This is a genomic window from Catellatospora tritici (assembly GCF_019083965.1).
Classification (GTDB): domain Bacteria; phylum Actinomycetota; class Actinomycetes; order Mycobacteriales; family Micromonosporaceae; genus Catellatospora; species Catellatospora tritici.
On the sequence record NZ_JAHRCY010000010.1, the window covers coordinates 1 to 56,219 of the forward strand.

Sequence of the window (56,219 nt, forward strand, 5' to 3'; positions counted from 1 at the left end):
AGCACCGCGTCGGCGGTCGGCGTGGTCAGCTCGTCGACGATCGCGCCGTCGGCGAGGAAGATCACGCGGTCGGCGTACGAGGCCGCGTTGGCGTCGTGGGTCACCATGATGATCGTCTGGCCGTACTCGGTGACGCTGCGGCGCAGGAAGGTGAGGACCTCGGCGCCGGAGCGGCTGTCGAGGTTGCCGGTCGGTTCGTCGGCGAAGATGACCTCGGGGCGGGCGACGAGGGCGCGGGCGCAGGCGACGCGCTGCTGTTGGCCGCCGGAGAGTTGGCTGGGGCGGTGCTTGAGGCGGTCGCGCAGGCCGACGGTGTCGATGACGGTGTCGTACCAGGTCGGGTCGGGTTTGCGTCCGGCGATGGCCAGCGGCAGCAGGATGTTCTCCTCGGCGGACAGGGTCGGCAGCAGGTTGAACTGCTGGAAGATGAAGCCGACCTTGTCGCGGCGCAGTTTCGTCAGCCCGGCGTCGGACAGGCCGGTGAGCTGGGTGTCGCCGACGTGGATCTGGCCGCGGGTGACCGAATCGAGCCCGGCCAGGCAGTGCATCAGGGTGGACTTGCCGGAGCCGGACGGGCCCATGATCGCGGTGAAGCGGCCGCGTTCGAGCTCGACGTCGACGTCACGCAGGGCCACGACCTGGGCCTCGCCGGAGCCGTACACCTTCCAGACTCCGGCCGCTCGGGCGGCGGCGGTCTCGGCGCGCTGGCGCGACAGGGGCGGGGCTGCTGTGGTCATGAGTGATCATTCCCTTGGCCGGATGAATTGGACCGACCGGCGGGGCGCTTAAGGCGGGAGCACCCGGCCGGCCGGTGTACTCATCGTCGGGCCACGCGGGTGCCCGAACCTCGGCCCGCAGGGTGACCGTGCCCGGGTCATCCGCCCGGGGTGGACCCCCACCCGCCCCTCAGGGCCAACCCCGACGCCCCGGCACCCGGCGCGTGCCGGGCGTTGGGAAGGGCCCCCTGCCACCTCGCATTGCGAGCCGAGGAACTGCTCGTCTCGCTGACGCGAGCCGACGGAGGGGCCCTTCCTACTTGCGAGCCGCGCAGGCGGCGAGCAACTCCTACTCGTAGGCGATGGCCTCCAGCACGTTCAACCGCGCCGCCCGCCGCGCGGGCAGAATCGCCGCCACCACGCCCGCGAGCACCGCGACGACCAGGTACGCCACCAGCTGGGTCCACGGGATCGTGATCGCCGTGGCGAACTTGATCCGGATCAGCGCCTGGGTCAGCGCGGCCCCGATGCCGACCCCGAGAGCCAACCCCAGGGCGACCCCGAAGACGGCCATCAGGATCGACTCCACGGTGACCGTCGCGACCACCCCGCCGCGGCTGAGTCCGATCGCGCGGACCAGGCCGAGTTCGCGGGTGCGCTCGGTGACGCTGAGCATCAGCGTGTTGAGGATGCCCAGCGCGGCGATGACCAGGGACACGACCAGCAGGAGTTGGATGCCGATGAGCAGGCCGTCGAGTTGCGAGGTGGACTCCTCGATGTAGGACTGGCGGTCGCCGACGCGTACGCCGGGGTAGTCCTTCATGATCTGCTCGACCTGGGTGACGACCGGTCCCGCATCGACGCCCTCGCTCAGCGAGACCAGGCCCTGGAACGCCAGGGGGCCGTTGAAGTCGGCCACCGCGGGCGGGCCGACCAGGATGCCCGAGACCAGCGGGCTGGTCTCGTACACGGCCACGACCGTGTACTGCCGCTCCACCGGCCCGAGCCGCACCCTCGTCTGTTCGCCCGCTGCCAGGCCCAGCGCCTTGGCGGTGTTCTCGTCGAGCACCAGCTCCTGGGCGCCGAGGGCGCGCAGGTCGCCGGAGACGGCCTTCATCGAGAACATCCGCGCCGCCTGGGCCACGTCGGTGGCGAAGACGAACTGCGGCTGCCCGGCGACGGCGACATCCACGGCGTCGAAGTGCCAGGCCGAGGCGTCCTTGACGCCCGGGATGGCCCGGACCCGGTCGAGGGCCTTGGGGTCGAAGCCCTGGGTGCCGTCGGGCGCGGCGTTGAGCTGCGACTGGATCAGCACCTCGACGCCGACGCTCTCGCCCAGGGTGTCGCGCAGGCTGCTCTTGAACGACTCGACGACCGTCGCGGCGGTGCCGACCATCATCACGCCGACGGTCAGCGCGACGGCGGTGACGGCGGTACGGCGCGGGTTGCGCAGCGCGTTGCGTACGCCGAGTTTGCCCGCCTCGCCCCGGCCCAGCACGAACCCGAGCGCCCGGATCACCGGCCGGGCCAGCAGCGGCGCCAGCAGCAGCGAGCCGAGCAGGAGCAGTACTGCCCCGCCCAGCAGCACCAGGAACCCGGCCCCGCCAAGGTCGGCCAGCGCGCCCAGCAGCACCAGCCCGGCCCCGGGCAGCGCGAACGCCGCGCCGGTGAGGGACAGGCCCAGCAGTGACTTGTCCGGACGGGACAGGTCGCGCATGGCCGCCACCGGCGGCACCGACGAGGCGCGAATCGCCGGGATGAACGCGGCGACCATCGTCACCACGATGCCCAACGCGTACGCCAGCAGCACCGTCAGCGGCGACACCACCACCGGCACCGGGTCCATCTGGATCCGCGCGGCCAGCGCCGACTCGCCCCAGTAGCCCAGCCCGATGCCGACGCCCAGGCCCAGGGTGGCCCCGACCGCGCTGACGACCAGCGCCTCCAGCAGCACCGACGCGGCGACCTGGCCCCAGCCCGCGCCCAGCGCGCGCAGCAGCGCCAGCTCGCGGGTGCGCTGCGCCACGATGATGTTGAAGGTGTTGTAGATCAGGAAGATGCCGACCAGGCCCGCGAGCACCGCGAACCCGACCAGGATGTAGGTGAAGAAGTCGAACCGGCTGCCGACCGCCTTCGCCTGCTCGTCGTTGACCTCGTCGGCGGTCTTGGCGGTGAAGCCGCTCGGCAGCTTGGCCCGGATCCGGTCGCGCAGCTGCTGCTGGCTCACCCCGTCGGCGGCCGCGAACGACACGCCCGCGTACACCCCGGTCTGGCCGTAGAAGGTCTGCTGGGCGAACGCCTCCTGGAACAGGACCATCGTCTCGCCCGCGAGCGAGTCGCGACCCCCGGCGATCCCGACGACGCCGACCACCCGGAACGTGCGCGGCTCATTGAGCACCGGCAGGTAGACCTTGAGCTGGTCGCCGCGCTTGACCTTGGCCTGCTCGGCGGTGTGCGCGCTGATCGCGACCTCGTCGGCGGCGACGGGCCAGGCGCCCTCGCGCAGCGCCACCAGGCCGAGCGGATCGTCCTTGCCGTCGACGCCGAAGCCCAGCGCCAGATCAGTGCTGACCGGGGTGTCGTCGGTGGCCCGGTACGGCACCACGCCCTCGGCGCTGACCTTGGGCGACGAGGCGCTGACCCCGTCGGTGGCGGCCAGTTCCCGCACCTGCTCGGCGGTCAGTCTGGGCGCCCGGGGACCGGGCTCGTCGGCCTGGACCTGCACCGCCACGTTCTGGTTGATCGTGCTGAACAGGGTGCTGAACTGGGCGTTCAGGGTGCCTGACAGCACCAGGATCGCCGACAGGAAGCCGACCGACAGCACGATCGCGAAGACGGCGAGCGACAGGCGCAGCTTGCGCTGCAGCAGCCCGCGCAGGCTTGCCCTGATCATTCGGTGGCTCCGGCGGTCGTGACGGCCGTGTCCAGGCGCTTGATCCGGTCCAGCACCGCGTCGGCGGTCGGCGTGGTCAGCTCGTCGACGATCGCGCCGTCGGCGAGGAAGATCACGCGGTCGGCGTACGAGGCCGCGTTGGCGTCGTGGGTCACCATGATGATCGTCTGGCCGTACTCGGTGACGCTGCGGCGCAGGAAGGTGAGGACCTCGGCGCCGGAGCGGCTGTCGAGGTTGCCGGTCGGTTCGTCGGCGAAGATGACCTCGGGGCGGGCGACGAGGGCGCGGGCGCAGGCGACGCGCTGCTGTTGGCCGCCGGAGAGTTGGCTGGGGCGGTGCTTGAGGCGGTCGCGCAGGCCGACGGTGTCGATGACGGTGTCGTACCAGGTCGGGTCGGGTTTGCGTCCGGCGATGGCCAGCGGCAGCAGGATGTTCTCCTCGGCGGACAGGGTCGGCAGCAGGTTGAACTGCTGGAAGATGAAGCCGACCTTGTCGCGGCGCAGCCTGGTCAGGCCCGCGTCGGACAGGCCGGTCACCACCGTCTCGCCGATGGACACCTGCCCGCGGGTCACGCTGTCCAGCCCGGCCAGGCAGTGCATCAGGGTGGACTTGCCGGAGCCGGACGGGCCCATGATCGCCGTGAAGCGGCCGCGCTCCAGTGCGCAGTTGACGCCGCGTAGCGCCACGACCTGGGCCTCGCCGGAGCCGTACACCTTCCACAGGTCGACCGCGGCGGCAGCGGCCCCGGCGGTCCGTTCGGTCAGGGGTGAAGTCATGCCCCACAGGCTGTCAGTGGCGCTGCCGTCCACCCTCCGACTCCAGCACGGTCTTGGCCGGGGCCGTCTCCTCCTGAAGGACGAGTCGGCCTCCTCCCGCTACGGCGTGCGCGACCCCGGGCGCACCAGACCCGTCTCGTACGCCAGCACCACCGCCTGCACCCGGTCGCGCAGCCCCAGCTTGGTCAGCAGGTGCCCGACATGTGTCTTCACCGTGGTCTCGCTGACCGTCAGCACCTTGGCGATCTCGGCGTTGGACAGCCCCCGGGCCACCTGCACCAGCACCTCCCGCTCGCGCTCGGTCAGCGACGCCAGCGCGTCCGGCACGGTCACCTCCGGGTCGGGCAGCAGGTCGGCGAACCGGTCCAGCAGCCGCCGCAGGATGCGCGGCGCCACCACCGCCTCGCCCGCCGCCACCGTCCGGATCGCCGCGACCAACTCCTCGGCGGGCACGTCCTTGGCCAGGAACCCGCTGGCCCCGGCCCGCAGCGCGCCGACCACGTAGTCGTCGAGGTCGAACGTGGTCAGGATCAGCACCCGCACCGGCAGCTTCGCCGCCACGATGTCGCGGGTGGCGGCCACCCCGTCGCGGCGCGGCATCCGCACGTCCATCAGCACCACGTCCGGCAGCAGCCGCCGGGCCAGGTCGACGGCCTCCGCGCCGTCGGCGGCCTCACCGACGATGTCGAGGTCGCTCTCGGCGCCCAGCACCATCCGGAACCCGCTGCGCAACAGCGGCTGGTCGTCGGCGAGCAGCACCCGGATGGGCTTCACCGCGGCACCTCCACGCCCGTGTCGAGGGCCGCCGCCAGGGCGGGGCCGATCTGCTCCAGTGGGATCACCGCGTACACCCGGAACCCGCCGCCGGGGCGGGGGCCGGTGCGCAGGTGGCCGCCGTACACGGCGACCCGCTCGCGCATGCCGAGCAGGCCGTGCCCCGGCGCCGCGATCCCGTCTGCGGTGAGGGTACGCGTGCGCGGCCCGCGACCCGTGTCGAACACTTCGATCGTGAGACGGCAACCGTCCGCGGTCAGCCTGACCTCGGCCCGGCACGGCCCGGCGTGCTTGAGCGCGTTGGTCAGCGCCTCCTGCACGATCCGGTACGCCGTCAGTCCCACCCCCGGATCCAGGTCCTCGGGCAGCCCGTCGGTCCGCAGCGCGGTCGGCAGCCCCGCCTCACACACCTGCTCGACCAGCAGCGGCAGCCCGGCCAGCCCCGGCTGCGGGGTCAGCCCGGGGTCGGGTTCGAGGGCACCCTCGGCCCGCAGCACGAACAGCAGCCGGCGCAGCTCCCGCAGGGTGCTCCGGCTGGTCTGCTCGATGGTGGCCAGCGCCTCGTCGGCGGCGGCCGGGTCGCGGTGCAGCATCCGCCGCGCCGCCGTCGACATCACCCCGATCACGCTGACGTGATGGGCCACCACGTCGTGCAGCTCCCGCGCGATCCGGCGACGCTCCTCGGCGACGGCCTGCTCGGCGTGGGCCTGCCGGCCCGCCTCGGCGGCCAGGGCCCGCTCGGCCAGCGCCGCCGACGCCTCCCGCCGGGCCCGCACGGTGCGTCCGATCAGGAACGTGATCACCATCGCGACCCCGTTCACGACCAGCCCGGCCGACAGCGAGATCAGCTCGCCGCCGGCTTTGTCGTCCAGGTAACCCGCCCCGTGGGCGTACACGAAGACCAGGTCGTTGGCGGCCCACAGCAGCGCGCTGCCCGCGATCGCGCGCCACCAGCGCTCGTACGCCGCCAGCGTGTACGCCAGCACCCACAGGGTGACGCCCTGCCCGGTCCACACCAGCGGCTCGACCCAGCCCGCCACCAGGGTCAGCAGCAGGAACCCGACCGCGCCCCACAGCCAGCGGCGGCGCAGCACCACCGGCAGCAGCGTCACCGCGGTCCACAGGGTCAACCAGCCGCCGGTGTGCCCGCTCCAGGCCGGCTCGGCCCGCATGAGCAGCACCTGGGCGGCGAACAGCCCGGCCGCCAGCGCCGTGTCGACGCGCAGCGGTGTCCACCAGGCGGACTTGAACCAGCGTCGCGCGCTGTCGGCGGAAATCAGCAGGTGGGAGGGGAGGGGCACCCGGCGAGGCTACCTGGTGCCCTCAAGGCGACGTTGGCGCGCGTCGATGGTCGCCGCCGTGACCTGCTGCGGGAACGGCGGCAGCGTCCCGCCGAACTCGGGGCACCGGGACTTGTGGGCGCACCAGCCGCACAGCTTGCTCGGCTTGGGCCGGAACTCCTGCGCCCTGGTCGCCGCCTCGATCGCCTGATACAGCGCGAACAGGGTGCGCTCGAAGCGGGTCAGTTCGTCGGCGTCGGGGGTGTAGTCGCAGATCTCGGCGTCCTTGAGGTACATCAGCCGCAGCACCTTCGGCACCGTGCCGCGGGTGCGCCACAGCACCAGCGCGTAGAACTTGAGCTGGAACAGCGCCCGCGACTCGAACGCCTCCCGGGGCGAGCCGCCGGTCTTGTAGTCGACCACCCGCAGCTGCCCGCCCGGCGCCACGTCCAGCCGGTCGATGTAGCCCCGGATGAGCAGCTGCTCCTCGCCCTCGGCGCCCAGCACGGCCTCGATCAGGGTCTCCCGCTCGGCGGGCTCCAGCCGACGCGGGTCCTCCACCGCGAAGTAGCCGCCCAGCAGCTCCTGCGCCGAGGCCAGGAACTCCTCGCGGGTCCGCTCGCCGTCGTCGAACAGCTCGGCCAGCTCCGGCTGCTCGCCGACCAGCCGCTCCCACTGCGGGGTGACCAGCTCGTCGGCGACGGCCCGGGTCCGGTCCGCGGCCGGGGAGTCGAACAGCTTCTCCAGCACGGCGTGCACCAGGGTGCCCCGCGCCTGCTCGGCGGTGGGCTGCTCGGGGATGCGGTCGATGCTGCGGAAGCGGTAGAGCAGGGGGCAGGTCTTGAAGTCGGCGGCTCGGGAGGGGGACAGCGACGGAAGGGGGCGGGGCGTGGTCGTCTCCGACACCGGCTGCTCGGTCATAGCCCACAGGTTAGGACAGTGGTACGACCTGTCCCGCACGGCACAACCGGCGCGATGCGGACGGCACGGCATAGCATGGTCACGATGGAGACGACGCCGTGACCGAGCCGACACCCCAGTCCGGGCCGCCCGAGCAGCGGCGCTCCGGTTTCCAGATCGGGCGGGTGTTCGGGTTCCCGCTCCGCCTGAGCGGATCGTGGCTGCTCATGGCAGTCGTGATCACCTTCTGGTACGGCGAGGTGATCGGCGAGCGCCTCGACCTGCACGGCCCTGCCCGCTTCCTGGCCGGACTCGGTTTCGTCGCCTGCCTGCTGCTGTCGGTGCTGCTGCACGAGCTCGGCCACGCGGTGACCGCCCGCCGCCACGGCATCGGCGTCAAGGGCATCACGCTGGACCTGCTCGGCGGCTACACCGAGTTCGAGCACGACTCGCCCCGCGCCGGCGTCGAGTTCACGACAGCGATCGCCGGTCCGGTGGTCTCGGCACTGGTCGGTGTCGCCTCCGTCGCTGCGGCGATCGTGCTGCCCGACGGCACCGTGGCCGACCAGATCGCGTTCCAGCTCGCCGTCTGCAACCTGATCGTGGCGGTCTACAACGCGCTGCCCGGCTGGCCGCTGGACGGCGGCCGGGCGCTGCGGGCGCTGGTCTGGGCGGTGCGCGGCGACCGTGACGCCGGGCTGCTGGTGGCGGGCTGGTCCGGCCGGGTGGTGGCGGTGGCCACCGCCCTGATCGCCGCGCTGCTCTACGGCACCGGCTGGTACACCTGGTGGGGCCTGCTGTTCGGCCTGTTCGTGGCGTACAGCATCTGGCAGGGCGCGGCCGGGGCCGTGCTCACCGCCCGGGTCCGTCGCCGCTATCCCCTGGTCGATCCGACCGCGCTGGCCAAGCCGCTCTACGCCGTCCCGGCGGGCACCTCGCTGGCCGAGGCCGACCGCCGCGCCGACGCCGACGGCCGGGCCGCGGCGCTGCTCGGCGTCACCGATCCGGACGGCCGCCTGATCGCGCTGGTGGTGCCGGACGCGGCCGCGGCGGTGCCGCCCGCCCGCCGCCCCTGGGTGACGGTGGAGACCGTCGCCCGCGACATCGCCGCCGTGGCCCGCATCCCGGCCTCCGCCCGCGGCGCCGACGTGATCAAGCTCCTGCGCGGGGACCCGGCTGCGCCCTACCTCGTGGTCAACGGGGAAGATGTGGTGGGCGTGCTCACCGCCATGGACGTGGTGCAGGTGCTCGATCCGGCCACGCTGAAGGCCGCGCCCGCGAAGCAGACAGGGATATGAGGCGATGACCGATCCGATGCCGACCGTACGGCGCGGCAACTTCACCGCGGGCGACCGCGTGCAGCTCACCGACCCGAAGAACCGGATGCACACCATCGTGCTGGAGCCCGGCAAGGCGTTCCACACCCACCGCGGCATCCTGGCTCACGACGACCTGATCGGACGCCCCGACGGCAGCGTGGTGCACTCTACCGGCAACACCGCCTACCTGGCGCTGCGGCCGCTGCTGGCCGACTACGTGCTGTCCATGCCGCGTGGCGCGCAGGTGATCTACCCGAAGGACGCGGCGCAGATCGTGGCCATGGGCGACGTCTTCCCGGGTGCGAAGGTGCTGGAGGCGGGCGTCGGGTCCGGCGCGCTGTCGTGCTCGCTGCTGCGGGCGGTCGGGCCCGAGGGCGAGCTGTGGTCCTACGAGCTGCGCGACGACTTCGCCGCGGTGGCCCGCAAGAACGTCCAGGCGTGGTTCGGCACCACCTGGGCCGCCGACGGCAAGCCCGCGAGCCCGTCGATGCCGTCGTGGCACCTGCACGTCGGCGACGTCGCCGACAACGCCGAAACCGGCTTCGACCGGATCATCCTGGACATGCTCACCCCGTGGGAGGCCCTCGACATGGTCGAGCGCGCCCTGCTGCCCGGCGGGGTGTTCATCGGGTACGTGGCCACCACCCCGCAGCTGTCGGAGCTGGTCGAGGCGCTGCGCGAGCGCGGCTTCACCGAGCCGCTGGCCTGGGAGTCACTGGTGCGCGACTGGCACGCCGACGGCCTGGCCGTCCGCCCCGACCACCGCATGATCGCGCACACCGCGTTCCTGGTGCGCGCCCGCAAACTCGCCCCCGGGGTGACCGCCCCGCCGCGCCGCCGCAAGCCCAGCAAGGGGCGCGAGGCCTACGAGCTGCGCCGCTCTGCCGCCACCACCGCCGCCAGCGCCGGCGAGGACACGCCGGTGCGCGAAAACGAGGAGTGATCGTGCCCGGGTCGGTCTTCCCCGACTGGTCGCCCTACCCCGACCTGGACTCGGCGGCGCGCGCCTACCTGCGCGACCCCGAGGTGGCGCTGGAGGCCCTGGAGGGCGTCCTGCGAGGCACCCAGGTGCTCGGCTTCACCCTGGAGCGCTTCGTCAACGAGTACAACGGGGTGTGGCAGGAGGTGGTGGTCTGCGACGGATCGCGGCTGCTGCTGTGGCACGGCGAGGACGTGGCGCCCGGTGACGGCCCGCCCGGCTCGATGGTCTCCTCGCTGCGGGTGGTGCCGCTGTCGGTGATCACGGAGGTGGGCTGCCGGCGGCGGCTCAGCCGGACCACCGCCGGGCACCTGCGCGTCGACAGCGTCGACGTGTACCTGTTGCTCAGCTCGCTGGATGAGTCGTCCAACGGGCACCCGCTGGACGACCCGCACCACGTGGTGCGGCAGGACGCGCTGCGCTTCGGCAAGACGCTGGAGGACGGCGGCTCCGGCCAGATCACCCGGCTGGAGGAGTTCGCTCAGTTGATCGCCTCGCTGGCCGGTCGACCGATGCTCTGACGGCACCACCAAAAGACGGTACGAAAAAGGCCCCGCTGCCCGGTTCCTGCCGGGTCGGGGCCTTTGCCGTATTAAGCTGATAGCGGACAGCGACAGGCTCAGCGCAGCGCGTTGCGCTCGTCCTCGCTCAGCGGTTCCGAGTCGGAGGTGTGCTGGATGTGGATGCACTCGCCGGGGCACTCGTTGGCCGCGTCGATGACCTCCAGGCGCAGGTGGGCCGGGATCGCCACCGTCTCACCGGGCGACATCCGCAGCTCACCGTCCTCGCCCTTCACGTAGGCCAGGCCGTCGACGTCGAACTCGAAAACCTCGGGGGCGTACTGCACGCACAGGCCGTCGCCCGTGCACAGATCCTGATCCACCCGCACCCGCAGCTCTGTCACGTCCCCGACCCTAGCGCGCCGCCGCTCCGCACCGCCCGGCAGGGCCCGGCCGAGAGGAATTCTCGATCAGCTTCTTCGGGTACGCGGGTGTCGGGAGGGTTCAACTGGGGCGATCAGCCGCTAGTGTTAGGAGCACCCTTGATGTCGGCCCGATCGAGGTGGGACCGACAGGAGGACACCCCCGGGGAGGTGGGACGTGGCAAAGAGCGACGACGCGGATGCGCGCGCCGCGCGGTGGGAGAAGGAAGCCAACGATCTCTCCACTCAGGTCGCGTTCCTGCAAGAGGAGCTCGCCCTGTTGCGGCGAAAGCTGAGCGAGAGTCCGCGGCATGTACGTCAGCTGGAGGAGCGGCTCGCCGCGACTCAGGCACAGCTGGCCCGGCTGACCGAGAACAACGAACGACTGGTGGCCACGCTCAAGGAAGCGCGCGCCCAGATCGTGACGCTCAAGGAGGAGATCGACCGCCTGGCGCAGCCGCCGAGCGGTTACGGTGTCTTCCTGTCCCGGCATGAAGACGGCACGGTGGACGTCTTCACCGGCGGGCGCAAGCTGCGGGTGGCCGTGTCGCCGTCGCTGGACGTCGACGCCCTGCAGCGTGGGCAGGAGGTCCTGCTCAACGACGCCCTCAACATCGTCGACGCGCTCGGCTTCGAGCGGGTCGGCGAGGTCGTCATGCTCAAGGAGATCCTCGACGGGGGTGACCGTGCTCTGGTCATCTCGCACGCCGACGAGGAGCGGATCGTGTTCCTGGCCGAGGGCCTGATCGCCAGCACGCTGCGGTCCGGCGACTCGCTCATGATCGAGCCCCGGTCGGCGTACGCGTACGAGCGCATCCCCAAGAGCGAGGTCGAGGACCTCGTGCTGGAGGAGGTGCCCGACGTCGACTACACCGACATCGGCGGCCTGGTGCACCAGATCGAGCAGATCCGCGACGCCGTGGAGCTGCCCTTCCTGCACGCGGACCTGTTCCGCGAGCACCACCTGCGCCCCCCGAAGGGTGTGCTGCTCTACGGCCCGCCCGGCTGCGGCAAGACCCTCATCGCCAAGGCGGTGGCCAACTCGCTGGCCAAGAAGATCGCCGAGCGCCGCGGCGAGGAGAAGAAGACCAGCTACTTCCTCAACATCAAGGGCCCGGAGCTGCTCAACAAGTACGTCGGCGAGACCGAGCGGCACATCCGGCTGATCTTCCAGCGAGCTCGGGAGAAGGCTTCCGAGGGTACGCCGGTGATCGTGTTCTTCGACGAGATGGACTCGATCTTCCGTACTCGCGGCTCCGGCGTCTCCTCGGACGTGGAGAACACCATCGTCCCGCAGCTGCTGAGCGAGATCGACGGCGTGGAGGGCCTGGAGAACGTCATCATCATCGGCGCCTCCAACCGCGAGGACATGATCGACCCGGCCATCCTGCGGCCGGGCCGCCTCGATGTGAAGATCAAGATCGAGCGGCCCGACGCCGAGGCGGCCAAGGACATCTTCAGCAAGTACATCCTGACCGGCCTGCCGTTGTCCCCGGACGACCTGGCCGAGCACGGTGGCAACGCCGAGGCGTGCGTGCACGCGATGATCAACTCGGTGGTGCTGCGGATGTACTCCGAGACCGAGGAGAACCGCTTCCTGGAGGTCACCTACGCAAACGGTGACAAGGAGGTCCTGTACTTCAAGGACTTCAACTCCGGCGCGATGATCCAGAACATCGTCGACCGCGGCAAGAAGATGGCGATCAAGGAGTTCCTGTCCTCGGGCAAGAAGGGGCTGCGCCTGCAGCACCTGCTCGACGCCTGCCTGGACGAGTTCCGCGAGAACGAGGACCTCCCCAACACCACCAACCCCGACGACTGGGCCCGCATCTCCGGCAAGAAGGGCGAGCGGATCGTGTACATCCGCACGCTGGTCTCCGGCGGCAAGGGCACCGAGTCCGGGCGCTCGATCGACACCGTCAGCAACACCGGCCAGTACCTGTAACGGCCACCGACGAAAGCGGCGGGTGTGCTCCTCGGAGCACACCCGCCGCGTCGCGTCAGGGCCGGATCAGTGGGCCGCGATCCCGGTCAGCCGATCGCCGTCGGACTCGTCGGCGGGCTCCGTGGCGTGCGCCGCAGTGTGCTCCTGGGGCGGCACGTGCATCGCCGAGTCGTAGCCGACGATGTACATCGGGCGGCCCTTGACCTCGGCGTACAGTCGCCCGAGGTACTCGCCGAGCAGGCCCAGGCACAGCAGTTGCAGGCCGCCGATGAACAGGACCGCGGTGAACAGCGACGTCCAGCCGCTGACCGTGTCGCCCCGGGAGTGCTGCACGATGCTGTAGATGCCCAGCCCGAGGCAGGCCAGGAAGCTGAGCAGACCCGACCAGGTCGCCAGGCGCAGTGGCGCGGCCGAGAAGTTGGTGACGCTGTCGATCGCCAGCTTGATCATCTTGCTGAGCGGGTATTTGGTGCTGCCCGCCGCGCGCACGTCACGCCGGTAGGTCACCTCGCCGCTGGGGAAGCCCAGCCACGGCACCAGCAGCCGGTACACCGGCTGGTGCTCCGGCATCGACTTCAGCGCGTCCACCGCCGCCCGGCTCAGCAGCCGGAAGTCACCGGCGTTGTGCGGGATCTTCTTGCCGACCAGCCGCCGCATCACCCGGTAGTAGAGCTGGGCGGTGTGCCGCTTGAAGAAGCTGTCGGTCGTGCGGTCGTCGCGTACGCCGTACACGATGTCCAGGCCGTTGGCCCGCGCCAGGTCCAGCATCTCCAGGATCTTCTCCGGCGGGTCCTGCAGGTCGGCGTCGATGCTGGCGACGTACCGCCCACGCGAGCGGTGCAGCCCGGCGGTCAGCGCCGCCTGGTGCCCGCTGTTGCGCCGCAGCCGGACGACGCGCAGGCCCGGCCACAGCCGCGCCGCCTGGATGAGCATGGCTCCGGTCGCGTCGGCGCTGCCGTCGTCGACCGCGACGACCTCGTACGAGATCTCGGCACCGTCCAGCACCGGGCGCAGCCGCTCGATCAGGAGTGGGAGAACCTCCTGCTCGTTGTACATCGGAATCACGACGGAGAGGGTTGGGGGGGTTGCCATGGCGTCCTTCAGTGGGGGTAGCGCGAAGAAGTCGTCAGGGGTGCCTTGTCAGGCGGCCCAGTCCGGTCGGACCTTGACCTGGCACAGCACGTAGCCCTCGACTACTACATCATGGATGACCCGGTAGTCCGGCCAGGTATCGGCCCGAAAATCCCTCATCATCCAGAAAGTGAAGTCAGGTGCCCGGCCGGCCGGGGCCCACTTGAGCTCCGGCGGCAGGTAGTTGTCGGTCAACTGGACCGGCACGAAGCCGTTGCGGAAGGTCGCGGTCGGGGTCGGGGCGTACTGACGCCAGTTGTCGGCCAGCCACACCGCCGCCTCCCGGGAGCAGACGGCCCAGTAGTCGGTCTCGAACCGGCCCTGCGCGCCGCGATACTCGCCCACCACCGGGCTGAAGTACATGTACTCGTACGGGTACAGGCGCGCGCTCGCCGCCACGACCTGCACCTGGCTCGCGACCAGCGCCAGCACCACCAGCGCTAGCACCGGCGTCCGCGCGCCGCCGCCCAGCCGCGCCGCGACCGCCCGCCCCAGCCGCACCAGCGCGTACGCGGCGATCAGGATCAGCGGCGGGATGACGAACAGGAAATGCCGCGGACCGTTGTACATAGTCGCGTGCATCCCGATGATCATCAGCAGCGGAACCAGCGCGGCCCCCACCACCAGGAGCGGACGGAGGTCGCTCGCGCGCCCGCGGATCAGGTCGATCGAGATCAGGCCGATACCCGCCAGCGCGAACAGCACCGTCGGCAGTGGCGAGCCGATCAGCAGCCACACCGGCGCGTACCACGAGGGCAGGTTCATCGCCGGCACCATCTGGCCGTCGAACAGGATCGAGTTCAGCCACGGATACTTCGACATCGATCGGAACGAGTCGAGCAGCCCGAACACCGGATTGAGGATCAGATACGGCCACAGCGCCACCATCGTCGCGTAGGTGGCCACGCCCAGCACCAGACCGCCGCGCAGCTGCTTGAACAGGCTCGCCCGCCAGGTGCCGCCGCGCACCGCCGCGCGCCCGTACCGGACCCACCACGTCGCGGCCATCATCACCAGCAGCCCGCCCCAGACCAGCGCGTTGATCCGGATCGCGGCCGCGGCGCCGATGGACACCCCGACCAGGGCCGTGTCCAGCAGGTACCGGCGCCCCTGCGGCCAGCGTCGCACCAGGCGCAACACCAGCCACAGCGTGAACAGCATCGCCACCGCGAGCGGCATGTCCTTCGAGTTGTTGAAGATCGCGCCCAGGTAGCGGGGATACAGCGTCAACCCGAGCGCCGCGACCAACGCCAGCCACCAGCCGCCGAGCTCCAGGCCGCACAGCGCGATCGCCAGCACGCCGAGCACGCCCGCCAGTGCGGTCACCACCGAGCGCACCTGCCAGGGGTCGGCGTCCACCGTCTTCTTGGCGACCTTCTGCGCCACCGCCACGACCGTCTCGAAGAACGGCCCGTGCTGCGGCATCTGCAGATCGTCGCGGTACTCCAGGAACCTCTTGTCCTGCCCGCCCGAGGTGTACCAGGACAGCGTCCGCTGGCCGTAGTTGTCCTGCAGCGGCTCGTCGTAACTGCGCCCGTGCACACCGGCCTGGGTGAACACGTACCCGAGCAGGACCAGGAAGAGGAGTGCGAGCAGCAGACGGGGCAACCGGTTGCCCGACCACCAGCGTGGCGTACCGGTGACCGGACTCACTCGGCCCTGCTCCTGCTGAGCAGGGCCAGGCAGGATGGTGGTCATACCGACTCCCCCGTGAAGTTAGCAGTACTGCGGCGGCGCCGGGGGCGCCGTGTCGTCTAGGCTCGACCCATGACTGTGCGTCGGATCATGGGTACGGAGGTAGAGTACGGGATCTCCGTGCCAGGGCAACCCGGTGCGAACCCGATGGTCACCTCCTCGCAGGTGGTCAATGCCTACGGCGCCCGCCCCGAACTGGCCCGCGGTGGCCGGGCCAGGTGGGACTACGAGGAGGAGTCGCCGCTGCGCGACGCTCGGGGCTTCAGCTACACCGGCGCCGCCTACGACCCGGCGGAGGCACTGGCCGACGAGGACCTGGGTCTGGCCAACGTGATCCTCACCAACGGCGCCCGGCTATACGTCGACCACGCCCACCCGGAGTACTCCACCCCCGAGGTGACCAACCCGCTGGACATCGTCCGCTGGGACAAGGCCGGGGAGCAGGTCATGGCCGAGGGCGCGCGCCGCGCCGCCACGATCCCCGGCAGCCACCAGATCCACCTCTACAAGAACAACACCGACAACAAGGGCGCCTCGTACGGCGCGCACGAGAACTACCTGATGAAGCGGCAGACCGCGTTCGCCGACATCGTCACGTACCTCACCCCGTTCTTCGTGACCCGGCAGATCTTCTGCGGGGCCGGGCGGGTCGGTATGGGCCAGGACGGCAGCCAGGCCGGGTTCCAGATCAGCCAGCGCGCCGACTTCTTCGAGGTCGAGGTCGGGCTGGAGACCACGCTCAAGCGGCCGATCATCAACACCCGCGACGAGCCGCACGCCGACGCCGACAAGTACCGCCGCCTGCACGTGATCATCGGTGACGCGAACCTGTCCGAGATCTCCACGTACCTCAAGGTCGGCACCACCGCCCTCATCCTGGCGATGATCGAGGACAAGGCGCTCACCACCGACCTGGGCATCGCCGACCCCGTCGCCGAACTGCGCGCGGTCAGCCACGACCCCACCCTGCGCCACACCATGCGCCTGCGCGACGGCCGCCGCCTGACCGCCCTGGAGGTCCAGTGGGCGTTCCTGGAGCGCGCGCGGGCCTACACCGAGGCGCGCACCGGCGCCGACACCGACGCGATGACCCTCGACGTGCTCGACCGGTGGGAGAGCGTGCTGACGCGCCTGGAGCGCGACCCGATGCTGCTCGCCGACGAGCTGGACTGGGTGGCCAAGCTCCGGCTGCTGGAGGGCTACCGGGAGCGCGAGAACCTGGGCTGGGCCTCGTCCAAGCTCCAGCTGGTGGATCTGCAGTACTCCGACGTGCGCCCGGAGAAGGGCCTCTACCACCGGCTGGTGGCTCGTGGGGCGATGAAGACGCTGCTGGACCCGGAGTCGACCCGGCTCGCGATGACCGAGCCGCCGGAGGACACCCGGGCCTACTTCCGCGGCCGCTGCCTGGGCAAATACGCGTCCGAAGTGGTCGCGGCGAGCTGGGACTCGGTGATCTTCGATGTGGGCCGGGAGGCGCTGGTGCGCGTGCCCATGATGGAGCCCGAGCGCGGGACCAAGAAGCACGTCGGCGCGCTGTTCGACCGTTGCCCCAGCGCCAAGGACCTCCTGGAAGTGATCACCGCGGGGTGATCGCTTTCGTCGGCGGCGCGCGCTAGGTTTAAGGCCCACGAAAGGCTTCAGGAGGCGAAGATGGCCACGCAGGACGGTGGACAGTCACAGTCGGGTCGCTCGCGTGACGAGCAGCAGGCCGAGTCGGTCGCGCCCGAGGTCAACCCCGAGGTCGCCGAGCGCGTTGAGAAGATCGGCGAGGACGTCGACGACCTCCTCGACGAGATCGACGCCGTCCTCGAGGAAAACGCCGAGGAATTTGTGAGGGGCTACGTGCAAAAAGGGGGGGAATAGTCCTAGTATGTCCGATTTTGTCCCCGCTGGATGGAAGACATGTTCGGACTGTGACCGCCTACTCCCGCTTACTGACTTCCACAGCAACAAAAGCCGTGAAGACGGGCGGGCCTTCTACCGCAAGCAGTGCGCCCGCACGCGGATGGAGGTCAGCCGTAGGAAGCGCGGAATAGCACCTGCCAAGAAGCCGGATGTACCTGTGCCGGACGGCATGAAATGGTGTCCGGACTGCAAGCAGATCAAGTCGGCTGAGGCTTTTCCCCATCGAAATCGAAGCGCACGGGACTTCACAGCTACTGCCTGCCATGCCACAACATCCGATCGGCGGATTCGAAGGTCAAGCACCACGGCAGCACCCGCGAGTACCACCTGCGGCGCCGCTACAACATGGGACAGGCGGAGTTCGACGCGATGTTGGCGGCGCAGGGTGGGGTGTGTGCGATCTGCGGCGCACCGGCACCCGAGCATGTGGACCATGACCATCTGTTCGGTAACGTACGTGGCATCCTTTGCTTCAACTGCAACGGCGGCCTTGGACAGTTCAAGGACGACCGAGCGAACCTACGCAAGGCGATCGACTACCTGGAGGAGACCTCGTGGCAGCGGGTATTGGTTCACCCGGGCGTCTACCGGCTAGTTTCACCACGCCGGGAACGTCGTCTTTCACCGAGTTCCTGACGCAGGTGGCGCCGGAGCTGCTGCCCGGCCGCCGCCCGCTGCCCGCCGGGATCAGCGCGGACGTGGCCCCCCACGCCACCACCATCATCGCGATCGCCGGCACCGACGGTGTGGTGATGGCCGGCGACCGCCGCGCGACCATGGGCAACCTCATCGCGAGCCGCGACATCGAGAAGGTGCACCCCGCCGACCCGTACTCGCTGATCGGCATCGCGGGCACCGCGGGCGTCGGCATCGAGCTGATGCGGCTGTTCCAGGTGGAGCTGCAGCACTACGAGAAGATCGAGGGCGCGATGCTCTCGCTCGACGGCAAGGCCAACCGGCTGGCCACGATGATCCGGCAGAACCTGGGCGCGGCCATGCAGGGCCTGGCCGTGATCCCGCTGTTCGCCGGGTTCGACCTGGACGCCAAGGTCCCGGGCAAGGCGGGCCGGATCTTCAGCTTCGACATCGCGGGCGGGCTATACGAGGAGCACGCCGGCTACGACGCCATCGGCTCGGGTTCGCTGTTCGCGAAGTCGGCGCTGAAGAAGCGGTTCAAGTCGGGGCTGACCGTCGCGCAGGCGGCGCCGCTGGCGGTGGAGGCCCTGTTCGACGCCGCTGACGACGACACGGCGACCGGTGGTCCCGACGTCATCCGCAAGATCTTCCCCGTGGTCATGACCGCGACGGCCGAGGGCACGGCGCGGTTGACCGACGAGGAGACCGCGGCGATGGCCGAGGCCGTCATCGCGGCACGCACCGAGAACCCGGTCGGCTGACCGTCGCACCCGAGTAGTCCATCGGCCGTTCGCAGAAGGAGACAACCGCTGTGGCCATGCAGTTCTACGCCTCGCCTGAGCAGATCATGCGGGACCGCTCGGAGTACGCCCGCAAGGGCATCGCGCGCGGTCGCAGCGTCGTGGTGCTGACGTACGCGGGCGGGGTGCTGTTCGTGGCGGAGAACCTCTCCACCACGCTGCACAAGGTGAGCGAGATCTACGACCGGATCGGCTTCGCGGCCGTGGGCCGGTACAACGAGTTCGAGAACCTGCGGGCGGCCGGGGTTCGCATGGCCGACCTGCGCGGCTACTCCTACGACCGCCGCGACGTGACCGGCCGGGCCCTGGCCAGCGCGTACGCGCAGACCCTCGGTTCGATCTTCTCCGAGCAGGGCAAGCCGTACGAGGTGGAGATCTGCGTGGCCGAGGTCGGCTCGGCCCCGGAGCACGACGAGCTGTACCGGCTGACCTATGACGGCTCGGTGCAGGACGAGCCGGGGTTCATGGCGATGGGCGGGCAGGCCGAGGCGATCGGCAACCTGCTGCGCGCCGAGCACAGCGAGGCGCACACCCTCGGTGAGGCGCTCAAGCTCGCGGTGAAGGCGCTGGCCAGCGTCGGTGGCGAGGGCGGCGCGGCGCGCCAGCTGGCGGCCGAGCAGCTGGAGGTGGCGGTGCTGGAGCGGGCCCGGCCGGGTCGCAAGTTCCGGCGGGTGACCGGGGCGGCGCTCACGCCGCTGCTGGCCCCGGCGGCCGCCTCCTGAGCCGGTCCGAACGCGTTACCCGGCGGCGCTGCCCGAGGGCAGCGCCGCCGCCGGCTTGAGGGGCTCCCCCCACCGGCGGTGGTCGCGGTACCAGGCGACGGTGCCGGCCAGCCCCGTGGTGAAGTCGACGCTGGGGGCGTACCCGAGCTCCTCGCGGATCTTGGTGTCGTCCAGCGCGTACCGGCGGTCGTGGCCCTTGCGGTCGGCGACGGTGCGGACCAGCTCCCAGTCGCGCCCGGTGGCGGCGAGCAGCCGCCCCGCGAGCTCGCGGTTGGTGAGCTCGGCGGTGCCGCCGACGTGGTAGACCTCGCCGGGCCGTCCCCGGCGCAGCACCAGGTCGACGGCGGTGCAGTGGTCGTCGACGTGCAGCCACTCGCGCACCTGCGTGCCATCGCCGTACAGCGGCACGGGCAGGCCGTCGAGCAGGTTGGTGGTGAACAGCGGGATGATCTTCTCGGGGAACTGGAAGGGGCCGTAGTTGTTGGCGCAGCGGGTCACCACCACGTCCAGTCCGTGGGTGGCGTGGTAGGCCAGCGCGAGCAGGTCGCTGCCGGCCTTGGCGGCGGAGTACGGCGAGCGCGGGGCCAGCGGCTGGTCCTCGCGCCAGGCGCCGTGCTCGATGCTGCCGTAGACCTCGTCGGTGGAGACGTGCGCGAACCGGCCCACGCCGTGGCGCAGCGCGGCGTCCAGCAGCACCTGGGTGCCGAGCACGTTGGTGTGCACGAACCCGGCGGCGGTGCGCACCGAGCGGTCGACGTGGGTCTCGGCGGCGAAGTGCACGATCGCGTCGTGGCCGGGGACGAGTTGGTCGACCAGGTCGGCGTCGCAGATGTCGCCTTCGACGAAGGTGAGCCGGGGGCTGTCGGCGACGGCGGCCAGGTTGTCGCGGTTGCCGCAGTAGGTGAGCTTGTCCAGCACGGTGACGGCGTCGCCGCGGTCGTCGGCGAGCAGGGTGCGGGCGTAGTGGGAGCCGATGAACCCGGCGCCGCCGGTGACCAGAATTTTCATGACAACGGAAGTTTATGTCACGTTCCGTGGTGCGGGACGCCCGCGGCGTGCCGCCTGCGGACATCGACGCTGGCAGGTAGCCTAGACCTGATTACCGTGGGTTACTGAGTGGTGCCTTACCGGAGCGCCGGGGTGGGTTGTGTCGGGATTACACGCCAGACCTCGCGGCGCGCGCAACAGTGACCTTGGGCGTTCGGGCGGCTAGTGTCTTTGTATGGACCGACGAATCTTCGGGCTAGAGACCGAGTACGGTGTCACCTGCACCTATCGGGGCCAGCGACGGCTGTCCCCGGACGAGGTGGCGCGCTACCTGTTCCGTCGGGTCGTCTCATGGGGACGGTCGAGCAACGTCTTCCTCCGCAACGGCGCCCGCCTCTACCTCGACGTCGGTTCCCATCCGGAGTACGCCACACCCGAGTGTGACTCGGTGGTGGATCTGGTCGCGCACGACCGGGCGGGGGAGCGGATTCTCGAGGGTCTGCTCGTCGATGCCGAGAAGCGACTGCACGACGAGGGCATCGCGGGCGAGATCTACCTGTTCAAGAACAACACCGACTCGGCCGGCAACTCCTACGGCTGCCACGAGAACTACCTGGTCTCCCGGCACGGCGAGTTCGGCCGCCTGGCCGACGTGCTGATCCCGTTCCTGGTGACCCGGCAGCTGATCTGCGGGGCGGGCAAGGTGCTGCAGACTCCGCGCGGGGCGGTGTACTGCCTGTCGCAGCGGGCCGAGCACATCTGGGAGGGCGTCTCCTCGGCGACCACCCGCTCGCGGCCGATCATCAACACCCGCGACGAGCCGCACGCCGACGCCGAGCGCTACCGGCGCCTGCACGTGATCGTCGGCGACTCGAACATGAACGAGGTGACGACGCTGCTCAAGGTGGGCAGCGCGGACCTGGTGCTGCGGATGATCGAGACCGGGGTGGCCATGCCGGACCTGGCGCTGGAGAACCCGATCCGGGCCATCCGCGAGGTCTCGCACGACATCACCGGCCGCCGCAAGGTGCGCCTGGCCAGCGGCAAGGAGGCCAGCGCGCTGGAGATCCAGCGGATCTACCACGAGAAGGCGGTCGAGTTCGTGGCCCGCCGGGCGGGCGACCCGGCGGCGCAGCGCGTGGTCGACCTGTGGGGGCGGGTGCTGCAGGCGGTGGAGACCGGCGACCTGGCCGGGGTGGGCCGGGAGATCGACTGGGTGACGAAGCTGCGGCTGATCGAGGCGTACCAGCGCAAGCACGACCTGCCGCTGTCCAGCCCGCGGGTGGCGCAGATGGACCTGGCGTACCACGACCTGCGTCGCGGCCGGGGTCTCTACCCGCTGCTGGAGAAGCGCGGCAAGGTCGACCGGGTGGTCACCGACCTGCGTACGTTCGAGGCCAAGGAGACGCCGCCGCAGACGACCCGGGCCCGGCTGCGCGGGGAGTTCATCAAGCACGCGCAGGAGAAGCGGCGCGACTTCACCGTCGACTGGGTGCATCTCAAGCTGAACGACCAGGCGCAGCGCACCGTGCTGTGCAAGGACCCGTTCCGAGCGCACGACGAGCGGGTGGAGCGCCTCATCGCCAGCATGTGACCGCCGCCGCGCGACCGCCTCGCGGCGGGCGCTCGCCGGACCGGCTTTTTCATCGACGCTGGCCTATCCAGTGGGCGGATTTCGCCCACCCGTCCACTGGATAGGCCAGCGTCAATGCGGGGTGTGGCCGTCGGGGGGCGTCCGCTTCCGGCCGGGCGGTCGAGGTCCGGACCGCGGGGGGCGGGAGCTACGCTCGGAGGCATCATGAGTGAGTCGAATGATCGCCAACCCCACCCCGGCATGCCTGAGCGGAACGCCGATGACGTGAAGCTCAGCTGGGGCGAGCGCCGCCGCAACAAGATCTACGAGGAGATCGAGCGCAACCGGCGCGGTGAGTACACCGTGCCCACCTGGGTGCTGGCGGCGCTGCTCGGCCTCGCCGTGGCCGCCATCGCGGCGATCGTCATCTTCACCTGATCCTGATCCTGATCCCCGGCCCGCGATCCTGATCCCCGACCCGAGCGCGGCGCGATCAGGTCAGGTCAGGGCGGCGGCGTGGCGACCGGCGGCGGCGCAGGTGAGGAAGTACGCGTAGTCGCCGTCGAGGCCGCGGCCCATGGTCGACAGCTTCACCGGCACCGACCGCAGCGCCTCGTCCAGCCCGTCCCCGGCCACGGTGACGACGCGGTGCCGCGCGGTCAGCGGCGCGAGGTCGGCGTCGACCCGTTCGCGCAGCTCGGCGGTGAGGTTGTCGGGCAGCACCAGGTCGGCGGGGGCCAGCGCGACGCGGCCGTACGCGGTGAGGCTGTGGTGCGACACCCCCTGGTGCCGATCGCGGGCGTCGGCGTCGGAGACGCGCAGCGCCCCGACGGGACGGCCACCCAGCACCGCGGCGGCGTTGACGGCCTCGCCGACGGCGGTGCCGGAGAACCCCCAGACGGTGCCGGTGCCGAGGTTGCCCGGCCCCTGGCTGACGATCGCGATGTCGGCGCGTAGGGCGTGCCGGGCGGCGAGCAGTCCACCGTGGATGTTGACGGCCTCCAGGTCGCCGCCCCAGGCCTGGCCGGTGGTGACGGTTCCGGCGAGGCTGTCGTGCAGCGCGTCGAGGGTGCGGGAGAAACCGGCGGCCAGGGCGCCACCGTCGGTGAGCACGTACGCGACGCGGGCGTGCGGGGCGTCGGCGCGGATGCCCGCCAGGATCGCGGGCAGGGCCGAGTGCAGGTCTGCGGTGATCACCGGCATGCCGTCGAGGCTGTCCGCGGCGGCCAGGGCGGCCCGGTGCGGGGAACCCTCCTCGTCGGCGGCGAGCCGGATCGTCTGCAGCGGGCTGTAGCGGGCCTTGACGATGTGGCCGAGCGGCGGGGTGTCCTCGGGCAGCCGGTCGGGCACGGCCACCACCAGGGCGTAGCCGCCGGTGCCCAGGCCCAGTGCGAGTGCGTTGGTGTTGAGCAGCACCTCGTCGCCGGGCTGCGGGGTGCCGACGAGGTCGGGGTAGGCCAGCGCCCGGACCGTCGCCGGGTCGTCGGTGCTGCGGGCCGTCAGCGTGACGGTGAGCTCCACCGCCCCGCGCCAGCCGCGTACGACCTGCTGCACCGTGCCCCTGCGCCACCGAATCACACGGCGACCCTATCGGGGCGGGCGGTGGCGGCGCGGTAGGCGGGTGCGGTTCGGGAGGTCACCCGGGTGGGTAAGAAACATCGTCCGATTTGTCAAGCATTGCGGTGCTTGGCGGTCGCGATACCCATGGCGGCCAGGCACATCGCGGCGACGGGGGCCGATCGGTCCCCGCATCCGGCACGGCTGCCGGTTAACGCTGGAAGCCTTGGCGCTGCTAGCGTGGCGGGCGTGTCGCGCAGTCGAACCGAACGCCTGGTCAACCTCGTGATCTGCCTGCTGTCCACGCGCCGCTTCCTGACCGCGGCGCAGATCGCCGCGACCGTGCCCGGCTACGAGCACAACGCTGACGACGCCCGTGAGCACGAGGCGTTCCAGCGTAAGTTCGAGCGGGACAAGGCGGAGCTGCGCGCCCTGGGCGTGCCGTTGGAGACCGGCACCGCCAGTGTCTTCGACACCGAACCCGGCTACCGCATCGCGCACCGCGACTATGCGCTGCCGGCGATCCCGCTCACCCCGGACGAGGCCGCCGCCGTCGGCGTGGCCGCCCGCCTGTGGCGGCACGCGGGCCTGGCCGCCGCGGCCACCTCCGGCCTGGCCAAGCTGCGCGCGGGCGGCGTCGACGTCGACCCGCACGCGACGCTGGGCGTGGAGCCGGTGGTGGCGGTCGACGCCGCGTTCGAGCCGCTGACCGCCGCGGCCCGCGCCCGCCGCGAGGTCACCTTCCCCTACCGGGTGCCCGAGGACGACGCGCCCACCACCCGCCACCTGCAGCCGTGGGGCGTGGTGTGCTGGCGCGGCCGGTGGTATGTGGTGGGTCACGACACCGACCGCGACGCCCCGCGCTGCTTCCGGTTGTCCCGCATCGTCGGTTCGGTACGTGGCGTCGGCGAGGAGCAGGCGTTCACGCCGCCCGCCGACCTCGACCTGATCAGCTACGTCGCGCGCTGGTCCGGGCCGGTGGAGCGCAACCGCACCACCAGGGTGCTGGTCGCGCCCGGCCGGGCCGCCGGAGTGCGCCGCTGGGCCGCCAACTGCACCCCGACGCCCGAGGGCGACGTGCTGGAGCTGCGCTACGCCGACGCGGACGGCTTCGCCGCCTGGCTGGTCGGCTACGGCGCGGACGTGAAGGTGCTGGAGCCCGCCGAGGTGCGCGAGGCGACCATCGCGCGGCTGCGCGAGATCGCGGGCGTGGCCGCGCCGCAGCTGGCGGAGGCGATCCGATGACCAGCCCAAAGACGTCGGCCGACCGGCTGGCCCGGCTGCTGAACCTGGTGCCGTACCTGCTGGCACGGCCCGGGATCGAGCTCACCGAGGCCGCCGCGGATCTCGGCGTGTCCGAGAAGCAGCTTCGTGAGGATCTGGAACTGCTGTGGGTCTGCGGGCTGCCCGGCTACGGCCCCGGCGACCTGATCGACATGTCCTTCGATGGCGACCGGGTCACCATCACCTACGACGCGGGCATCGACCGGCCGCTGCGGCTCACCCCGGACGAGGCGACCGCGCTGGTGGTGGCGCTGCGGATGCTCGCCGAGACGCCCGGTGTGGCCGACCGCGACGCCATCAACCGCGCACTGGCCAAGATCGAGCAGGCGGCGGGGGAGCACGACGCCCCGGTCGCCGTGCGGCTGCCCGGCAACGACGACCGGCTCGCCGAGCTGCGCTCCGCTGTCGAGCGGGGCCGCGCGCTGCGGCTCAGTTACTACTCGGCGGCGCGTGACGTCTCCAGCGAGCGCGTGGTCGACCCGATGCGGCTGCTGTCGGTGTCGGGGCGGACATACCTGGAGGCGTGGTGCCGGATGGCCGAGGGCGTGCGCCTGTTCCGGGCCGACCGCATCGACGCGCTGGCCGAGCTCGACGAGGCCGCCGCGCCGCCGCCGCAGGCCCAGACCAGCGACGTCGGTGACGGGGTGTTCCAGCCGGACCCGGACGCGCCCACGGTGACGCTGCGGGTCGGCCGCGGCGGTCGGTGGATCACCGAGTACTACCCGTGCGAGACGGTGGTGGAGGTGTCCGCCGAGGAGTGGCTGGTCTCGCTGCGGGTCAACGACCTGGACTGGGCGCGCCGCCTGGTGCTCGGTCTGGGGCCGCAGGTCGAGGTGGTGGCCCCGGCGAGCCTGGCCGACGCGGTACGCGACAGCGCCGCGCAGGCGCTCGCCGCGTACGCGTAGGCGTTTGGCGATAGGCTCCTGCTGTGGTGGCGTGGATCGTGGTGGTCGTGGTGCTGCTGAGCCTGCTGGGGCTGGCCCTGGTGGTGCGCGTGCTGCTGTGGCGGCTGGCCGGGCTCAAGGAGGCCCAGGCCGAGTTGCAGGCGGTGGCCACGCGGGCCCAGCAACTGGCCGAGGTGGCCCAGGGCCTGTCCGCGCACGCCGACTCGCTGCGCGTCCGCGCCGAGCTGGCGCAGGAGCGGCTGGCGGCGATCAAGACAGTGAAGTTGAAACCGGGCAGCTGAGACGGCACACAGCTGTCACTGCAGAAACATGCAGCACCTGCCGTCGCGCGTTGACGCTGCTGAGAGTGGTGCTCGACACTTCACGTGCAGGCAGGTCGCTTCGGGCCGAGTACGATTGGTCCGGATCACCCCGACTTACTTTTGGAGTACCCATGTTCAGCGGCGCGCTCAAGGGCTGGCACATCCTCCTCGTGGTGGCAGTTCTGGTCCTTCTGTTCGGCTCGAAGAAGCTGCCCGACGCGGCCCGTTCGCTCGGCCGCTCGATGCGGATCCTCAAGGCCGAGACGAAGGCGCTGACCGAGGAAGGCAAGGACGGCAAGGACGCGACGGCCGAGAAGGCCGACGCGCAGGTCACCACCCAGCAGCCGCTGGCCGACGGCAAGCCTTCGGCAGCGCCGATCGTGGACCCGGTCCAGCGCCAGAACTGATCCCCACCCCCGGGCGGAAGACGTGAAGAACCCCCTGGCACGTCGCGGGCCGTCCCAGCGTGAACGCGCTGCGGACGGCTCGATGACTCTCATCGAGCACGTCCGCGAGTTGCGCAACCGGCTGTTCAAGGCCTGCCTGGGCATCGTCGTGGGCCTGGCGGTCGGCATCTACTTCGCCGAGCCGATCCAGAACTTCATCAACGCTCCGTACTGCGACTTCAAGCTGGAGCACGCGGGTCCGGGGGCGCTGTGTCAGTTCAACTCGACCTCCCCGGTCGATCCGTTCCTGCTCCAGCTCAAGATCGGGCTGTACGCGGGCCTGATCCTCGCGGCGCCGATCTGGCTGTACCAGCTGTGGGCCTTCGTGGCCCCGGGTCTGCACAAGCACGAGCGCAAGTACACGTACATGTTCACGGCGATCGCCGTGCCGCTGTTCGCGGCGGGCGCCTTCCTGGCGTTCTTCGTGGTGAGCAAGACGCTGGAGTTCTTCCTCAAGCTGTCGCCGAACTACGAGGTCAACGTCGATCTGACCGGCTACTTCGACTTCGTCACCGGCGTCATGATGCTGTTCGGTTTCGGGTTCGAGTTCCCGCTCGTGCTGCTCATGCTCAACGTGGCGGGGGTGCTCACCGGCAAGCGGATGCTCGGCTGGTGGCGCGTGGCGATCTTCCTGATGTTCCTGTTCGCCGCGATCGTCACGCCGACGCCCGACCCGTTCGGCATGACCGCGCTGGCCGGGGCCATGGCGGTCCTGTACTTCATCGTCGTGGGCATCTCGCTGCTCAACGACAAGCGGCGTCAGCGTGGCCGGGCCAAGTACCTCGACACCGCCGATGACGAGACGTCTTCACTTGACGACTACGACACCGATAGCATCACCCCCGGCGAGCGGATCGACGCCGTCGCGCCGGTGACGTCCGCGGAGTCGCTGGAGCGCCGCTACGACGACATGACCTGACCGGTCATCCCCCCGCCGCGACCGTGAGGAGCGTGTAGGGGATGAGCGACGAGGTAGTGGTACTGCGCAACCCCGGTGCCGGCAAAGGCCGGCACCGGGGTTCGCTGCCTTCGGTGCTGGAACGGCTCGGCTCGGCCGGGCGCCCGGTGCGGGTGCTGGAGGCGAACAGCGCGGTCGAGGCCGAGGCGGCCTGCCGCCAGGCGGTGGCCGACGGGGCCGGTGCGCTGGTCGCGATCGGCGGCGACGGCACCGTGCACCTGGCCCAGCAGGCGGTGGCGGGCACCGGCGTGCCGCTGGGCGTGATCCCGGCCGGGACCGGCAACGACTTCGCCACCAGCGCGGGCCTGCCGACCGACCTGTTCGCCGCCGCCGACGCGGTGGCCGCCGCGCTGCGCGACGGGCGTGCCCGGGCCCTGGACCTGGCCCGGCTGACCACCCCCGACGGGCAGACCCGCTGGTTCGGCGCGGTGCTGGCGGCCGGGTTCGACGCGATCGTCAACGAGCGCGGCAACCGGATGCGCTGGCCGCGCGGGCCGATCCGGTACGACATCGCGGTGCTGCTGGAGCTGGCCCGGCTGCGCGCCCGCCGCTACCAGGTCACCGTCGACGGGCAGCAGCGTGAGATCGACGCGATCCTGCTCGCGGTCGGCAACACCTCCCGCTACGGCGGCGGCATGCGTATCTGCCCCGACGCCGACCCCACCGACGGGCTGCTGGACATGGTCTGGGCCGAGCCGGTGTCGCGCACCACGCTGATCCGGATCAAGCCGCGGGTGTACTCCGGCACGCACGTCACCCACCCGAAGGTGCGCTCGCTGCGGGCCCGCAGCATCACCCTGGCCACCGACGACATCGTCTGCTACGCCGACGGCGAGCGGATCTGCCCGCTGCCGATCACCATCGAGGCCGTGCCCGGGGCGGTCAGCCTGCTGGCTTGACCTCGTCGAAGGTCACGGGCAGGTGGATCGGGCCGCGCAGCACCGGGCTGGGCCGGTACGGCGGCGGGTCCTCGACCAGACGCAGGTTGGCCAGCCGCTGGGCGATCTGGGTCAGCGCGATCTGCGCCTCCAGCCGCGCCAGCGGGGCGCCGAAGCAGTAGTGCACGCCGCTGCCGAACGCCAGGTGCTGGTTGTTCTCCCGCTCGGGGTCGAACACGTCGGCGTCGCGGACATACTCGGGGTCGCGGTTGCCCGCGGCCAGCACCAGCGTGATCGGCGCGCCCTTGGTGATGGTCATCCCGGCCATCCCGATGTCGGCCACGCAGGTGCGGTTGGGCAGGAAGTGCACCGACGGCTCGTAGCGCAGCACCTCCTCGACCACCCGAATGCTCAGCTCCGGTTCCTGGCGCAGCCGCTCCAGCCACTGCGGGTGGCGCAGCAGGGTCAGCGTGCCGTTGGCGATCAGGTTGACCGTGGTCTCGTGCCCGGCGATGAGCAGCAGGACCAACGTCGCCATCAGCTGCGGCCCTTCGAGGCGACCCTCCGGGCCGTCGTCGGTGACGAAGCCCGACAGCATGTCCGGACCCGGGTTCTGCCGCCGCTGCTGGGCCAGGCCGAACAGGTACATGCCCAGCTCGCGCAGGGCGGCGTCGCGCTTGGCCAGCCGGTCGGGCGTGAGCTGGGCGATCGAGTCGACGATCGGCTCGACCCAGGCGCTGAAGCGCGGCTCGTCCTCGGGCGGCACCCCGAGCAGTTCGCAGATGACCGCCACCGGGAACGGGTACGCCAGGTCGTCGACGATGTCGCCCTGGTGCTTGCCGGCGAAGCCGTCGACCAGCCGCGTCACGATGTGTTCCAGGTCGGGGTACATGTCGGCGACGCGGGTCGGGCGGTGCGGGGGCCCGAACTGGCGGTTGACGATGCGCCGGATCCGGTCGTGGTCGGGCGGGTCCATCCGGATGAAACTGGCGCCGGGGCTGCCGGGCGTGTCGGTCGGCGGCGCCTTGGCGGCGTACTCGGGCAGCAGGTTGGACCCGTCGGAGCTGATCCGCGGGTCGTGCAGCAGCGCCTCGATCTCGCGGTACGTGCTGACCACGAACGTGCCGTCCTCCTCCCGGCGCACCGGCTGCTCGCGCAGCTGCTGGAACAGCGGATACGGGTCGGCGCGGTTGGCGAAGTCGACGATGCGGGTGAAGATGCTCGGCTCGGTCATCGGGTCCTCCTGGCCCGAGCGGAGCGGACCAGGGTCGCCCGCCGCTCGCTGGGGTCGTGGCCGGTGACGACCACGGTGGCGTCGTGGGCCGGGAACGTGCGCTCGGGGAACCCGGCGGGCACCGGCCCGGGGTCCGCGGACGGGTTGGTCAGGCCGGGTCCGGGTGGGAACGGGGCGGCCTGCTCGATCAGGTCCTCGTAGTAGTCCAGCCAGCGGCCCTCGTTGAAGCTGACGGCACCGACGACGCGGCCCTTGTAGCCGTACGCGGCGATGAAGCGGCGGTCGGCCACCGACCCCTGCACGACGGCGATCTCGTCGGCGATCGGCGGCACGCCGACCGACTTGATGTTGTTGCCGAACTGCAGCGACCAGAACGCGGGCACCGCCAGGTGCGGCCAGCGGTCGCTCTCCTCGCTGACCATGTTGTGCGCGGCGACCTCGGCCTGGGTGACCGAGTTGCTCCAGTGCTCCAGCGTGACGAACTGGTAGCCGAACATCGGCTGCGGCTGGCGGGCCACGTCCCCGGCGACGAAGACGTCGTCGGTGACCAGCCCGTTGGCGTCGAAGGCGCGGCAACCCGCGTCGCAGGCCAGGCCCCAGATGCCGGTCGCCAGGTTGGTCTCCTCCAGCCACTCGACATTGCGGATGCCGCCCAGCGCCACCACCGCGACGTCGACGTCGACCGTGGTGCCGTCGGACAGGTGCGCCCGGCGCAGTCTGCCGCCGTCGTCACCCTCCAGCGAGGTCACCATCGTCTTGGTCCGCAGGTCCACGCCCCGCTCGCGCATGATCTCGGCCGAGATCCGCCCGATCACCCCGCCCAGCGCCCCGTACAGCGGGACCGGGCCCGCCTCGGCGACGGTCACCGGGATGCCCAGTTCGACGCAGACCGAGGCCATCTCCGAACCGGTGAAGCCGGCCCCGATGACCAGCACCCGGCGCGGTTTGGCCAGCAGCCGCTCGCGCAGTCCGGCCGCGTCCTCGCGGGTGCGCAGGGTGAACACCCCGTCCAGGGCGGCCTCGCGGGCCACCGGCCAGGGCCGGGCGCGTACGCCGGTGCTGATCAGCACCCGGTCGAACTCGACCTCCGCCCCGTCGGCCAGCTTCACCACCTTGCGGTCGAGGTCCAGGCCCGTCGCGGCCACGCCCAGCCGCCAGTCGGCGTCGATGTCGCAGCGGCGCGGCAGCGTGGTGTCGGCGGAGGTGATCCAGCCGGTCTGCACCTGCTTGGACAGCGGCGGCCGGTCGTACGGTTCATGCGGCTCGTCGCCGATCACGGTCAGCGTGCCGGTGAAGCCCTCACTGCGCAGCATCTCCGCGGCGCGCAGCCCGGCCAGGGAGGCGCCGACGATGACGATGCGCCCCTCGCGCTTGAACACGTCCATCTTGCCGTGCTTGGCGGTCGCGGCGATCTCGCGGCGCGGCGCGACGGTCATATCCACCTGCAGGGCCTGCACGGGGCAGGCCGCCGCGGCGCGCAGGACGCGTTCGCGCAGGCTGTCGTCGGGTGCGGGGTCGAACATCAGCGCCTCGTCGCCGACCATACGGAAGGCTTCCGGAGCCAGGAAGGCGCACTGGGCGTACCCCTGGCATCGGGTGAGGTCGACGACCACTCTCATGCGTCCTCCGCCCGGGGTGGTTGACCTTTTTCGGTCCGAGCGTAGTCGCCGGAATTACCGGTTCGCTGCGAAATGTCCGGAGTTTCGGAGGCTTCTGTGGCCGGTCAGGCGGGCAGCGGGGCGATCGCCAGGGAGAGGGCGCGATGCAGGCCGTTGGGGCGGCCCGCGGAGGCGGCGGGCACGATCAGGGCCGAGCACCCGATCGACACGGCGCCCGCGTCGGCGGCGGTATCGCCGATCATGAGGGTGCGCTCCGGGTCGACCGCGAGCATGCCGCAGGCGCGCAGGAAGATCTTCTGATCCGGCTTGATACACCCCACCTCGTACGACAGCACGACCGCGTCGCACAGCCCGGTCAGCTCCCAGGCGTCCAACAGCGGCCGGATGTCGAACCCGATGTTGCTGACCACGCCGATCTTCACCCCGGCCGCGCGCAGCGCCGCCATGGTGGGCCGGGCGTCGGGGTAGGGCTGCCAGCCCTCCGGGACCAGGATGCGCGCGTAGACCGCCTCGGCCAGTCCGGCGATATCGGTGGCGACCGTGGCGGCCAGGCCGGTGTATGCCTGCTCGTGGGCGTGCTCGTACAGGTCCCGGTCGGCCCATGCCTCGGCCAGGTGCGGTGGCACCCGCACCGGTTTGGCCACGCCGGGCAGCCCGCCCGCGGTGGCGATCCGGTCGGCCAGCACGGTGGCCCGGCCCCGGTCCAGCTCGGTGCCGCAGGCGGCGGCCGCGGCGGTCACCCAGGCGACGGGATCGACGGTCATGGCGAGCGTGCCGTGGAAGTCGAACAGCACCGCGTCAAGGCGACGCTGGCCGTCGATCCGGTCCTCGCGGGCGGCGGGCGGCGGTGCGGTGTCGGACACCCCCGCAGGATACCGACCAGGGGCGAGCACGCCGCCCCGCCGGGGGCGTGTCCTGGCCAGGTGGGCTCGCCCGGACGAACTCGAGGGAACAAGTCTGTTGAACAAGTCGGTAGCCTTTGCGGTATGACGCACCGCGCCGAGCGGCGACCTGGCTCAGGGTCCACCGCCCGACCTGCCCGACCCGCGAGCCCACCCCCCGCCCATACGCCGGTTCCCGAACTGACGCCGCTGGTCGCCGAGTTCGCCGGAGGCCTCAGCTTCTCCCTCGACCCGTTCCAGATCACCGCGTGCGCGGCGCTGGAGCGGGGCAGCGGCGTGCTGGTCTGCGCCCCCACCGGCGCGGGCAAGACCGTCGTCGGCGAGTTCGCGGTGCACCTGGCCCTGCAGCAGGGGCGCAAGTGCTTCTACACGACCCCGATCAAGGCGCTGTCGAACCAGAAGTACCACGACCTGGTGCAGCGCTACGGCGCGGACAAGGTCGGTCTGCTGACGGGCGACAACTCCATCAACGGCGACGCGCCGGTGGTCGTGATGACCACCGAGGTGCTGCGCAACATGCTCTACGTCGGCTCGGGCGCGCTGGCCGGACTGTCGTATGTGGTCATGGACGAGGTGCACTACCTGGCCGACCGGTTCCGGGGGGCGGTGTGGGAGGAGGTCATCATCCACCTGCCCGCCTCGGTGACGCTGGTGTCGCTGTCGGCGACCGTGTCCAACGCGGAGGAGTTCGCCGACTGGCTGGTCACCGTACGCGGGCGGACCGAGGTCGTGGTGAGCGAGCACCGGCCGGTGCCGCTGTGGCAGCACATGCTGGTCGGCAAGCGCATGTTCGACCTGTTCCACGACGCCGACGCGGCCAAGGCGCACGAGGTGCACCCCGAGCTGCTGCGCCACACCCGCGAGGTGCTGCGGCGGCTGGAGATGAGCGACGTGCGTCGCGGCCGGGGCCAGCGTCGCGGCCGTACGCCCGGCCCGCCGCGCCCCGACATCGTGGACCGGCTGGACAACGAGGGCCTGCTGCCCGCCATCATGTTCGTGTTCAGCCGAGCGGGCTGCGACGCGGCCGTGCAGCAGTGCCTGCAGGCCGGGCTGCGGCTCACCTCGCCGGAGGAGCGCACCGAGATCCACGACCTGGTCGAGCGGCGCATCCACAACATCCCGACCGAGGATCTGGCCGCGCTGGGCTACTGGGACTGGCTGGACGGGCTGGAGCGCGGCCTGGCCGCCCACCACGCGGGCATGCTGCCGGTGTTCAAGGAGATCGTCGAGGAGCTGTTCGTCCGCGGCCTGGTCAAGGCGGTCTTCGCCACCGAGACGCTGGCGCTGGGCATCAACATGCCGGCCCGCTGCGTGGTGCTGGAGCGGCTGGTCAAGTACAACGGCGAGGCCCACGTGGACCTGACGCCGGGGGAGTACACCCAGCTCACCGGTCGGGCCGGGCGGCGCGGCATCGACATCGAGGGCCACGCCGTGGTGGTGTGGTCGCCCGAGGTGGACCCCCGGCACGTGGCGGGCCTGGCCAGCACCCGTACGTACCCGCTGCGGTCGAGCTTCCGGCCCTCGTACAACATGGCGGTGAACCTGGTCGGGTCGGTCGGCGCCGCGCGCTCGCGTGACCTGCTGGAGTCGTCGTTCGCCCAGTTCCAGGCCGACCGCTCGGTCGTCGGGCTGGCCCGGCAGGTGCAGAAGAACGCCGAGGTGCTCTCGGTGTACGACACCGAGATGGCCTGCGAGCACGGCGACTTCGCCGAGTACTTCGCGCTGCGGGTGAAGATCGGCGAGCGGGAGAAGCAGCTGACCCGCAACAGCCAGCAGGAGCGCCGCGCCGCCGCGGTCGCCTCGCTGGAGCAGCTCAAGGTCGGCGACGTGATCCGCATCCCGAGCGGTCGCCGCGCGGGCCTGGCCATCGTGCTGGACCCGGGCGCGGGCGGCTTCGGCGAGCCCCGCCCGAGCGTGCTGACCGAGGACCGCTGGGCCGGGCGCATCTCGGCGGGCGAGTTCTCCGGCCAGGTGGAGGTGCTGGGCAAGGTGCGGGTGCCGCGCCACTTCAACCACCGGGCCCCGGCCGAGCGCCGCGACCTCGCGGCCACCCTGCGCAACCTGGAGCTGACCAGGGGCGTCGCGGTGCGCCGCCGGGGCAGCGGCAGCGGCGCGAACGAGGACCGCGAGCTGCTCGCGCTGCGCAAGGCGATGCGGGCGCACCCGTGCCACGCCTGCCCGGAGCGCGAGGACCACGCCCGCTGGGCCGAGCGGCGGCAGCGGCTGTTCAAGGACACCGACAGCCTGCGCGACAAGGTGGCCAACCGCACCGGTTCGCTGGCGCGCACCTTCGACCGGATCTGCGAACTGCTGACCGAGCGCGGTTACCTGGGCGCCGACGGCGAGGTGACCGAGCCGGGCCGGATGCTGGCGCGGATCTGGACCGAGGCCGACCTGCTGGTGGCCGAGTGCCTGCGCACCGGCGTGTGGGAGGGGCTGCAGCCGCACGAGCTGGCCGCGGCCGTCTCGGTGATGCTGTACGAGGCCCGCCGTGACGTCGACGAGCAGGCCTCCGTGCCGCGCGGGGTGGTCGCCGAAGCGGTGGACGCCAGCGTGCGGACGTACTTCCAGCTCGCCGCCGACGAGCGGCGGCTGGGGCTGGCCCAGACCCGTGAGCCGGATCTCGGCTTCGTGTGGCCGATGTACCGCTGGGCCAAGGGCGAGCCGCTGGCGAAGGTGCTCGCGAGCGGGCACAGCCTCGACGGGGATATGCCCGCGGGCGACTTTGTCCGATGGGCGAGACAGGTCATCGATCTCCTCGGTCAGATTGCCGACGCACGGGGGGCGTCATCGTCCCTGCGTGAGACGGCGCGCACCGCGATGGACGCGGTCAATAGAGGGGTACTTGCCTATAACGCGGTCGTCTGACCGAGTTGCCACGGAGAACGTGAACCTTCATCATCTTGATGATCGGTACGCTGCGTTACCTTCCGGAGGGCCAGACCCATGGGCGACGTACACCATTTCACCTACGGCCTGGTCACACCCAGTGTGGCGTATGCACTCTCCGTGTTGGGGTCGGTGCTCGGCCTGATCTGCACGGCACGCCTGCGTACCGCCACCACCAGCGGCCAGCGCTGGTGGTGGCTGTCGCTCGCGGCGTTCGCGCTGGGCGGCACCGGCATCTGGGCCATGCACTTCATGGCCATGCTCGGCTTCACCGTCAGCGGCACCCTGATCCGGTACGACATGCTGCGCACCCTGATCAGCGCGGTCACCTCGGTCGTGGTCGTCGGCCTGGGCATCTTCATCGCCGGGTTCGGCCGCACCAGCGGGCCGCGCATCCTGCTCGGCGGCCTGCTCACCGGCGTCGGTGTCGCGGGTATGCACTACACCGGCATGTTCGCGATGAACATGGACGGCATCGTCCACTACGACCAGGGCCTGGTCGCCGCGTCGGTGGCCATCGCGGTGGTGGCCGCCACGGTGGCGCTCTACTTCACCGTCAAGCTGTCGCGGCCGACGGCCATCGCGGGCGCGGCGATCCTGATGGGCGTGGCCGTCTGCGGCATGCACTACACGGGCATGGCCGCGATGTCGGTCGAGCTGACCCACCCCACGCTGACCGTCCCGGGCTCCACCGCCAGCACTCTGCTGGTGCCGATCGGCGTGCTGGTGCTGCTGGTCATCGGCGGCCTGATCTACGCCATCGGCGCCGCCCCCTCGGCGGAGGACCTGGCCGCCCGCGCGTACCTGGACAAGATCCAGGCCGCTCGCGAGGAGGCCTCCGCCGCTACCGCGGTCGCCACGCAGAAGGGCACGGTGCGCCGCCCGACCGCGGTGCCGCCGCGCAACCGCTGACCTCCCGCGGGAGGCCCGCCCGGCGGATCCGTCTGCCCGGCGGACCGCTGCGGACTTTCCGTCGGTGTCCTGTGGCAGGCTGTGCGATATGACGCCGCTGCTCGCTGTCGATGCGCCCAGCCTCTACTTCCGCGCCTTCCACGGGGTGCCCGCCTCCTCGGCGCTGGCCCCCGACGGCAGCCCCGTCAACGCGGTGCGCGGGTTCCTCGACATGATCAGCACGCTGGTGAAGACGCGTAAGCCAGGTCGGCTGGTCTGCGCGCTGGACAACGACTGGCGGCCCCAGTGGCGGGTGGCGCTGATCGAGTCGTACAAGACGCACCGGCTGGCCCCGGCCGGGGGCGAGGAGGTGCCCGACGCCCTGGTGCCCCAGGTCGAGCTGCTGCTCGAGGTGCTGGCGGCGGTGGGCATCGCGACCTACGGCGTGGACGACAACGAGGCCGACGATGTGCTCGGCACGTTGGCGGCGACCGCGCCCGGCCCGGTCGAGGTGGTCAGCGGCGACCGTGACCTGTTCCAGCTCGTCGACGACGCGCGCGGGGTGCGGCTGCTGTACTGCGGCCGGGGCGTGGCCAAACTGGAGGACTGCGACGAGGCGGCGGTGCTGGCCAAGTACGGCGTGCCCGCCTCGGGTTACGCCGACTTCGCGGCGCTGCGCGGGGACCCGAGTGACGGGCTGCCGGGAGTCGCGGGCGTGGGAGAGAAGACCGCCGCCCGTCTGATCGAGCGATACGGCAGCATCGACGCGATCATGGCGGCCGTGGCCGATCCGGGCAGCGATTTCGCTCCGGGCGTGCGTACCAAGCTGCTGGCCGCCGCCGACTACCTGGCCGTGGCGCCGAAGGTGGTGCGGGTGGCCACCGACGTGGCGCTGCCCGACGTCGACCCGACGCTGCCCGCCGTTCCGCGTGACGCCGACCGGATGCTGGAGCTGGCCGAGCGCTGGAATCTGGCCAGCCCCTGCCGCCGCCTGGTAGACGCGCTGGCCGCCGCGGCGAGCTGACGGTTAACCAGGCCGCCACCCGGTTACAAGTGGGGGTATGGCCGACGACGCACACCGAGACGAGCAGCAGGAGCCGACCGCACCCTGGCATCGGCGCTACGCCGAGCAGCTGCAGGAGCTGAAGGTCACCCAGACGGGCGTGCAGATCCTGTTCGCCTTCCTGCTCACGCTGCCGTTCCAGGCCGGCTTCGGCAAGATCACGGGCGCGGAGCGGCACCTCTACGTGTTCAGCTTCGTCACCGCCGCGTTGGCCGCGGCACTGCTGATCGCCCCGGTCAGCTACCACCGGCTGCACTTCCGGCAGGGGGAGAAACCGGAGATCGTGCGGGCCACGCACGTGCTGGCCCAGGTGGGGCTGGCGTTCGAGCTGCTGTCGATCGTCGGGGCGGTCTACCTGGTGCTGGACGTGGTGACCGGCTCGCGCTGGGCTGCGATCGGAGGCTCGGTCATCGCGGCTGTCTACGTGTTCCTCTGGTACATCCTGCCGCTGGTCTACAAGCCGAAGGAAGGCTGATGGCGGGGACCGGACCCTGGACGTGGGCGCCCCTGGACATACGGGAAGCCCGGCTTATCTCTCGATGAGATTTGTCGGGCTTCACCTATCAGCTTAAGTCCGGCATATCCGGCCGTCAAGAGGCTGCTCCTAGCTATTTACCGTGCTTGGCGCCCTCGTGCGCGACAACCACCGGACACCCGGCGTGGTGGATCAGTGCCTGGCTGACCGACCCCAGCAGCAACCCGCTGAACCCGCCCAGTCCCCGGCACCCGACCACGACCAGCGCGGCCCCCATCGAGTGCTCGGTCAACGCCGCCGCCGCCGACGACTCCACCGTCATCCGGTGCGTCTCCACCTGCGGATACCGCTCCCGGTACGGCGCCAACGCCGTCTCCACCACGCTCTCCTCCTGGGCGCGCAGCGTGTCCATGTCATAGACGAACGGCATCCCCGCCGCACCGGTGGTGATCGGGCCCAGCCAGGCGTGCACCGCGGTGACCCCGCAGCCGCGCCGCTCGGCCTCGTCGAAGGCGAACCGCAGCGCCACGTCCGACTCCGCCGAGCCGTCCACGCCGACCACGATCCGACCGGGCGTCTCGCCCACCGGCGAGCGGGTCGCTTTCGCCGACGAGCGCACCACCGCCACGCAGGAGTTGGCGTGCATCGCCGTCTGCAGGCTGGTCGACCCGAGCATCAGGTCGTGGAAGCCGCCGTGACCGCGGCTGCCGACCACCACCATGCCCGCCGTGTCCGACTCGCGAATCAGGGCGTGCGCCGGATCGTCGTGGACCACGGCGGTCTCGACGGCGAGGTCGGGGTACTTCAGCCGGACCCGGTCGGCGGCGTGCGCGACCACTCCCTGGGCCCCGTCGGGCGGCAGGGCCTGGTCGACGTCGTCGCCCAGGCGTGGTCCGTGGTCGTCGCCGGCGTACACCAGCCGCAGCGGCAGACCGCGCAGCTCTGCTTCGGCGGCGGCCCAGTCGAGAGCTTCGACGGCGGTGGGCGAGCCGTCCACCCCGACCACGATCGGCCCGGCCAGTTCGACGCCCATCCCCGCCTCCTCGCGAGAGCTTTGCTTTCACTATGTCCCGTGCCCTACCCCCTCACTGCCCAAACCGCGCGCACCCTTCGTCCGGATGACCGCACCAACCCGGCGCCGCCCGGCACCGCACCTGCCGAGGGCGAGCGACCGTGCGCGAGAGCGAGCGACCGTGCACGAGAGCGAGTGGATCTTGCAGTTCCGGTGAAACTGCCCGATCGCGGTCCAAGATTCCCGCACTTTCCCCGGAACTGCGCCTACCCCGCGGGGCGGCCGCGGCGGCCGCGCTAGGGGAGGTGGGAGCTGGAGATTGGGGAGGTGAGGGCGCGGGGAACGGATGGACCTAACGACCGTTAAGCTTGTGGCATGTCCAGCGTTGCCCGGCTGCTTCCCACCCCCGAAGCACATGACCTGCTCGAACTCGCCCGCGAACTCGCCGACAAGGAGCTCGCCCCGAACGTCGACGACTTCGAGGCGCGTGGTGAGTTCCCTCGTGAACTGATCCGCACCCTCGGCCGCTCCGGCCTGCTCGGCCTGCCCTACTCCGCCGAGTACGGCGGCGCGGAGCAGCCGTACGAGGTCTACCTGCAGGTGCTGGAGATCCTGGCCGGCCGGTGGGTGGGCATCGCCGAGGCGGTCAGCGTGCACACCCTGGCCTGCTACCCGCTGGCCCACCACGGTTCGGTCGAGCAGCGTGCACAGTGGCTGCCCGACCTGATCGGCGGCGAACTGCTCGGCGCGTACTGCCTGTCCGAGCCCGCGGGCGGATCGGATGCCGCCAACCTCGCCACCAAGGCCGTCCGCGAGGGCGACGACTACGTGGTGACCGGCACCAAGGCGTGGATCACGCACGCGGGCGTGGCCGACTTCTACAACGTCTTCTGCCGTACCGGCGGTCCCGGCCCCAAGGGCATCTCGTGCCTGCTCGCCCCGGCGGACACGCCCGGACTGAACCCGCAGGCCCGCGAGAAGACCATGGGCCTGCGCGCCTCGCCGGTGGCGCAGGTCGCCCTGGACGGCGCGGTGGTCCCGGCGCACCGGCTGATCGGTGCGGAGGGCGAGGGTTTCCGGATCGCCATGGGCGCGCTCGACTCCGGGCGCCTGGGCATCGCCGCGTGCGCGGTCGGCCTGGCCCAGGGGGCGCTCGACTACGCCGCCGGGTACGCCAAGGGGCGGGTGCAGTTCGGGCGGCCGATCATCGAGATGCAGGGGCTGGGCTTCATGCTGGCCGACGCCGCCACCGAGATCGCCGCCGCGCGGGCGCTGATGCTGTACGCGGCGCGGCTGCGCGACGCGGGTCTGCCGTACTCGACGGAGGCGGCCAAGGCGAAGCTGTTCGCCACCGACATGGCGATGAAGGTGTGCACCGACATGGTGCAGGTGCTCGGCGGCGCGGGCTATGTCGCCGACCACCCGGTCGAGCGGTACTTCCGGGAGGCCAAGGTGCTCCAGATCGTCGAGGGCACCAACCAGATCCAGCGTATGGTCATCGCCCGCTCGCTCTGACGGGTCACCTCGGTGATGATCGGTGTTCGGGAAACGCCGATCATCACCGACCCACGGATCTGGTGGCCGTGCTAGGGTGACTTCAATTCCTATAAGACCGCTAGGAAATGAAGAGATTCCGTATGAGCGACTTCCTGGAGATCGCGCGCCGGCTCGCGGCACGTCCGCAGCAGTGGCCGGTGGCCGTCCGCTTCGACCCGGCCCAGCGTTGGTACCACCGCCTCGCCCTGCACGACGACTACGAGGCCTGGCTGCTCTCCTGGCTGCCCGGCCAGGAGACCGACCTGCACGACCACGGCGGCAGCGCCGGAGCGTTCACGGTGGTCGCCGGCGAGCTGACCGAGTACACGCTGACCGGCGACGACGATGCCGCCCGGCTGCTCGGCACGGCCCTGCCCACCGGCGCGGGGCGCCGCTTCGGGGCGCACCACCTGCATCAGATCGGTAACGCCGGGACGGTGCCCGCGGTGAGTGTGCACGTCTACGGCCCGGCGCTGCAGACGATGACGCGCTACCGCATCCAGGATGGACGGTTGCGGGTGGCGGCGGTGGACCGGGCGGGTGCACAGTGGTGAGCGTGGACGACGCGGTGACCCAGGCGCCGCCCGGATCGCGCGGCATCGACGAGATCCTCGCCGCCGCGCGCGCCGGGCTGGAGCGCCTCGATCCCGAGCAGGCGGCCGCGGCCCGGGACGGCGGCGCCGTCCTGGTCGACATCAGGCCCGCGGCACAGCGGGCGGCGCACGGGGAGATCCCCGGGGCGCTCATCGTCGAGCGCAACGTGCTCGAGTGGCGGTTCGACCCGCGCAGCGACGCCCGGCTGGGCGTGGCCGACCGTTACGACCTGCCCGTCGTGGTCTTCTGCCAGGAGGGCTACACGTCCTCCCTGGCGGCCGCGGCGCTGCGGGAGCTGGGCCTGCACCGGGCCACGGATCTTGCCGGTGGCTTCGCCGCGTGGCAAGCTGCGGGACTGCCGGTCAGCCCGCCCGGCTGACGGAAGCAAAGACTCCACTCCTTACCCCTGAGGAGCAGTATCGCCATGGTCGTCGATCAGGAGCAGTTGATCCAGGACTGGACCGACTGGCACGCCCGGCGCGAGGACGCCCTGCGCCGCCCGTACGGGTGGCTCAGCCTCACCGCCCTGCACTGGCTGGACGCGCAACCGCAGGCCTACCCCCAGGTGCCCGGGCGCTGGAGCGCCGACACCGACGGTGTGCACCTCTACGCCACCCCCGCCGACGGTCTCACGCACGGCGGTGAGCCCATCGACGGCGAGGTCGTGATGACCCCGCAGGAGGGCGCCGCCGGGCTGACCCTGCTGGTGGGCGAGCGACAGCTCGAGGTGATCCAGCGCGGCGGGGCGTACGCGCTGCGCGTGCGTGACCCGCAGGCGCCCACCCGGGTCGGCTTCACCGGGGTTCCGGCGTACACGCCGAGCTCGCGCTGGGTGATCCCGGCCAGCTTCCGGGCGTACGAGCGGCCGCAGACGGTCGCCGTGGGGGCGGTCGTGCCCGGCCTGGTCCACGAGCAGACGGCAACAGGCGTGCTGCGCTTCGCCGTCGACGGCGTCGACTACGCGCTGACCGCGTTCGACGGTGGCGAGGGCGAGCTGTCGGTGCTGTTCCGCGACGCGACCAGCGGTGTCACCACGCACTCCGGGGCGCGTTCACTGACCGTCGGCGGTCCCGACGACGAGGGCACGGTGGTGCTGGACTTCAACCGGGCGGTCAACCTCCCGTGCGCCTTCACCGAGTACGGCACGTGCCCGTTGCCGCCGCCGGAGAACGTGCTGCCGCTGGCGGTCGAGGCGGGCGAGCGGCGGGTGCGCTGAGACGCGGCGCGGTGCGCCGCCCGCGTGGGCGGCGCACCGCCGGTGCTCACCAGTGGGAGCCCGCGTGGCTCTCGGCCGACACGGCGTGACTGCGTGCCTTCTTGAGCTTGCGCGGGGTGCGCTCCTTCTTGTGTTTGGGCGTGTCGTGGCGGCCGTTGTCGAGCGCGGCGAGCTGTTCCAGGTGCTGCTCGTACCCGGTGGCCCGGCGCTTGCGGTAGGCCAGCAGACCGGCTCCGGCGGCCGCGGCGGACAGCAGCGCGCCGGCGACCCACGTCGATTTGCGGGGCATCGCGAACACTCCTCCAGCGGTCGGCACGGGCGGCCACCCGCTTGCGCTCGACCCTAGTCCGACCTGCCCGGAGATGGGGGATTTTTCCGGTAACACGAACGACCCCGGCCCGACCGGCGTGCCATCGCGTGGCAGCGCACGGTCCGACCGGGGCCGGATGTCTCGCGGGTGGTCCGCTCAGCCGATCTTCAGAATGTCGACGATGAAGCGCAGCGGGCCGGGGACCTGGCCGTTGTCGCCGTAGGCCATCTCCGACGGGATGTCGAGCTGGACCCGGCTGCCGACCTTGATGCCGAGCAGGCCCTGGTCCCAGCCCTGGATGACCGCACCCTGACCGATGGTGAAGTCGAACGCCTGCTGGCGACCCCAGCTCGCGTCGAACTCCTCGCCGGTCTTGTATGACACGCCGACGTAGTTAACGGTGATGTGGTCGCCGGACTTGACCGCCGCGCCCTTGCCCTCGATCAGCACCTTCGGGCTGAGCTTGGTCAGGTCACCCTCGCCCTTGGTCGCGGCGGGCTTGGTCTTCAGCGCTGGGTCGGCACCCTCGGGCAGCGGCGGGAACTCACCGGTCGGCTGTTGGGCGTTCGGGTCGGGCTGCGCGCCCGGGTCCTGGGTGGTGCCGTCGCCGGAGACCGAGCTGAGGTTGCCGTTGTCGGGCTTGTTGTTCGTCGGGAAGACCAGGTAGGCGAAGCCGACCATCAGCACGAGGCCCGCGATTGCCCCGATCACGGACAGGATCCGCTTGCGTCGCGCCGCTGCCTTGGCCACGGCCATGCGCTCCTCGCGGCGCTGTGCCTTGGTGGCGCGGCGTGCGGCCGACGGGCCGACGTGCTTCTCCTTGACCTGCTCGCTCATCGTGCCTACATCTCCCAGACGACATGGAAAACCGCGCCGGACTGCACGGCTGTGCACACGCTACCGGGCGATCCGCCCGTGGTCACCCCTTGCGTGCCATCTGTCCCATCAGCCCCGCGAGATCAACCGCGCACCGCCGCCAGGTCGGTGAAGTAGTGCGGGTAGGTCTTGCTCACGCAGCGCGGCCCGGCGATCTCGATGCCCGGCGTACGCAGTCCCAGCAGCGCCAGGCTCATCGCCATCCGGTGGTCGTCGTAGGTGGCGAATCTGGTCGGCGCGGGGGTGCCCGGGTTCACGGTGAAGCCGTCCTCGTGCTCGACCGCGTCGATGCCCGCCCGGCGTAGCTCTGTGACGACCGCCGCGAGCCGGTCGGTCTCCTTCTTGCGGATGAAGCCGATGCCGCGTACGCGGGTCGGGCTGTCGGCGTATACGGCGACGGCGGCCAGGGTCTGCGCCGTGTCGGAGATGTCTGCCATGTCGACGTCGACGCCGCGCAGGGTGTCGGTGCCGGTCACGGTGATCCGGTCGGCGGAGCGCTCGACCCGGGCGCCCATGCGCTCCAGCACGTCGGCGAAGCGCACGTCGCCCTGCAGGCTGCCGGTGCCCAGCCCGGCGACGGTGATCCGGCCGCCGGTGACCGCCGCGGCGGCCAGGAAGTAGGAGGCGGCGCTGGCGTCGGGCTCGATCGCGAAGTCGGCGGGCCGGTAGGCGCCCGGCGCGACCCGCAACCCGGCGACCGTCGCAAATGGTGGGTCGACCCGTCCCGGGGGGCCGTCGGGACGAGCCGCCGGCGAGACCCTGTCGTCGATCCCGTCGACGCGCACCCCGAACGCGGCCATCACCGCGGCGGTCATGGTCACGTACGGCACCGACACCAGCGGCGAGGTGAGCTTGACGGACAGGCCGTCGCGCATCAGCGGGGCCGCCAGCAGCAGCCCGGACAGGAACTGGCTGGAGAGGTGGCCGGGCAGCCGGGTCTGCCCGCCGTGCACCGGCCCGGTCACGGCCAGCGGCAGGTGATCGGGGCGCAGCGGCTCCTCGACCACGGCACCCAGCTCGCGCAGCGCGGCGACCAGTGGCCCGAACGGGCGGTCGCGCAGCTGCGGGTCGGCGTCGAGCACCCGGCGGGCGCTGCCCAGGGCCAGCACCGGCAGCACGAACCGGGCGGTGGTGCCGGACTGGCGCGCGTACAGCGCGGCGGGGGCGGCCGAGCGGGGGTCGATGCCGTCCACGATGACGGTGCTGGTCTGCTCGTCGATCTCGACCCGGGCGCCCAGCGCCTCGACGCAGCCGAGCATGGCGCGGGTGTCGTCGGCGAACAGCACCCCGGTGAGAGTGCTGCGACCGGGGGCCAGCGCCGCGCACAGCAGCGCCCGGTTGGTGATGCTCTTGGAGCCCGGCGGGCGGACCACCGCGTCCGGACGGTGGACGACCGGGGTCACGGCCAGGACATCGGGCAGCGCGGAAGACGGCACGACGTCATTATCGGCGGACGCCGACCGGGGCGATGGCCGCTTACCAAAAGCTGGGAAATAGCGTCCAGCCACCGGGAACAGGCAGGTCCGGGCGCACCGGTCGTCAGCGTCCGGACGGGACGGTCTTGGCGAGTTCGGTGAACAGCGGCGTGGCCACGTCGGAGGTCAGTGAGGAGCGGTTGGTCTCCACGATGATGACCGAACCCGTCTTCGGGTCGTAGAACATGGCCGCGTTGTAGCCCAGGATGGTGCCGTTGTGGCCGAGCCAGCCGCCCCAGTCGGCGATGCCCAGGCCGTAGGAGACACCGGCGTTCGCGGCGAGCGGCACGGTGCGCAGGCGCTCGCGGCGCATGGTCTCGGACAGCAGGCTGCCCTCGGCCAGCGCCTTGGCCCATACGCGCAGGTCGGCGAGGTTGGACACCATCGCCCCGGCGGCACCGGCGTAGTTCGGGTTGCTGTAGGTGACGTCGCGTAGGTCGGCCAGGCTCGGTCCGGTGGCGGCCGGACCGGGAGTCGCGCTGGGGCTCGGTGCGGCGGCACCGGGGGCGGCGCCGGGCTGCGGGCTGGGCGCGGGCTGCGGGGCCGGGGTGCCGGGCTGCGGGGCCGGGGTGGCGGGCTGCGGGGCCGGGGTGCCGGGCTGCGGGGCCGGGGTGGCGGGCTGCTGCGTCGGCTCGGGCTCGGCGGGCACCGCCTGCTGCGGGGGCGGCGGTGCGTCGTACCCCCGTGAGAACGGCGCGGGCAGCGCCGAGGTCGCCGGGTACGACGTGTTGGTCAGGTGCAGCGGGTCGAGGATGTTGTGGTCGATCCAGTCCGCGATCGGACGGCCGGTGATCTTCTCGACCACCTGCTCCAACAGGATGTAGTTGGTGTCGGAGTAGTGGAAGCCCGCCCCGGGCGCGAAGTAGGGGTCGTGCGCCCGCGCGATGTCCAGCGCGTCGCGGGCGGTGAACGCCCCCTCCGGGTCCTCGTTGTACCGCTGGATGAACTGCGGATCGTCGGTGTAGCTGTACACCCCGGAGGTCATGTTCAGCAGTTGCCGGATCGTGATCGCGTTGCCGTCGGGCCAGTCCACCCAGCGGCTGAGCGGGTCGTCCAGGCGCAACTCGCCACGGTCGGCCAGCTGCAGCACGGCCGTGCCGGTGAACGTCTTGGTGATGCTGGCGATGCGGAAGCGGTCGGCGGCGTTGAGGGGGTGTCCGGTCTCCAGATCGGATACGCCCAGCACGCACACCCAGGCACCGCGACCGGGTACGAACACCGCGGCGATCAGGCCGGGCAGCTGCGCGGAGTCGCGGGTGTACGTGGCGGCTCGCGCCAGGTCGGCCCGCTGCCGCTCGGTGAAGCCGAGGGCGAGTTGCGGACACTGGTCGGCCGGGGCGCCACGCGACGGGGACAGTCCGACGGTCAGGGTGAGCACCACTGCCGCCGCGAGCGAGGCCACGATGTGCCAGGTCTTCACCACCCGGTCCCGTCCTGTCAGGCCGCCACCGGGCCGTTCCGGCGGACGGCCGGTGCTGTCGCCGTCAGTTTACTGGCGCAGACCGGCGAACATGGACAAAACGCGAGCGTGGCGCGCGGCCCGCCTGCCCCGCGCGGCGGGGTTCAGGCGTGCAGCAGGAGCATGACCAGGTCGGCGATGCCGTCAGCGGTCTGCTCCACCGGGGACAGCGGCAGCACCACGTGGCTGACCACGAGCCGGATCACGGTGTCCACGGCGAAAGCCACCCGCTCGGGCGTCAGGCGGCCGTCGTACGCGGACACCCACTCCAGTAGCGGCACCGCCGCCGTCGCCAGCACCACCTCGGCGCGGGTGGTCAGGTACGCCAGCAGCGGATCCGCCCCGCCGTGCGACCGGATGGCGGCGACCAGGGTATTGCGCCGCGCCTCGGTCAGCGCGAACCGGACCGTGGCGGCGATCGCGTCCCGCACCTGCCCGCCGTGGCCGAACAGGACCTCGCGCAGCCCCGCCGTGAACGCGTCCACCTCAGCCTGGGCCAGCGCGTCGGCCAGCCCCGACCGACCGCCGAACTCGTTGTAGACGGTCTGCCGGCTGACCCCGGCCAGCTCGGCGACCTGCGCCATCCGCACCGTGGCCCAGCCTTGGGAGACGGCCAGCTTCCGGGCGGCGGCGACGATCGCGGCGCGGGTGGTGTCGCGTTCGGCCGGTCGCAGGCGGGAGAGACCATGAGTCATCCCAGGAGTTTACAGAAAACTCGTGATTGTCAAGAGTCGATGATCATGTGACAGTCGAGGGCACGAAACTCCCTCGGAGGCGGACATGAGCGACGCGGCCGCATGGCGCGACCCCCGCAAGTACCTCTGGCCGTTGGCGCTGATCGTGCCCACGCTCCCGCTGCACGGCTGGCTGCTCTGGCGCGGCGGCCACGACTGGGGCTGGTGGCTGGCCCCGTTCGCGGTCTTCGTCTTCATCCCCACCGTCGACCTGCTCTTCGGCGACACCCGGGACAACCCGCCCGAGCAGGACGTGCCCCGGCTGCAGCGGATGCGCTACTACCGCGGCCTGACCTACCTCTATCTGCCACTGCAGTACGTGTCGCTGGTCGTCTGCTGCCACGTGTGGACCAACGCCGACCTCGGTCCGCTGCCCTCGCTCGGGCTGGTGCTCAGCATCGGCATCGTCTCCGGCATCGCCATCAACACCGCGCACGAGCTGGGCCACAAGCGCGAGCGGCTGGAGCGGTGGCTGTCCAAGATCGCTTTGGCGCCCAGCGCGTACGGGCACTTCTACGTCGAGCACAACCGGGGTCACCACGTACGGGTGGCCACGCCGCAGGACCCGGCTAGCGCGCGGCTGGGGGAGAGCTTCTGGGCGTTCCTGCCGCGTACCGTGCTGGGCAGCCTGCGTTCGGCCTGGCACCTGGAGGCCGACCGGCACCGGCTGCGCGGCCGTTCGCCGTGGACGGTGCGCAACGACGTGCTCAACGCCTGGGCGATGACCGTCGCGCTGTACGCCGTGCTGGTGGCGGTGTTCGGGCCGTACGCGCTGGTGCTGCTCGTCGCGCAGGCGGTGGTCGGGTTCGGGCTGCTGGAGGTCGTCAACTACCTGGAGCACTACGGGCTGGCCCGGCCGCTCAACGCGGCCGGGCGCCCCGACAAGGTCGATCCGAAGCACAGCTGGAACAGCGACCGGATCGTCACCAACGTGTTCCTGTTCCAGTTGCAGCGGCACAGCGACCACCATGCCAATCCGCTGCGGCGATACCAGGTGCTGCGCAGCTTCGGCAGCTCGCCGCAGCTGCCCGCCGGGTACGCCACGATGATCCTGGCGGCCCTGGTGCCGCCGCTGTGGCGCCACCTCATGGACCGTCGCGTGCTGGCCCACTACGCCGGGGACCTCACCCTCGCCAACGTGCACCCGCCCGCCCTGGCCCGCCTGCGCGCCCGCCACGCCGCCCCCGCCTGAGCAGGCTGGTTGAGAAGGGGCCCTTCTTCTACGGAAAGCGATAAGAAGGGGCCCTTCACTTTCCTCAGTGCATGGTGCGTCCTCAGTGCATGGTGCGTCCTCAGTGCATGGTGCGGAGGGCGGGGATGATGTCGGTGGCGTAGGCGTCGAGGGTGTGCTCCATGTCGTCGTGCTGCAGGTAGACGGCGAACTGGTGGACGCCGAGTTCGCGTAGCGCGGTCAGCTTCTCGATGTGTGCGCTCGCGGGGCCGAGCACGCAGAAGCGGTCCACGATGGCGTCGGAGACGTAGTCGATGCCGCGGTGGCTGGCCCGGCCGTGTTCGGCGTAGTCGTAGCCCTTGCGGCCGGCGATGTACTCGACCAGCGCGTGCGGCACCGCGCCGGTGTCGCCGTAGCGGCGCACGATGTCGGCGATGTGGTTGCCGACCATGCCGCCGAACCAGCGGGTCTGCTCGCGCTGGTGGGCCAGGTCGTCGCCGACGTACGCCGGGGCGGCCACGCAGATCTTGATCGACAGCGGGTCGCGCCCGGCCTTCTCGGCGGCCCGGCGTACGGCGGCGATCATCCAGGCGGTGATGTCGAGGTCGGCCAGCTGCAGGATGTACCCGTCGGCGACCTCGCCGGTCAGCGCGAGCGCCTTCGGGCCGTACGCGGCGACCCAGACCTCCAGCGACGACTCCTTGACCCAGGGCAGGCGCAGGTCGGCGCCGCGGAAGCGGACCGATCGGCCGTTGGCGAGTTCGCGGATCACCTCGACCGATTCGCGCAGGTGGGACAGGTCGATCGGGGGCAGGCCGAGGGTGCGTACGGCCGAGTCGCCACGGCCGATGCCGCACACGGTCCGGTTGCCGTACAGCTCGTTGAGGGTGGCGAAGGTGCTGGCGGTGACGGTGGCGTCGCGGGTGCCGGGGTTGGTCACCATCGGCCCGACGACCACCCGCTCGGTCGCGGCCAGGATCGCGCTGTAGATGACGTACGGCTCCTGCCACAGCACGTGCGAGTCGAACGACCAGATGTGACTGAACCCGCCCGCCTCGGCCCGCCGCGCCAGCTCCACGATCCGCCGGGCGGGCGGGTCGAGCTGGAAGACCACTCCTACATCCACTGTGTCCCCCTGTTCGTTCAGCGCAGCCTCAGCGCAGGTAGGTCGACAGCCCGCGCGGCTGGTAGCGGCCGTGCCCGGCGTGCCCGTGGTACTGCCCGTGCGCCAGCAGCACCCGGCCCCGGGAGATGACAGTCTCCACCCGCCCGGCGACCTCGAACCCCTCGTACGCGGAGTGGTCCATGTTCATGTGATGGGTCTGCGCGCTGATGCGGGTGTGGCCGTGCGGGTCATAGACGACGATGTCGGCGTCGGAGCCCGGGGCCAGCACGCCCTTGCGCGGGTACAGCCCGAACATCCGCGCGGGTGTGGTCGACAGCGTCTCCACCCAGCGGGCCGGTGACAGCTTGCCGTCGACCACGCCCTGGTAGAGCAGGTCGACGCGGTGCTCGACGCCGCCGATGCCGTTCGGGATCTTCGAGAAGTCGCCCAGACCCAGCTCCTTCTGCTCCTTGAAGCAGAACGGGCAGTGGTCGGTGGAGACCACGGCCAGGTCGTTGGTGCGCAGGCCGCGCCACAGGTCGCGGTGGTGCGGCTCGTGCTTGGAGCGCAGCGGCGTGGAGCAGACCCACTTGGCGCCCTCGAAGCCGGGCGCGCCGAGCTGGTCCTCCAGGGTGAGGTAGAGGTACTGCGGGCAGGTCTCGGCGAAGACGTTGCGGCCCTGCTCGCGTGCCTGCGACACGGCCGCCAGGGCCGTCGAGGCGGACAGGTGCACGATGTAGAGCGGGGTGTCGCCCGCGACGTCGGCCAGCGAGATCGCCCGCCGGGTCGCCTCGGCCTCCAGCTCGGCGGGGCGGGTCAGGCCGTGGTAGAGCGGTTCGGTCTCGCCGCGAGCCAGGGCCTGGCGCACCAGCACGTCGATGGCCAGGCCGTTCTCGGCGTGCATCATGATCATTGTGCCGTCGTGGCGGGCCTGCTGCATGGCGCGCAGGATCTGACCGTCGTCGCTGTAGAACACGCCGGGGTACGCCATGAACAGCTTGAAGCTGGTCACGCCCTCGCGGGCGGCCAGGTGGTCCATCGCCTTGAGCGCCTCGTCGTCGACTCCGCCGACGATCATGTGGAAGCCGTAGTCGATGTGGCAGTTGCCGTCGGCCTTGGCGTGCCAGGCGGCCAGCCCGTCGCGCACGTCCTCGCCGGTACGCTGCACCGCGAAGTCGATGATCGTGGTGGTGCCGCCGTACGCGGCCGCGCGGGTGCCGGTCTCGAACGTGTCCGATGCCGCCGTGCCGCCGAACGGCAGCTCCATGTGGGTGTGCACGTCCACGCCGCCCGGGATGACGTAGCGGTCGGTCGCGTCGACGATCCGGGCGTCCGGCAGGGCCGGAGTGTGGTCGGGTTCGAACAGGGCGGCGATCCGCTCACCCTCGACGAGCACGTCCGCCTTGAACGGGCCGGTGGCCGAGACCACCGTGCCGCCCTTGACCAGCAGGGACATCACTGATCTCCTACGCCTGGGTGAGGGGGCTGTACGCGTCGGGGCGCCGATCGCGGTAGAACTGCCAGCGGTCGCGCACCTCGGTCAGCAGGTCCAGGTCCAGGTCGCGCACCACCAGCTCCGGCGCGTGCCCGTCGGCGGCCCCGCCGACCAGCTGCCCCTGCGGGTCGACGAAGTAGGACGTGCCGTAGAAGTCGTTGTCGCCGTACTCCTCGACGCCGACCCGGTTGATCGCGCCGATGAAGTACTCGTTGGCCACCGCCGCGGCGGGCTGCTCCAGCTGCCACAGGTACGACGACAGCCCGCGGCTGGTCGCCGACGGGTTGAACACGATCCTGGCTCCGGCCAGCCCCAGCGCCCGCCAGCCCTCCGGGAAGTGCCGGTCGTAGCAGATGTAGACGCCGATTCGGCCGACCGCGGTGTCGAACACCGGGTAGCCCAGGTTGCCGGGGCGGAAGTAGAACTTCTCCCAGAAGCCCTTGAGCTGCGGAATGTGCGTCTTGCGGTACTTGCCGAGGTAGCGGCCGTCGGCGTCGATGACGGCGGCGGTGTTGTAGAGGACGCCGGGCTGCTCCTGCTCGTACACCGGCAGGATCACGACCAGCCGCAGCTGCCGGGCCAGCTCCTGGAACCGTTCGACCGTCGGGCCGGGCACCGCCTCGGCGTAGGCGTAGAACTGCGGGTCCTGCACCTGGCAGAAGTAGGGGCCGTAGAACAGCTCCTGGAAGCAGATCACCTGGGCGCCCTGGGCCGCGGCCTGGCGCGCGTACTCCTCGTGCGCCTGGATCATGGATTCCTTGTCGCCGGTCCAGCTGGTCTGGACCAGCGCGGCTCGGATCAGCGGCATGGGCGCCCTCCTGCTCGGGTGGCTCGGGATGAGCTGGTAATCCAGGTAAGCAGAAGCGGGCGGTCGGTCTGCGATGACAGGCCGGATATATATGCATAATCTGCGGCCCGAGCGCACCGTCCGCCGGAAAACGGGGCAGCGTGGAGTCGTGCCGTTATCGCACAATGCGCGGTATGACATCCCCACAGAGCGAACTTCCCGAGTGGATGCGCAATCCGGACGCGCAGTCGCGCACCACTCTGCGCTGGCGACTCTCGAAGTGGGTCCGCGGGCTCGGCTGGTGGCGCGCCGTGGCCGGGGTGTACTGGCGCTGGGCCGACCGCACCCGCCTCAGCCAGCGCCACCCCAAGACCGCCGCCGCGCTCGGCTGGCTCCTCGCCTTCGTGATCACGATGATCCTGGTGACCGTCATCTACTACGTGTACGCGGGCGTCGTCGTGCCCGGGGGCGGCAATTCCGGCCTGCCTGCCCCCAGCCTGTCGAACGCCGGGTAGGCGTAGCACCCGGGGAGCGAACGCGAAAGCGTCTCAACGGAGTATTGCCATGTGTCACTGTAAGGCGAAGACTCTGCGCATTCACGCTCGCCAACCGCGCTGACCTGCCAGGGAGTCGCCATGACCGAGCCCGCGCCGTCCGTCGTCGACGCCGATTCCGCCCGGTTGGCGGAGCTCGGCTACAAACAGGAGCTGCACCGGGGTTGGAGCGGGTTCTCCAACTTCGCCATCTCGTTCTCGATCATCTCCATCCTGGCCGGCTGCTTCACCACGTTCGGCCAGGCCTGGATGAACGGCGGCCCGATCGCCATCTCCTGGGGCTGGCCGATCATCTCGGCGTTCATCCTCGTCATCGGGCTGTGCCTGTCCGAACTCGTCTCGGCGTACCCGACCGCGGGCGGCATCTACTGGTGGGCCGCCACGCTGGGCAAGCCGGTGCACGGCTGGTTCACCGGCTGGTTCAACCTGATCGGCCTGGTCGCGGTCACCGCGTCGGTCGACTACGGCTGCGCCACCTTCCTCAACCTGGTGCTGGCCAACACCGTCGACGGCTGGGCGGGCACGTTCCACCAGGCATTCGGGCTGTTCGTGGTCATCCTGGTGCTGCACGCCCTGATCAACATCTTCGGCGCGCGGATCATCGACACGCTCCAGAACGTGTCGGTGTGGTGGCACGTCTTCGGGGTCGTGGTGGTCGTGGCCATCCTGATCGCGGTGCCGAGCAAGCACCAGAGCGCCTCGTTCGTCTTCACCGACACGGTCAACGCCAACGGCTTCTTCGGCAACAACGCCTCCGGCCTGGGCTTCTGGCTGTACGTGCTGCCCCTGGGCGGCCTGCTCACGCAGTACACCATCACCGGGTTCGACGCCTGCGCGCACGTCGCCGAGGAGACCAAGGGCGCCGCGCTCAACGCCGCCAAGGCGCTGTGGCGCTCCATCTTCTACTCCGCCGTCGGCGGCTGGATCCTGCTGCTGGCGTTCCTGTTCGCGGTCCAGGATCCGGCCAAGCTGACCGAGAACTACGGCTTCGTCGGGGCGCTGCTGCAGGGCGCGCTGTCGGCGGGCTACTTCAAGGCCGTCATCATCATCTCCACGGTCGGGCAGTTCTTCTGCGGGATGAGCTGCGTGACCTCGATGAGCCGGATGACGTACGCGTTCAGCCGCGACGGCGCGGTGCCCGGGTGGCGGCTGTGGACCCGGCTGGACCGCAACGGCACCCCGGTCTGGGCGGTCGTGGCCGGCTGCGTCGCGGGCATGCTGCTCACCCTGCCCGCGCTGTACCAGAAGAACGGCGCCCCGATCGCCTTCTACGCCGTCGTCTCGGTCGCGGTGATCGGGCTGTACCTGGCCTTCCTCATCCCGATCCTGCTGCGCCTGCGCGCGGGTGACCGCTTCGTCCCCGGCCCGTGGACGCTGGGCAGGCGGTACAAGGTGCTCGGCTGGATCGCCGCCATCGAGATCATCGTCATCTCGATCTACTTCGTCCTGCCGACCGTGCCCGCGGGCGTGCCGTTCAGCGACGGATTCGACTGGGCCGCGGTCAACTACGCGCCGATCGCGGTGGGCAGCGTGATGGTGCTGATCGGCCTGTGGTGGGTGCTGTCGGCCCACAAGTGGTTCACCGGCCCCCGCCGTACCGTCGACGCGCCCGCCGAACCGTCTCTGGCCGACGCGCCCTGACATCGAAATCGCCGCGGGCGCGGCCTGGCGGGATTCCGACAGGCCGCGCCCGTGGTCGGCGAGGTCAGCGACCTTGCGGCCGAGGGCACGCCGGGCGGAATCTGTCACCCGGTGGTGCCGCGATTTTCGACACGTGGCACGCTAGCCCCACAGGCTTGCGGATTCGTGTTACATTCGCCCCGTTATAGCCATCACCTCCCGTATACCCGACCGAGCGCCCGCGGGGAAACCGACCCGGGCGCCGTCTGTGCTGCGGAGCGGCGAAGGCGAAACAAGCAGCCTCAACAAGGAGTATCAGACATGGCTGTCGGCACCGTGAAATGGTTCAACGCGGAAAAGGGCTTCGGCTTCATCACCCCTGACGGCGGGGGCGCGGACGTGTTCGCCCACTTCTCCGCCATCCAGTCCAGCGGCTACCGCAGCCTGGATGAGAACCAGCGGGTCGAGTTCGAGATCACCCAGGGGCAGAAGGGCCCGCAGGCGGCCAACATCCGCCCGCTCTGACCCCCGAGAGCCGGGTGGGCGCGTTCCCGCGCCCGGCGGCGCCCCCCCCCCCCCCGCCCCCCCCCCCCCCCCCCCCCCCCCCCCCCGGGGGGGGGGGGGGGGCCCCCCCCCCCCCCCCCGGCTCTTCACTTCCCACGTTGATCATGAACTTGTGGACGTGTTCGACGGTGTGTCCCCACCCTGGCGCCGTGCTCGACTCGGCGGCCGCGCGCCGAGACGTCAGCAGGTGGAGTGGATGAGGGCGCCGACCGGGGTGCCCTCGGCAGCCAGATCGTTGTAGAGGCGTACCGCCTCCTCGGTCTGTACGATGTGGACCGTCACCCCTTGTGCATGCAGAGCCTGCTCGGTCTCGGGCATCACGTGCAGGCGCAGGTCCATGCCCCGGGAGAGCACTATCACGGTGGCTCCCGCCTCGACCAGGTCCACCACGTCGGAGGGCTGTACGCCGGGGAAGTGGTGGGTGCCGGTGGCGCCCCAGTCCCACTCTCGCGCACCGCCCGGATAGAGCATCACGTCGCGGAAACGGCCCACGCCCTCGACCTCGACGATGCCCCAGGCGATCGACACGACCTTCGGTGACTCCGTTGTCATGGCGGGCATTCTGGCACGCGTGCGCGCCGTCCGCCTGCCGCGTCCGTCTACACCCCACGAGCCGACGGGACGGCTCGGGAGGGCTCATGGCCCGCCGGTGGGTGGATCGCGGCGAGCCCGCGTCCCGGCTGGCCGTCACCGTGGTCGCGGCGCGCGCGGCCGCGCTGACCACCGGCTGCCTGCGGGTATGGCCCACCGACGGCCTCGCCTGGCTCCTGCCCGGCACCATCCTCGGTCTGGCCGCCGCCCTCTGCCTACGCCTGCCCGCCGCCCCGCGACCGCGCGGGTCCGGGCACCGGTCCGCCGCGGATTTCACTCCGTCGGGGCATCCCGTGGACCCGGCTCGTCGTGCCACCACGCCGAACACCTCCCTCGACCGGCTCGCCGCCATCGTGCGCGGTTGGCGTACGTCAACGGGACGCTGTCGTGGGGTGTGATTCCTTCCGGATCACCTCCCGAACGACGGTTCAGTTCTGAAAGACTCGCGTCCACCGGCCCGCCGCCGGTGGACGCGAGTCCGTGCCACGGGCACGCCGCTCAGGGGAGGCCGCCATCGACACGCCACGGCTCGAACTCGACGTGACCGGTCAGGTGGCCACGCTGACCATCGTCAATCCAGCCCGCCGCAACGCCATGACCAACGACATGTGGGCGACGCTGCCGGTGCTGCTGGGGGCGCTGCGCGCCGACGCGGGGGTACGGGTGCTGGTGCTGACCGGCGCCGGGGGCACGTTCTGTGCCGGGGCCGACATCACCGAGGTCGACCGACTGGTCGCCGAGGGCGAGCAGAGTCTGGCGGTACGCGCCGAGCAGGCGCTGGCCGCGTTCCCGAAGCCGACGCTGGCCGCGATCGAGGGTGACTGCGTCGGCGGCGGCTGCCAGCTCGCCGCCGCCTGCGACCTGCGCTTCGCCGCCGAGGGCACCCGGTTCGGGGTCACCCCGGCCCGGCTGGGCATCGTCTATCCGGCCTCGACCACGGCTCGCCTGGTCGCGCTGATCGGCCCGTCGGCGACCAAGCACCTGCTGTACTCCGCAGACCTGATCGACGCCGAGCGCGCCCTGCGCATCGGCCTGATCGACGAGCTGCACCCGGTGGCGCAGTTGGCCGACCGCGTCGCCGCCTTCGCCGCGCGCCTGGCCGAGCGTTCGCTGCTCACCCAGGTCGCGGCAAAGGAGTTCGTGGACGCGAGCGTGCCCGGCACGGTCGAAGCGTCCAGAGTGTCCTACTGGCACGACCTGATGCGAACCAGCGGTGAGGCGGCCGAGGGCATCGCCGCTTTCAACGAACGCCGCACCCCCGCCTTCGCCTGGTCGCCGCACTGACCCGCCCGACCACCCACCACCCCCCGGCCGGACCGGGCGGGGGCGGGGCGGGGCCGTTCAAGGTCATTCAAGTTGCCGGGCAATCGGGCGTATCTTGACCGTTCATACCCCCGATTGCCCGGCACTTGCGCGATCTTGGGGGCGGGGGCACGGCGGGGCGGGCGGTCAGCCGACGTGGACCTGGGGGCGGTGGGTGGCGTCGGGTTCGGCGCGGCGCAGGACTTCGCGGGTGACCGGGGCGATCTCGCCGACGCCGAAGATGAGGAACTTGGCCAGGTGGCCGACCGGATTGCCCTCGGTCCAGTGGAAGTACACGTGCGGCACCAGGTGGGTCGTCTCGCGGATCTGCAGCAGCACCGCCGCGATGGTGTTCGCGATCGCCGGACTCTCCACCTTGAGGATCTTGTAGCCGAACCGGCGCTCGCCCTCCACCCGCAGTTCGCCCGCGAACTCCGAGGTGTCGGTGAGCGTCACCTCCAG

The 56,219-nt window shown here is 71.1% G+C and carries 55 protein-coding genes and 1 pseudogene (1 of these 56 running past the window's edge); 31 read left to right on the top strand and 25 right to left on the bottom strand.

What is annotated here, in order from left to right; all coding sequences use genetic code 11:
- From KUA19_RS22535 to KUA19_RS22560, 6 genes are all read right to left on the bottom strand, one after another.
- Positions 1–737, bottom strand: a 737-nt coding sequence (locus KUA19_RS22535) for an ABC transporter ATP-binding protein (RefSeq protein ID WP_217398653.1), incomplete at its 3' end; no start/stop codon positions are given.
- A gap of 328 nt (positions 738–1,065) precedes the next feature.
- On the bottom strand, positions 1,066–3,609 hold the full coding sequence (locus KUA19_RS22540) for an ABC transporter permease (protein ID WP_217398655.1): 2,544 nt from the start codon (positions 3,607–3,609) through the stop codon (positions 1,066–1,068).
- The gene (locus KUA19_RS22545) at positions 3,606–4,385 is read right to left on the bottom strand and encodes an ABC transporter ATP-binding protein (protein ID WP_217398657.1); all 780 of its coding nucleotides are present in this window, start codon (positions 4,383–4,385) and stop codon (positions 3,606–3,608) included. The genes KUA19_RS22540 and KUA19_RS22545 overlap by 4 nt, the downstream gene beginning before the upstream one ends.
- A gap of 99 nt (positions 4,386–4,484) precedes the next feature.
- Positions 4,485–5,159 (bottom strand): response regulator, encoded by a 675-nt coding sequence (locus KUA19_RS22550; protein WP_308167578.1) that lies wholly within the window; start codon positions 5,157–5,159, stop codon positions 4,485–4,487.
- Positions 5,156–6,460: a sensor histidine kinase gene (locus KUA19_RS43010; RefSeq protein WP_308167579.1), complete on the bottom strand. Its 1,305-nt coding sequence runs from the start codon at positions 6,458–6,460 to the stop codon at positions 5,156–5,158. The genes KUA19_RS22550 and KUA19_RS43010 overlap by 4 nt, the downstream gene beginning before the upstream one ends.
- A 9-nt stretch (positions 6,461–6,469) precedes the next feature.
- Positions 6,470–7,360, bottom strand: a complete 891-nt coding sequence (locus KUA19_RS22560) for a RecB family exonuclease (protein WP_217398659.1) — start codon at positions 7,358–7,360, stop codon at positions 6,470–6,472.
- Positions 7,361–7,458: 98 nt separating this feature from the next.
- On the opposite strand from KUA19_RS22560, the gene KUA19_RS22565 reads away from it, so the two are divergent.
- Genes KUA19_RS22565 through KUA19_RS22575 form a run of 3 tightly spaced genes read left to right on the top strand, consistent with a single transcriptional unit; the run spans position 7,459 to position 10,158 of the window.
- On the top strand, positions 7,459–8,637 hold the full coding sequence (locus KUA19_RS22565; protein ID WP_308167580.1) for a M50 family metallopeptidase: 1,179 nt from the start codon (positions 7,459–7,461) through the stop codon (positions 8,635–8,637).
- Positions 8,638–8,641: 4 nt separating this feature from the next.
- Positions 8,642–9,601: a tRNA (adenine-N1)-methyltransferase gene (locus KUA19_RS22570; protein ID WP_217398661.1), complete on the top strand. Its 960-nt coding sequence runs from the start codon at positions 8,642–8,644 to the stop codon at positions 9,599–9,601.
- A 2-nt stretch (positions 9,602–9,603) separates the two neighbouring features.
- Positions 9,604–10,158: a hypothetical protein gene (locus KUA19_RS22575; protein ID WP_217398663.1), complete on the top strand. Its 555-nt coding sequence runs from the start codon at positions 9,604–9,606 to the stop codon at positions 10,156–10,158.
- A gap of 98 nt (positions 10,159–10,256) precedes the next feature.
- On the opposite strand, the gene KUA19_RS22580 is transcribed toward KUA19_RS22575, so the two are convergent.
- A complete protein-coding gene (locus tag KUA19_RS22580) occupies positions 10,257–10,541 on the bottom strand; it encodes a ferredoxin (protein ID WP_217398665.1) in 285 nt (94 codons plus the stop codon).
- A gap of 196 nt (positions 10,542–10,737) precedes the next feature.
- On the opposite strand from KUA19_RS22580, the gene arc reads away from it, so the two are divergent.
- The gene (gene arc, locus KUA19_RS22585) at positions 10,738–12,504 is read left to right on the top strand and encodes a proteasome ATPase (protein ID WP_217398667.1); all 1,767 of its coding nucleotides are present in this window, start codon (positions 10,738–10,740) and stop codon (positions 12,502–12,504) included.
- A gap of 66 nt (positions 12,505–12,570) precedes the next feature.
- Here the strand turns inward: arc and KUA19_RS22590 are convergent, their stop codons facing one another.
- Together KUA19_RS22590 and KUA19_RS22595 are read right to left on the bottom strand one after the other, a co-directional pair.
- Positions 12,571–13,596, bottom strand: a complete 1,026-nt coding sequence (locus KUA19_RS22590) for a glycosyltransferase family 2 protein (protein WP_217398669.1) — start codon at positions 13,594–13,596, stop codon at positions 12,571–12,573.
- Between the two features lie 48 nt (positions 13,597–13,644).
- Positions 13,645–15,333: a glycosyltransferase family protein gene (locus KUA19_RS22595; protein ID WP_217398671.1), complete on the bottom strand. Its 1,689-nt coding sequence runs from the start codon at positions 15,331–15,333 to the stop codon at positions 13,645–13,647.
- Positions 15,334–15,402: 69 nt separating this feature from the next.
- Here KUA19_RS22595 and dop point away from each other — a divergent pair, with 69 nt between their 5' ends.
- The 5 genes and pseudogenes from dop to prcA form a co-directional block, all read left to right on the top strand.
- Positions 15,403–16,920 (top strand): depupylase/deamidase Dop, encoded by a 1,518-nt coding sequence (gene dop / locus KUA19_RS22600; protein ID WP_372451826.1) that lies wholly within the window; start codon positions 15,403–15,405, stop codon positions 16,918–16,920.
- 60 nt (positions 16,921–16,980) lie between these two features.
- Positions 16,981–17,193: a ubiquitin-like protein Pup gene (locus tag KUA19_RS22605; protein ID WP_217398673.1), complete on the top strand. Its 213-nt coding sequence runs from the start codon at positions 16,981–16,983 to the stop codon at positions 17,191–17,193.
- A 387-nt stretch (positions 17,194–17,580) separates the two neighbouring features.
- On the top strand, positions 17,581–17,871 hold the full coding sequence (locus tag KUA19_RS22610) for an endonuclease VII domain-containing protein (protein WP_217398675.1): 291 nt from the start codon (positions 17,581–17,583) through the stop codon (positions 17,869–17,871).
- Positions 17,790–18,632 carry a proteasome subunit beta gene (gene prcB, locus KUA19_RS22615; protein WP_217398677.1) on the top strand — a complete coding sequence of 281 codons (843 nt, stop codon included), beginning with the start codon at positions 17,790–17,792 and terminating at the stop codon, positions 18,630–18,632. Before KUA19_RS22610 ends, prcB begins: the two co-directional genes overlap by 82 nt.
- Positions 18,633–18,682: 50 nt before the next feature.
- Positions 18,683–19,390, top strand: a pseudogene (prcA, locus tag KUA19_RS22620) (proteasome subunit alpha); the annotation flags it as partial.
- 18 nt (positions 19,391–19,408) lie between these two features.
- Here prcA and rfbB read toward each other — a convergent pair.
- Positions 19,409–20,401, bottom strand: coding sequence for a dTDP-glucose 4,6-dehydratase (gene rfbB, locus KUA19_RS22625; RefSeq protein WP_217398681.1), 993 nt, complete (start codon positions 20,399–20,401; stop codon positions 19,409–19,411).
- Between the two features lie 214 nt (positions 20,402–20,615).
- Here rfbB and pafA point away from each other — a divergent pair, with 214 nt between their 5' ends.
- Together pafA and KUA19_RS22635 are read left to right on the top strand one after the other, a co-directional pair.
- Positions 20,616–21,974 carry a Pup--protein ligase gene (gene pafA, locus KUA19_RS22630; protein ID WP_217398683.1) on the top strand — a complete coding sequence of 453 codons (1,359 nt, stop codon included), beginning with the start codon at positions 20,616–20,618 and terminating at the stop codon, positions 21,972–21,974.
- A gap of 204 nt (positions 21,975–22,178) precedes the next feature.
- On the top strand, positions 22,179–22,391 hold the full coding sequence (locus KUA19_RS22635) for a hypothetical protein (protein WP_217399303.1): 213 nt from the start codon (positions 22,179–22,181) through the stop codon (positions 22,389–22,391).
- 60 nt (positions 22,392–22,451) lie between these two features.
- Here KUA19_RS22635 and KUA19_RS22640 read toward each other — a convergent pair whose 3' ends face one another.
- On the bottom strand, positions 22,452–23,531 hold the full coding sequence (locus KUA19_RS22640; protein WP_217398685.1) for a DUF3866 family protein: 1,080 nt from the start codon (positions 23,529–23,531) through the stop codon (positions 22,452–22,454).
- A 228-nt stretch (positions 23,532–23,759) separates the two neighbouring features.
- On the opposite strand from KUA19_RS22640, the gene KUA19_RS22645 reads away from it, so the two are divergent.
- The 6 genes from KUA19_RS22645 (at position 23,760) to KUA19_RS22670 (ending at position 28,304) form a co-directional block, all read left to right on the top strand.
- Positions 23,760–24,755 (top strand): helix-turn-helix transcriptional regulator, encoded by a 996-nt coding sequence (locus KUA19_RS22645; RefSeq protein WP_217398687.1) that lies wholly within the window; start codon positions 23,760–23,762, stop codon positions 24,753–24,755.
- Positions 24,752–25,699: a helix-turn-helix transcriptional regulator gene (locus tag KUA19_RS22650; RefSeq protein ID WP_217398689.1), complete on the top strand. Its 948-nt coding sequence runs from the start codon at positions 24,752–24,754 to the stop codon at positions 25,697–25,699. Before KUA19_RS22645 ends, KUA19_RS22650 begins: the two co-directional genes overlap by 4 nt.
- A gap of 23 nt (positions 25,700–25,722) precedes the next feature.
- A complete protein-coding gene (locus KUA19_RS22655; RefSeq protein ID WP_217398690.1) occupies positions 25,723–25,980 on the top strand; it encodes a hypothetical protein in 258 nt (85 codons plus the stop codon).
- 152 nt (positions 25,981–26,132) lie between these two features.
- On the top strand, positions 26,133–26,408 hold the full coding sequence (gene tatA / locus KUA19_RS22660) for a Sec-independent protein translocase subunit TatA (RefSeq protein ID WP_217398692.1): 276 nt from the start codon (positions 26,133–26,135) through the stop codon (positions 26,406–26,408).
- An 82-nt stretch (positions 26,409–26,490) separates the two neighbouring features.
- Entirely contained in the window at positions 26,491–27,366 is an 876-nt protein-coding gene (tatC, locus tag KUA19_RS22665) for a twin-arginine translocase subunit TatC (protein WP_254549948.1), read from the top strand.
- Between the two features lie 41 nt (positions 27,367–27,407).
- Positions 27,408–28,304: a diacylglycerol kinase gene (locus KUA19_RS22670; RefSeq protein WP_217398697.1), complete on the top strand. Its 897-nt coding sequence runs from the start codon at positions 27,408–27,410 to the stop codon at positions 28,302–28,304.
- Here KUA19_RS22670 and KUA19_RS22675 read toward each other — a convergent pair.
- From KUA19_RS22675 to KUA19_RS22685, 3 genes are all read right to left on the bottom strand, one after another.
- Positions 28,288–29,517: a cytochrome P450 gene (locus KUA19_RS22675; RefSeq protein ID WP_217398699.1), complete on the bottom strand. Its 1,230-nt coding sequence runs from the start codon at positions 29,515–29,517 to the stop codon at positions 28,288–28,290. The genes KUA19_RS22670 and KUA19_RS22675 overlap by 17 nt on opposite strands.
- Positions 29,514–31,136, bottom strand: coding sequence for an FAD-dependent oxidoreductase (locus tag KUA19_RS22680; protein WP_217398701.1), 1,623 nt, complete (start codon positions 31,134–31,136; stop codon positions 29,514–29,516). The genes KUA19_RS22675 and KUA19_RS22680 overlap by 4 nt, the downstream gene beginning before the upstream one ends.
- 104 nt (positions 31,137–31,240) lie before the next feature.
- Complete coding sequence (locus tag KUA19_RS22685; RefSeq protein WP_308167581.1) at positions 31,241–31,999, bottom strand: HAD family hydrolase; 759 nt, start codon at positions 31,997–31,999, stop codon at positions 31,241–31,243.
- Positions 32,000–32,122: 123 nt separating this feature from the next.
- Here KUA19_RS22685 and KUA19_RS22690 point away from each other — a divergent pair, with 123 nt between their 5' ends.
- From KUA19_RS22690 to KUA19_RS22705, 4 genes are all read left to right on the top strand, one after another.
- On the top strand, positions 32,123–34,906 hold the full coding sequence (locus KUA19_RS22690; protein ID WP_217398703.1) for a DEAD/DEAH box helicase: 2,784 nt from the start codon (positions 32,123–32,125) through the stop codon (positions 34,904–34,906).
- 78 nt (positions 34,907–34,984) lie between these two features.
- A complete protein-coding gene (locus KUA19_RS22695; RefSeq protein ID WP_217398705.1) occupies positions 34,985–35,839 on the top strand; it encodes an MHYT domain-containing protein in 855 nt (284 codons plus the stop codon).
- Between the two features lie 88 nt (positions 35,840–35,927).
- A complete protein-coding gene (locus KUA19_RS22700; RefSeq protein ID WP_217398707.1) occupies positions 35,928–36,842 on the top strand; it encodes a 5'-3' exonuclease in 915 nt (304 codons plus the stop codon).
- A gap of 37 nt (positions 36,843–36,879) precedes the next feature.
- A complete protein-coding gene (locus tag KUA19_RS22705; RefSeq protein ID WP_217398709.1) occupies positions 36,880–37,356 on the top strand; it encodes a DUF6328 family protein in 477 nt (158 codons plus the stop codon).
- A 133-nt stretch (positions 37,357–37,489) separates the two neighbouring features.
- On the opposite strand, the gene KUA19_RS22710 is transcribed toward KUA19_RS22705, so the two are convergent.
- On the bottom strand, positions 37,490–38,389 hold the full coding sequence (locus KUA19_RS22710; protein WP_217398711.1) for a universal stress protein: 900 nt from the start codon (positions 38,387–38,389) through the stop codon (positions 37,490–37,492).
- A gap of 354 nt (positions 38,390–38,743) precedes the next feature.
- Between KUA19_RS22710 and KUA19_RS22715 the strand changes: the two genes are divergently transcribed.
- The 4 genes from KUA19_RS22715 to KUA19_RS22730 all read left to right on the top strand — a co-directional run bounded on the left by KUA19_RS22715 (position 38,744) and on the right by KUA19_RS22730 (position 41,714).
- On the top strand, positions 38,744–39,883 hold the full coding sequence (locus tag KUA19_RS22715) for an acyl-CoA dehydrogenase family protein (RefSeq protein WP_217398713.1): 1,140 nt from the start codon (positions 38,744–38,746) through the stop codon (positions 39,881–39,883).
- Between the two features lie 122 nt (positions 39,884–40,005).
- On the top strand, positions 40,006–40,458 hold the full coding sequence (locus KUA19_RS22720; RefSeq protein WP_254549949.1) for a cysteine dioxygenase: 453 nt from the start codon (positions 40,006–40,008) through the stop codon (positions 40,456–40,458).
- Positions 40,459–40,460: 2 nt separating this feature from the next.
- Positions 40,461–40,877 (top strand): rhodanese-like domain-containing protein, encoded by a 417-nt coding sequence (locus KUA19_RS22725; protein ID WP_308167582.1) that lies wholly within the window; start codon positions 40,461–40,463, stop codon positions 40,875–40,877.
- Between the two features lie 45 nt (positions 40,878–40,922).
- Positions 40,923–41,714 (top strand): DUF1684 domain-containing protein, encoded by a 792-nt coding sequence (locus KUA19_RS22730; protein ID WP_217398717.1) that lies wholly within the window; start codon positions 40,923–40,925, stop codon positions 41,712–41,714.
- Positions 41,715–41,760: 46 nt separating this feature from the next.
- Here the strand turns inward: KUA19_RS22730 and KUA19_RS22735 are convergent, their stop codons facing one another.
- The 5 genes from KUA19_RS22735 to KUA19_RS22755 all read right to left on the bottom strand — a co-directional run bounded on the left by KUA19_RS22735 (position 41,761) and on the right by KUA19_RS22755 (position 46,529).
- Positions 41,761–42,003 (bottom strand): hypothetical protein, encoded by a 243-nt coding sequence (locus KUA19_RS22735; RefSeq protein WP_217398719.1) that lies wholly within the window; start codon positions 42,001–42,003, stop codon positions 41,761–41,763.
- Positions 42,004–42,180: 177 nt separating this feature from the next.
- The gene (locus KUA19_RS22740) at positions 42,181–42,861 is read right to left on the bottom strand and encodes an FKBP-type peptidyl-prolyl cis-trans isomerase (RefSeq protein ID WP_217398721.1); all 681 of its coding nucleotides are present in this window, start codon (positions 42,859–42,861) and stop codon (positions 42,181–42,183) included.
- A 122-nt stretch (positions 42,862–42,983) separates the two neighbouring features.
- Entirely contained in the window at positions 42,984–44,336 is a 1,353-nt protein-coding gene (locus tag KUA19_RS22745; RefSeq protein WP_308167583.1) for a 3-phosphoshikimate 1-carboxyvinyltransferase, read from the bottom strand.
- Between the two features lie 103 nt (positions 44,337–44,439).
- Positions 44,440–45,795, bottom strand: coding sequence for a serine hydrolase domain-containing protein (locus KUA19_RS22750; protein WP_217398723.1), 1,356 nt, complete (start codon positions 45,793–45,795; stop codon positions 44,440–44,442).
- A 143-nt stretch (positions 45,796–45,938) separates the two neighbouring features.
- Complete coding sequence (locus KUA19_RS22755) at positions 45,939–46,529, bottom strand: TetR/AcrR family transcriptional regulator (RefSeq protein WP_217398725.1); 591 nt, start codon at positions 46,527–46,529, stop codon at positions 45,939–45,941.
- 85 nt (positions 46,530–46,614) lie between these two features.
- Here KUA19_RS22755 and KUA19_RS22760 point away from each other — a divergent pair, with 85 nt between their 5' ends.
- The gene (locus KUA19_RS22760; protein WP_217398727.1) at positions 46,615–47,760 is read left to right on the top strand and encodes an alkane 1-monooxygenase; all 1,146 of its coding nucleotides are present in this window, start codon (positions 46,615–46,617) and stop codon (positions 47,758–47,760) included.
- 100 nt (positions 47,761–47,860) lie between these two features.
- Here KUA19_RS22760 and KUA19_RS22765 read toward each other — a convergent pair whose 3' ends face one another.
- The 3 genes from KUA19_RS22765 to KUA19_RS22775 are packed head-to-tail and all read right to left on the bottom strand — an operon-like array spanning position 47,861 to position 51,147.
- Positions 47,861–48,865 carry a TIGR03842 family LLM class F420-dependent oxidoreductase gene (locus KUA19_RS22765; RefSeq protein WP_217398734.1) on the bottom strand — a complete coding sequence of 335 codons (1,005 nt, stop codon included), beginning with the start codon at positions 48,863–48,865 and terminating at the stop codon, positions 47,861–47,863.
- 28 nt (positions 48,866–48,893) lie between these two features.
- Positions 48,894–50,300, bottom strand: a complete 1,407-nt coding sequence (hydA, locus tag KUA19_RS22770; RefSeq protein ID WP_217398736.1) for a dihydropyrimidinase — start codon at positions 50,298–50,300, stop codon at positions 48,894–48,896.
- 10 nt (positions 50,301–50,310) lie between these two features.
- Positions 50,311–51,147 carry a nitrilase-related carbon-nitrogen hydrolase gene (locus KUA19_RS22775; protein ID WP_217398738.1) on the bottom strand — a complete coding sequence of 279 codons (837 nt, stop codon included), beginning with the start codon at positions 51,145–51,147 and terminating at the stop codon, positions 50,311–50,313.
- A gap of 173 nt (positions 51,148–51,320) precedes the next feature.
- Between KUA19_RS22775 and KUA19_RS22780 the strand changes: the two genes are divergently transcribed.
- The 3 genes from KUA19_RS22780 to cspE all read left to right on the top strand — a co-directional run bounded on the left by KUA19_RS22780 (position 51,321) and on the right by cspE (position 53,825).
- Positions 51,321–51,641 (top strand): hypothetical protein, encoded by a 321-nt coding sequence (locus KUA19_RS22780; protein WP_217398740.1) that lies wholly within the window; start codon positions 51,321–51,323, stop codon positions 51,639–51,641.
- Positions 51,642–51,761: 120 nt separating this feature from the next.
- Complete coding sequence (locus KUA19_RS22785; protein WP_217398743.1) at positions 51,762–53,321, top strand: amino acid permease; 1,560 nt, start codon at positions 51,762–51,764, stop codon at positions 53,319–53,321.
- A 300-nt stretch (positions 53,322–53,621) separates the two neighbouring features.
- Positions 53,622–53,825: a transcription antiterminator/RNA stability regulator CspE gene (gene cspE / locus KUA19_RS22790; RefSeq protein ID WP_217398745.1), complete on the top strand. Its 204-nt coding sequence runs from the start codon at positions 53,622–53,624 to the stop codon at positions 53,823–53,825.
- Between the two features lie 219 nt (positions 53,826–54,044).
- Here cspE and KUA19_RS22795 read toward each other — a convergent pair whose 3' ends face one another.
- Positions 54,045–54,416 (bottom strand): Mth938-like domain-containing protein, encoded by a 372-nt coding sequence (locus tag KUA19_RS22795; RefSeq protein ID WP_217398747.1) that lies wholly within the window; start codon positions 54,414–54,416, stop codon positions 54,045–54,047.
- 86 nt (positions 54,417–54,502) lie between these two features.
- Between KUA19_RS22795 and KUA19_RS22800 the strand changes: the two genes are divergently transcribed.
- Complete coding sequence (locus KUA19_RS22800; protein WP_217398749.1) at positions 54,503–54,853, top strand: hypothetical protein; 351 nt, start codon at positions 54,503–54,505, stop codon at positions 54,851–54,853.
- 82 nt (positions 54,854–54,935) lie between these two features.
- Positions 54,936–55,739: an enoyl-CoA hydratase/isomerase family protein gene (locus KUA19_RS22805; RefSeq protein ID WP_308167584.1), complete on the top strand. Its 804-nt coding sequence runs from the start codon at positions 54,936–54,938 to the stop codon at positions 55,737–55,739.
- A 165-nt stretch (positions 55,740–55,904) separates the two neighbouring features.
- On the opposite strand, the gene KUA19_RS22810 is transcribed toward KUA19_RS22805, so the two are convergent.
- Positions 55,905–56,219, bottom strand: partial view of an APC family permease gene (locus tag KUA19_RS22810; protein ID WP_254549950.1) — the 3' portion only. It continues 1,653 nt past the right edge of the window; only the last 315 of its 1,968 coding nucleotides appear in the window; its start codon lies beyond the right edge, outside the window — the gene reads right to left on this strand; the stop codon is at positions 55,905–55,907.

Bases quoted from the DNA above. Each gene is read 5' to 3' on its own strand.
- KUA19_RS22540 (WP_217398655.1), bottom strand. From the start codon at position 3,609: ATGATCAGGGCAAGCCTGCGCGGGCTGCTGCAGCGCAAGCTGCGCCTG.
- KUA19_RS22545 (WP_217398657.1), bottom strand. From the start codon at position 4,385: ATGACTTCACCCCTGACCGAACGGACCGCCGGGGCCGCTGCCGCCGCG.
- KUA19_RS22560 (WP_217398659.1), bottom strand. From the start codon at position 7,360: ATGACCGAGCAGCCGGTGTCGGAGACGACCACGCCCCGCCCCCTTCCG.
- KUA19_RS22570 (WP_217398661.1), top strand. From the start codon at position 8,642: ATGACCGATCCGATGCCGACCGTACGGCGCGGCAACTTCACCGCGGGC.
- KUA19_RS22590 (WP_217398669.1), bottom strand. From the start codon at position 13,596: ATGGCAACCCCCCCAACCCTCTCCGTCGTGATTCCGATGTACAACGAG.
- KUA19_RS22595 (WP_217398671.1), bottom strand. From the start codon at position 15,333: ATGACCACCATCCTGCCTGGCCCTGCTCAGCAGGAGCAGGGCCGAGTG.
- dop (WP_372451826.1), top strand. From the start codon at position 15,403: ATGACTGTGCGTCGGATCATGGGTACGGAGGTAGAGTACGGGATCTCC.
- KUA19_RS22605 (WP_217398673.1), top strand. From the start codon at position 16,981: ATGGCCACGCAGGACGGTGGACAGTCACAGTCGGGTCGCTCGCGTGAC.
- KUA19_RS22610 (WP_217398675.1), top strand. From the start codon at position 17,581: ATGGGACAGGCGGAGTTCGACGCGATGTTGGCGGCGCAGGGTGGGGTG.
- rfbB (WP_217398681.1), bottom strand. From the start codon at position 20,401: ATGAAAATTCTGGTCACCGGCGGCGCCGGGTTCATCGGCTCCCACTAC.
- pafA (WP_217398683.1), top strand. From the start codon at position 20,616: ATGGACCGACGAATCTTCGGGCTAGAGACCGAGTACGGTGTCACCTGC.
- KUA19_RS22635 (WP_217399303.1), top strand. From the start codon at position 22,179: ATGAGTGAGTCGAATGATCGCCAACCCCACCCCGGCATGCCTGAGCGG.
- KUA19_RS22650 (WP_217398689.1), top strand. From the start codon at position 24,752: ATGACCAGCCCAAAGACGTCGGCCGACCGGCTGGCCCGGCTGCTGAAC.
- tatA (WP_217398692.1), top strand. From the start codon at position 26,133: ATGTTCAGCGGCGCGCTCAAGGGCTGGCACATCCTCCTCGTGGTGGCA.
- tatC (WP_254549948.1), top strand. From the start codon at position 26,491: ATGACTCTCATCGAGCACGTCCGCGAGTTGCGCAACCGGCTGTTCAAG.
- KUA19_RS22670 (WP_217398697.1), top strand. From the start codon at position 27,408: ATGAGCGACGAGGTAGTGGTACTGCGCAACCCCGGTGCCGGCAAAGGC.
- KUA19_RS22675 (WP_217398699.1), bottom strand. From the start codon at position 29,517: ATGACCGAGCCGAGCATCTTCACCCGCATCGTCGACTTCGCCAACCGC.
- KUA19_RS22680 (WP_217398701.1), bottom strand. From the start codon at position 31,136: ATGAGAGTGGTCGTCGACCTCACCCGATGCCAGGGGTACGCCCAGTGC.
- KUA19_RS22690 (WP_217398703.1), top strand. From the start codon at position 32,123: ATGACGCACCGCGCCGAGCGGCGACCTGGCTCAGGGTCCACCGCCCGA.
- KUA19_RS22695 (WP_217398705.1), top strand. From the start codon at position 34,985: ATGGGCGACGTACACCATTTCACCTACGGCCTGGTCACACCCAGTGTG.
- KUA19_RS22700 (WP_217398707.1), top strand. From the start codon at position 35,928: ATGACGCCGCTGCTCGCTGTCGATGCGCCCAGCCTCTACTTCCGCGCC.
- KUA19_RS22705 (WP_217398709.1), top strand. From the start codon at position 36,880: ATGGCCGACGACGCACACCGAGACGAGCAGCAGGAGCCGACCGCACCC.
- KUA19_RS22710 (WP_217398711.1), bottom strand. From the start codon at position 38,389: ATGGGCGTCGAACTGGCCGGGCCGATCGTGGTCGGGGTGGACGGCTCG.
- KUA19_RS22715 (WP_217398713.1), top strand. From the start codon at position 38,744: ATGTCCAGCGTTGCCCGGCTGCTTCCCACCCCCGAAGCACATGACCTG.
- KUA19_RS22720 (WP_254549949.1), top strand. From the start codon at position 40,006: ATGAGCGACTTCCTGGAGATCGCGCGCCGGCTCGCGGCACGTCCGCAG.
- KUA19_RS22730 (WP_217398717.1), top strand. From the start codon at position 40,923: ATGGTCGTCGATCAGGAGCAGTTGATCCAGGACTGGACCGACTGGCAC.
- KUA19_RS22735 (WP_217398719.1), bottom strand. From the start codon at position 42,003: ATGCCCCGCAAATCGACGTGGGTCGCCGGCGCGCTGCTGTCCGCCGCG.
- KUA19_RS22740 (WP_217398721.1), bottom strand. From the start codon at position 42,861: ATGAGCGAGCAGGTCAAGGAGAAGCACGTCGGCCCGTCGGCCGCACGC.
- KUA19_RS22755 (WP_217398725.1), bottom strand. From the start codon at position 46,529: ATGACTCATGGTCTCTCCCGCCTGCGACCGGCCGAACGCGACACCACC.
- KUA19_RS22760 (WP_217398727.1), top strand. From the start codon at position 46,615: ATGAGCGACGCGGCCGCATGGCGCGACCCCCGCAAGTACCTCTGGCCG.
- hydA (WP_217398736.1), bottom strand. From the start codon at position 50,300: ATGTCCCTGCTGGTCAAGGGCGGCACGGTGGTCTCGGCCACCGGCCCG.
- KUA19_RS22775 (WP_217398738.1), bottom strand. From the start codon at position 51,147: ATGCCGCTGATCCGAGCCGCGCTGGTCCAGACCAGCTGGACCGGCGAC.
- KUA19_RS22780 (WP_217398740.1), top strand. From the start codon at position 51,321: ATGACATCCCCACAGAGCGAACTTCCCGAGTGGATGCGCAATCCGGAC.
- KUA19_RS22785 (WP_217398743.1), top strand. From the start codon at position 51,762: ATGACCGAGCCCGCGCCGTCCGTCGTCGACGCCGATTCCGCCCGGTTG.
- cspE (WP_217398745.1), top strand. From the start codon at position 53,622: ATGGCTGTCGGCACCGTGAAATGGTTCAACGCGGAAAAGGGCTTCGGC.
- KUA19_RS22795 (WP_217398747.1), bottom strand. From the start codon at position 54,416: ATGACAACGGAGTCACCGAAGGTCGTGTCGATCGCCTGGGGCATCGTC.
- KUA19_RS22800 (WP_217398749.1), top strand. From the start codon at position 54,503: ATGGCCCGCCGGTGGGTGGATCGCGGCGAGCCCGCGTCCCGGCTGGCC.